Below are 43,804 nucleotides of genomic sequence, written 5' to 3' on the forward strand. Positions count from 1 at the left end.
ATTACTGAGCGACAGCCCCTTCCCCAGGCCGCCCGCCTACGACAAACCACAGCGGCCACAGCGCCAACGCCCCCGCCACACCCGCCGCCAAGGCAAAGTGCAGCAAGCTGGCCCCGGCGCCGATCATGGCCAGCACTGCCCCGCCCAAGCCCAGCAAGGCAATGGTGATCATCCCCAGCATGGCCGACACCAGGCCCTTGCTCTGCTCGCTGGAGAACAACGTCATGCGGTACAGCACGGCGTTGGCTACACCCAACCCCAGCGCGTACAGCGACATGCCCGCCACCACGCTGGTCACGCTTGGCCAGTACCAGGTCGCGAGCACCATCAGGCTCAGGCCGGCCAGATAAGGCCACAGCGCGCCTCGCACCAGGGCCGGCAGCGGGTAGCGGTCGGCGATGCGGTTGATGATCAGGTTGCCCAGGATCAGCCCGCCAAATACCGGCAGCTGCCACAAGGCGTATTCCATTGTGCTCAGCCCCTCATCGTGAATCAGCAGCACCGGCGACAGGCCGATCCAGCCAATCAGCGGCAAACCGACCAGCCCCAGGGCAGCACTGCCGGCAACGAAACGGCGGTTGGCCAACAACTGGCCATAACCGGCCAGCAACGGCAGCAGGTGAATCGGCGTAAATGCCAGGCGAGAACCGTCACGGCGCTCCACACCCAGCGTTTCCGGCATCAACCGGTACAACAGCACCCAGGCCAGCACCGCACCGATGGCAAAGGCCACGAACAGCCAGCGCCAATCCAGCCACTGCAGCAGCAAGGTACCCACCAGCGGCCCGAGCAACGGCGACAGCAAGGCGATGTTGGCCAGCAGGGCCATCATGCGCACCGCATCAGCCTCGCTGAACGCTTCGTTCAAGGCCGGGTAGCTGACCGTGACCACAAAGCCCAGGCCGATGCCCTGCAACAGGCGCAACAGGTTGAACAGGCCGATGTCGTGGACCCAGAACGTGGCCAGGCAGGCCAGGCCGAAGCACGCGCAGCCAGCTAGCAACAGCGGGCGCCGGCCATAACGGTCGGCCAGCGGGCCGATCAGCCATTGCAGCACCACGCCCCCCAGCAGGTACAGATTGAGGGCATGGGGGATGTATTCGGGGCTGGCGTTCAGGTCGCCCACCACCACCGGCATGGCCGGCATGACTGCGTCGCTGGCCAGGTAGGTCAGCAGCTCGAACAGGGCCAGAGTGAGGCCGAACAACAAGGCGCGCAGGGGGGTGATGTAGAGCAGTGGTTTCATGATGGCGTATCGGGTGTGGCAGGAGGGGTAAGGCTATATGCCAGAAATGGCGCGATATTGCTGTGAACAAGTGTAAAAACCGGGGCCTTGCGCCCCGGTTTCAATGAGGTGTCACTGCGTTGCAGTCTCCTGCACCACGCGAATCACCCGCTGCGGGAACGGAATATCGATCCCTTCAGCCTTCAGCCGGTCACGCGCATGCTCGTTGAGCATGAACATTACATCCCAGTAATCGGCGGTCTTGACCCACAGGCGCAACGACACGGTGATCGAGCTGTCGCCCAGGGTGGAAATCACCGCCTGCGGTGCCGGATCGGACAACACGCGGGGGTCCTGCGCCAGCTCCAGCAACACATTGCGGGCCTTTTGCAGGTCGGCCTCGTAGTCCACGCCCACATCGAACACCACCTTGCGCGTCGGCTGGCGGTTGGTGTTGGTGATGATGCCGTTGGACAGGCTGCCGTTGGGCATGATCACCGTCTTGTTGTCACCGGTGCGCAGCACGGTGTGGAAGATCTGGATGCTGTCGACCGTACCGGCCACACCCTGCGCCTCGATCCAGTCACCGATGCGGAACGGGCGGAACATCAGGATCAACACCCCACCCGCGAAGTTTGCCAGGCTACCCTGCAGCGCCAGGCCGATCGCCAGGCCTGCGGCACCGATAGCGGCGACAAACGAGGTGGTCTCGATGCCGATCATCGACGCCACGCTGACGAACAGCAGCACCTTCAGCACAATGTTCGACAAAGTGCTGATAAACCCTTGCAGGGCCGCATCGGCGCGCAACCCGGCCAGCTTGCCCAAGCGCGTGCTGACCCGGTTGATCAGCCACCAGCCAATGGCCAGTGTCAGCAGCGCCAACAGCAGGCGGCTGCCGTATTGCATGATCAACGGGATCCACGTCTGGGACTGGCGGACGAGCTGATCGACTTCAGCGTTCAAATCCATATTCATCTCCTGATGCCTGAAGGCATGTACACGGTAAAACCGGCCGCAACCCGCAACGCGGCCATGGAACCGATGGACATCATTTGGCCATCGGGGTTCCGGGCATTACCTGCATCAGTCGCGGAAGTTGTTGAACTGCAGCGGCATGTCGAATTCCTTGGTGCGCAGCAGGGCGATGGCTTCCTGCAGGTCGTCACGCTTCTTGCCGGTCACGCGCACTTGCTCGCCCTGGATGGCGGCCTGCACCTTCAGCTTGCCATCCTTGATGGTGGCAACGATCTTCTTGGCCAGGTCCTTGTCGATGCCTTCGCGGAACTTGGCTTCCTGTTTCTTTTCCTTGCCGGAGGCGTACGGGTCTTTGGTTTCCAGGCATTTCACGTCGATCTTGCGCTTGACCAGCGCCAGGCGCAGGATTTCCAGCATGGCTTCGAGCTGGAATTCTTCCTCGGCGGTGAGCATCACGGTCTGCTCTTTGTCCTTGAACTCGAAGGTGCCCTTGCCCTTGAGGTCGTAGCGGCGGTCCAGGTCCTTGATGGCGTTGTCGACCGCGTTCTGCACTTCGTGCTTGTCCAGTTCCGATACCACGTCGAACGAAGGCATGGTTGTTCTCCCAAAATAAAAGCGCGCTCAGGCTGACGATGGAGCGCGCTGGGTTTGACGGTTAAAATGCGGGCTCATTATAACGGGTTGCGAAACGCATATGAGCAGCACCTGGCATATTCTCGGCGCCGGCAGCCTGGGCAGCCTGTGGGCCTGCCGCCTGGCGCGCGCAGGCAAAGCTGTGCGCCTGATCCTGCGGGACGGTCAACGGCTGCAGGCCTACCAGCAAACCGGCGGCCTGACCTTGGTTGAACAGGACCAGCACCACCACTACGCCATTCCCGCCGAAACCGCGCAGGCGCAAGGCCCCATCCACCGCCTGCTGGTGGCCTGCAAGGCCTACGATGCCGCCCCGGCCATTGCCGGTGTGGCACACAGGCTGGCCGAGGGTGCCGACGTGGTGTTGCTGCAGAACGGCCTGGGCAGCCAGGACGACGTGGCCGACCTGGTGCCCCATGCACGCTGCATCTTCGCGTCCAGCACCGAAGGGGCGTTCCGCGAAGGCGACTGGCAGGTACGCTTTGCCGGCCATGGTTTCAACTGGCTGGGTGACCCGCGCCACCCGACCCTCCCCGCCTGGTTCGATGACCTGCATGACGCCGGCATCCCCGCTGAATGGACCGTGGACATCCTTACCCGCCTGTGGCGCAAACTGGCGCTCAACTGCGCCATCAACCCGCTGACCGTGCTGCACGACTGCCAGAACGGCGGGCTGCTGGGGCACCTGAGCGAAGTTGACGCGCTGTGTACCGAACTGGCCGAATTACTGCGCCGCTGCGGCCAACCGCAAGCAGCAGTCGAGCTGGACGAGGAAGTGCAACGGGTGATCCTCGCCACCGCAGCCAACTACTCTTCCATGTACCAGGACGTGCGCGCCGGCCGACGCACCGAGGTGCATTACCTGCTCGGCCATGCCTGCCGCGCAGCCGGGCGCCATGGCCTGCAATTGCCGCAGCTTGAACACTTGCGGCAGCGCCTGGTCGATAACTTGCGCACACGTGGCTTGCCCTGCGACTGATGCGGCCCTTCAACCGGATACGGACATTGCCTAGCCCATGACCTTGCGCCAACGCCTGGAAAACCTCCCGGTCGGGCAGAAGCTGCTGGCGGCCCTGCTGGTATTGCTGGTGACCATCCTGCTGGTGGCCAACCTCACCTTCATCAGTGCCGCCTACTGGATCACCCAGGAGAGCATGGCCCCGCAGGCGCTGCAGACTATCGGGCGGCTGGTGGCCAACCCGCAGCTTGCCTCCCGCGCGGGTGACACCGCAGAAACCGCCAACGCCCTGCTCAAGGAGCTGGACAGCTATACGCCATTACGTGCGGCCGCCGTCTACGGTGGCGATGGCCGCATGCTGGCGCAATTGCAGCATGGCGATCCGCTAACCCTGCCCAAGCGTTTTCGCAACATCGACGGCTGGCGCCTGATGGAGTTTCGCAGCACCCAGCTGATCCGCATCCCGCGCGACGCCAACCCGCCGGCGCACCTGCTGCTGGTGGCCAGCAGCGAGCTGCCCACCGCCTTCTACACCGGCACCCTCAGCGCCAGCCTGGGCATCCTGGTGTTCAGTATCCTGCTGTGGATCGTCATCGCCCGGCAGATCAAGCGCCTGATTACCCAGCCGATCAACCAGCTTGAAGAGCTCAGCCGCCAGGTCACCCGCGAAGAAAGCTACGCCCTGCGCGCCCGGCGCGGCAACGACGATGAAATCGGCAGCCTGGCCGATGCCTTCAACACCATGCTGTCACGCATCGAAGCCCGCGAGCAGCAGCTCAAGCGCGCCCGCGACGAGTTCCAGGATGCCTATGACCAGGCCCAGGGCCTGGCCGAGGAAACCCGCCACACCAACCGCAAGCTGGAGCTGGAAGTACAGGTACGCAGCAAGATCGAGAAAAAGCTCACGGGCTTCCAGAACTACCTCAACAGCATCATCGACTCGATGCCCTCGGCGCTGATCGCCCTCGACGAACAGCTCTACGTGACGCAGTGGAACCACGAAGCCACGGTACTCTCCGGCACACCACTGGACGAAGCGCTGAACCAACCGGTATTCATCGCCTTCGAACCGCTCAAGCCATTCCTTCCGCAACTGAAGGAAACGGTCGAGAAGCACCGGGTGGCAAAGATCGAGCGGGTCACCTGGCCCAAGGGCGACGACCTTCGCCACTACGCCCTGACCTTCTACCCGCTGACCGGCGGCGGCGGGCGCGGCGTGGTGATTCGCATCGACGACATCACCCAGCGGCTTTCGCTGGAAGAGATGATGGTGCAGTCGGAGAAAATGCTTTCAGTCGGTGGCCTGGCTGCCGGCATGGCCCACGAGATCAACAACCCGCTGGGTGCCATTCTGCACAACGTGCAGAACATCCGCCGGCGCCTGTCACCGGAGCTGCCGCGCAACCAGGAACAGGCCGAAGAGCTGGGTATCGACCTGCCAACGGTCAACCGTTACCTGGCCAGCCGCGAAGTGCCGCAATTGCTGGACGGTATCCAGCAGGCTGGCGCGCGAGCCGCCAAGATCGTCACGCACATGCTCAGTTTCAGCCGCCGCAGCAACCGCCAGCTGGTGCCGTGCGACCTGCCGGCCCTGATCGACCAGGCGGTGGAAATTGCCAGCAACGACTTCGACCTCACCATCGGTTTCGACTTCAAGGGCCAGGCCATCGTGCGCCAGTTTGACCCCACACTGGGTCCGGTGCCGTGCACGGCCAACGAACTGGAGCAGGTACTGCTCAACCTGCTGAAAAACGCGGCCCAGGCCATCCACCTGCGCCCTCAGCCGAGTGAACCCGGGCGTATAACCCTGCGCACGCGGCTGAATCCGCCTTGGGCGGAAATTCAAGTCGAGGACAACGGCGTCGGCATGCCCGAGGCGGTGCGCAAGCGCACCTTCGAGCCGTTTTTCACCACCAAGGAAATTGGCCAGGGCACCGGGTTGGGCCTGTCGGTCTCGTACTTCATCATCACCAATAACCATAAGGGGCAGATGGAAGTGCAGTCCACGCCCGGCCAGGGCACCTGCTTTACCCTGCGCCTGCCCCTCGGCCAGCCGGCGGCGCCGGCCAATACGGAGAAGTGACATGGGCTACCGCCTGTCGAAGATCTACACCCGCACCGGCGACAAGGGCGAAACCGGCCTGGGCGACGGTCGCCGGGTACCCAAGGACCACCCGCGGATCGAGGCGATTGGCGAGGTGGACAGCCTGAACAGCCAGTTGGGCGTACTGCTGGCGGGGTTGGTCGAGCAAGGGCTGGATGAGGTGAGCGCCGTGCTGGCGCCGTGTCAGCACCGCTTGTTCGACCTTGGGGGCGAGTTGGCAATGCCGAGTTACCAGGCGTTGAACCTGGCGGAGGTCGAGCGGCTGGAGGCGGCTATCGATGTGTGGAATGAGGAGCTGGGGCCGTTGAAGAACTTCATACTGCCCAGTGGTTCGGCATTGGTCGCTCAGGCGCACGTATGCAGGTGTCTGGCACGCAGTACGGAGCGACGGTGTCAGCAGCTGAATGCGGTGGAGCCACTGGAGGGCGTCGGCTTGGCGTATATCAACCGGCTTTCGGATCTTCTGTTTGTGGCGGCCCGGATCATTGGGCGGCGGCAGGGCATTGCTGAAGTGCTGTGGCAACCTGCCGAGAAGCCTCAGAGCTGATATTGCCGGGGCTGCTTTGCAGCCCCAATTGCTCAGATTTCAGGCCAGAACGCCCGGATCCCGGCCACACCTTGTGCACCGGCTTCCCAAGCCTGCTCGCGTTCACCGGGCCCTACCCCACCCAGCAGGTAGACAGGCTTGTTGAACCCGGCGATCAACCGCTGCGCCTCATCCCAGCCCAACGGCACCGCCTCGGGATGAGTCTGGGTCGCCTGCACGGGCGACAGGGTGACGAAGTCCACGCCCATCTGCTCCGCCAGCGCCAGCTCCTCAGCGCTGTGGCACGACGCTGCCAGCCAACGTTCCTTGGGGAATGGCCGGCCCTTGGCCGCGTACTTGCGCAACTGCGCCGCCGTCAGGTGCCAACCCGCCGAGGGGAAGTCACCCAGCCACTCCAGCGGCCCCTTGAGCATCAGCTGTGCCTTACCCGCACACAGCCCTACCGCATCCACCGCCACATCGCGGTACTTGGGGTCGTACATGTCCGGGGCACGCAGCTGGATCAGCCGAATACCGCTGGCCACCGCCTTCTGGATGCCCTTGAGCATCTGCGGCACTTCCAGGCCATCCGGGGTAATCAGGTATTGGTCCGGCAGGCGCGCAGCGGCAACGATCGGCTTGTTGGCCTCCGGGAATTCGTACTGCGGCAAGTCGCGCGGGGCCACCCATTCCAGCGGCTGCCCTTCGGCGCCATGGGGTTCGCCGGTGAACGCGTCGACCTCGCGCACGTCCAGCAGCACCTGCTTGTCCGGGTAATCATGGCTGACTTTGATCAGCGCACGCGAACGGGTCACCTCGATGCCCAGTTCCTCGCGCAGCTCACGGGCCAGCGCCGCTTCCACGCTTTCGCCCGGTTCTACCTTGCCGCCGGGAAACTCCCACAGGCCGCCCTGGTGCTGGGTATCCGCCCGGCGTGCGATCAGAATACGGCCGTCATTGCCGCGAATCACGGCAGCTACTACATGAATCCGTTTCACCCTTCACGCTCCGCCAGGCCTGCCTGCTGCCAAGCCTTGAAGGCTGGCCACTGATAAATGGTCTCGATGTAGGCGGCCGCCTCTGCTGGCACCGCCACGCGGTAGGTGCGTAGGCGTACGGCCACCGGGGCGAAGAAAGCATCGACCAGGCTCGGCTTGCCGAACAGGAACGGGCCGTTGTCCTTGGCCACCACGCGGCATTCGGACCAAAGCGCGACGATACGGTCGATGTCGACTTGCACGTCCAGTGGCACTTCGTCCAGGGCCCTGTCACGCGACAAGTCGAACGGCATGGCGCCGCGCAGGGCAAAGAAGCCGCTGTGCATCTGCGCGCAGGCAGAGCGGGCCTGGGCACGGGCAGCGACATCGGCAGGCCACAGTTGCGCGTCAGGGTGCTGTTCGTTGAGGTATTCGCCAATCGCCAGGGAGTCGGCGATCACACCGTGCTCGGTCTTGAGCAGCGGTACCTTGCCAGTGGCGGAGAATGCGAGGATGCGCTGACGGGTGTCAGGCTGGTTGAGTTTGATCAGGGTTTCTTCGTAGGGCACGCCAGCCAGCTCGAGGGCCAGGGCGCCACGCAGCGACCAGGAGGAATACAGCTTGTCGCCGATGATCAGGTGATAGCTCATGGTTCGGCTCCATCAGGTTTGTATTGCAAAACCCGCAGGCTGCTATGCAGCCTTTCGCGGGCAAGCCCGCTCCTACAGGGATCGCACCGCCCCTACAGGCAGTGCAAAACCTGTGGGAGCGGGCTTGCCCGCGAAGGGGCCTTAGGATCAGTACATCAAGTACGGTACTCGGCGTTGATCTTCACGTATTCGTGGGACAGGTCGGTGGTCCAGATGGTTTCGCTGCACGCACCACGGCCCAGCTCGATACGAATGGTGATCTCTTCCTGGGCCATCACTGCCGAACCTTGCGCTTCGGTGTAGCTTGGGCTGCGGCCGCCCTGGCTGGCGATGCACACGCTGTCCAGGTACACGTCGATCAGGCTCACATCCAGCTCCGGCACGCCTGCACGGCCAACAGCCGCGAGGATACGGCCCCAGTTCGGGTCGGAGGCGAACAGTGCAGTCTTGATCAGCGGCGAGTGGGCCACGGCGTAGCCGACGTCCAGGCATTCCTGGTGGTTGCCACCGCCGTTGACCTGCACGGTCACGAACTTGGTAGCACCTTCGCCGTCACGAACGATGGCCTGGGCCACCTCCATGCACACTTCGAACACCGCCTTTTTCAGCGCTTCGAACAGCGCGCCGCTGGCTTCGGTGACTTCTGGCAGGTTGGCCTTGCCGGTGGCGATCAGCATGCAGCAGTCGTTGGTCGAGGTGTCGCCGTCGATGGTGATGCGGTTGAACGACTTGTTGGCGCCGTCCAGCATCAGGTCCTTGAGCACCGCCGGAGCAACCTTGGCGTCGGTGGCGATGTAACCGAGCATGGTGGCCATGTTCGGGCGGATCATGCCTGCACCCTTGCTGATACCGGTGACAGTCACGGTCACGCCATCGTGCTGGAACTGGCGGCTGGCACCCTTGGGCAGGGTGTCGGTGGTCATGATGCCGGTGGCGGCTTCAGCCCAGTGGTTTTCCGACAGGTTGTCGAGGGCGGCCTGCAGTGCACCTTCGATCTTCTCGACCGGCAGCGGCTCACCGATCACGCCGGTGGAGAACGGCAGTACCGACTCGGCCGGCACGCCAGCCAGCGCGGCCAGCTTGGCGCAGGTACGCTCGGCAGCCGCCAAGCCTGGCGCGCCGGTACCGGCGTTGGCATTACCGGTATTGGTCAGCAGGTAACGCACGGTGCCCTGTACACGCTGCTTGGACAGGATCACCGGCGCTGCGCAGAACGCGTTGAGGGTGAACACACCGGCCACGCTGGAGCCTTCGGCACAGCGCATCACCACCACGTCCTTGCGCCCAGGGCGCTTGATGCCTGCAGAAGCGATGCCGAGTTCAAAACCCGGAACCGGGTGCAGGGTGGGCAAAGGACCAAGACCAACAGCCATTAGAGCGCTCCTAGAAAACGGTGAATATGGAAAAAGGGGGCCGCAATGCGGCCCCCAGGGTTGTCACGATACAGCAATCAGGTCAGATCACTCGATCTGGCCATGGCAATGCTTGAACTTCTTGCCCGAACCACACCAGCACGGCTCGTTACGGCCCAGCTTCTGGTCATTGCGCACCGGCGCCGAGGCTACTGCCACTTCGGCACCTTCTTCGCTCAGTTGCTCGCTTTCCAGGCCCGGTGCAGCGGCATGCTGAAACTGCATGCGGCTGGCCAGTTCCTCGGCCTCGCGGCGCAGACGGGCTTCTTCCTCGGCCGGGTCTTCGCGGCGAACCTGAACGTGCGACAGCACGCGGATGGTGTCGCGCTTGATCGACTCGAGCAGCTCCTGGAACAGGGTGAACGACTCGCGCTTGTATTCCTGCTTCGGGTTCTTCTGCGCATAGCCGCGCAGGTGAATACCGTGACGCAGGTGGTCCATGGTCGACAGGTGGTCTTTCCACAGGTCGTCCAGCACGCGCAGCAGGATCTGCTTCTCGAAGGTACGCAGGGCGTCGATACCGGCCTGGTCTTCCTTCTCGGTGTAGGCCGTGGTGATTTCGTTCAGCAGCTTCTCGCGCAGGGTCTCTTCGTAGAGGTGATCGTCCTCGTCGAGCCACTGCTGGATCGGCAACTTCATGGCGAAATCGCTGGCCAGCGACGCTTCCAGGCCGGCCACGTCCCACTGCTCGGGCAGCGACTGCGGCGGGATGTGCTGGCTGATGGTAGCGTCCAGCACTTCCTTGCGGAATTCGACGATGGTGTCGCCGATGTTTTCGGCGGCCAGCAGGCTGTTGCGCATGTGGTAGATCACCTTGCGCTGCTCGTTGGCCACGTCGTCGTATTCGAGCAATTGCTTACGGATGTCGAAGTTGCGGCCTTCGACCTTGCGCTGGGCCTTCTCGATGGCGTTGGTGACCATGCGGTGCTCGATGGCCTCGCCCGACTGCATGCCCAGTGCCTTCATGAAATTCTTCACCCGGTCAGAGGCGAAGATGCGCATCAGGCTGTCTTCCAGCGACAGGTAGAAGCGACTGGAACCCGGGTCGCCCTGACGGCCGGAACGGCCCCGCAGCTGGTTGTCGATACGGCGCGATTCGTGGCGTTCGGAGGCGATCACATGCAAGCCACCGGCTTCGATCACCTGCTGGTGACGCTTCTGCCAGTCGGCCTTGATTTGCGCGATCTGCTCGGCGGTCGGGTTTTCCAGGGCGGCCACTTCGGCTTCCCAGTTACCACCCAACAGGATGTCGGTACCACGGCCGGCCATGTTGGTGGCGATGGTCAGCGCGCCCGGGGCACCGGCTTGCGCGATGATCTCGGCTTCCTTCTCGTGGTACTTGGCGTTCAGTACCTTGTGATCGATGCCTTCCTTCTTGAGCAGGTTCGACATGTGCTCGGACGTTTCGATGGTCGCGGTACCCACCAGGATCGGCCGGCCCTGCTTCATGCTTTCCTTGATGTCAGCGATGATCGCAGCGTATTTCTCGTCGGCGGTCAGGTACACCAGGTCGTTGAAGTCTTTACGCGCCAGTGGCTTGTTCGGCGGGATCACCATCACGTTCAGCGCGTAGATCGATTGGAACTCGAACGCTTCGGTGTCAGCGGTACCGGTCATGCCGGACAGCTTGGTGTACAGGCGGAAGTAGTTCTGGAACGTGGTCGAAGCCAGGGTCTGGCTCTCGGCCTGGATGTTCAGGTTCTCTTTGGCTTCGATGGCCTGGTGCAGGCCCTCGGACAGGCGACGACCCGGCATGGTACGACCGGTGTGTTCGTCGATCAGCAGTACCTGGCCGTCCTGGACGATGTACTCGACGTTGCGGTGGAACAGCTTGTGCGCGCGCAGGCCAGCGTAGACGTGGGTCAGCAGGCCCAGGTTGTGCGCCGAGTACAGGCTCTCGCCCTCGGCCAGCAGGCCGGCCTGGGTGAGCATTTCCTCGATGTACTGGTGACCGGCTTCGTTCAGCTCGACCTGACGGCTCTTCTCGTCGATGGTGAAGTGGCCTTCCTGGGTAACCTGGCCTTCCACTTCCTCAATGTGCTGGGTCAGGCGCGGGATCAGGCGGTTGATCTCGATGTACAGCTTGGAGCTGTCTTCGGCCTGGCCGGAAATGATCAGCGGGGTGCGCGCTTCGTCGATGAGGATGGAGTCGACTTCGTCGATCACGGCGAAGTTCAGTTCACGCTGGAACTTCTCGTCCTGGCTGAACGCCATGTTGTCGCGCAGGTAGTCGAAACCGAATTCGTTGTTGGTGCCGTAGGTGATGTCGGACGCATAGGCCGCGCGCTTTTCTTCCGGCGGCTGGAACGCCGAGACGATTCCGACCGACAGGCCGAGGAATTCGTACAGCGGGCGCATCCAGTTGGCGTCACGGCGGGCCAGGTAGTCGTTGACGGTGACCACGTGCACACCCTTGCCGGACAGTGCATTGAGGTACACGGCCAGGGTACCGACCAAGGTCTTGCCTTCACCGGTGCGCATTTCTGCGATCATACCCTCGTGCAGGGTCATGCCGCCGATCAGCTGCACGTCGAAGTGGCGCATGCCCATCACGCGTTTGCCGGCCTCACGGGCCACGGCGAAGGCTTCAGGCAGCAATTGGTCCAGTGTCTCGCCTTTGGCCAAACGCTCCTTGAACTCTGCGGTTTTGCCCCGCAGCTGTTCGTCGGAGAGGGCCACCATCTTCTCTTCGAAGGCATTGACGATACTCACCGTCTTGAGCATGCGTTTCACTTCACGCTCGTTCTTGCTTCCAAAAAGTTTCTTTAACAAAGGCGCAAACATATCGGCAGGATCTTCCACACGTAGGGATGGAGGGCGGCCCCATGAGTCGCCCGTGCAGCCCTGAGGCCGCATGCGAACGAGCATTCTACCCGGAAACGATGGTGAGGAAAGTGGTGGATTTCCACGATGCTATTACAGCGTTTTGGCGGGGGCTTGTCTTAGATAGGGGCATTTTCCCTGAGTTCAAGGCTTGGCAACATGAAAGGTATCGAGAATTAGTCTTATCTTCTGCTGCCCGCGAAGAGGCCGGTGCAGGCTATAGAGGTGTTAAACTGCTGACCACGTAACCTCATGCATACCCCATGACCTACAAACCCTCCCCCGCCCAGCCACCTTCCGCCCTGCTCCGCCAGGTGCGCCCGCTGCGCCTGCTGCTGAACCAGGCCGAGCGCCTGGAGCACCTGCAGCGCCTGCTGGAAAGCCAGCTGCAACCGGCCGCCCGCGAACACTGCCATGTCGCGTCCTGGCGCGATGGTACCTTGCTGTTGGTGGTTACCGACGGCCATTGGGCAACGCGCCTGCGCTACCAGCAAAAGCGCCTGCTGGCGGCATTGCAGGCCATGGAAGCCTTCGGCAACCTCCGGCGCATCCTGTACAAGGTCCAACCGCCGCTGGTGCCGGCCAAGCGCGGCGGGCATGCTGCCGAACTCTCGAACAGCGCCGCCGAGAGCCTGCGCGACACCGCCGAGGGCATCACCGACCCCAAGCTGCGTGCCGCACTGGAACGGTTGGCTGCCCACGCCAACAGCAAGGCATAAAAAAGGCCACCCGAGGGTGGCCTTGATTACAACACTAGAGAGAGTGTTCGAACTTACACGGCCGCAACAGGGCGCATGTACGAGATCGGTGCCGTGCTGGCATCTTCGAAAGTGACCACTTCCCAGGCATCGGTTTCGGCAATCAGCTTGCGCAACAGCTGGTTGTTCAGCGCGTGGCCGGACTTGTAGCCCTTGAACTCGCCGATCAGGCTGTTGCCCAGCAGATACAGGTCGCCAATGGCGTCGAGGATCTTGTGCTTGACGAATTCGTCATCGGAACGAAGGCCGTCTTCGTTAAGCACACCCGTTTCGTCGACGACGATGGCGTTCTCTACACTGCCGCCCAGCGCAAGGTTGTGCTTGCGTAGGTACTCGATGTCACGCATGAAACCGAAGGTGCGGGCGCGGCTGACTTCCTTCACGAACGAGGTGCTGGAAAAGTCGACGACTGCACTCTGGGTCTGGCCCTTGAGGACCGGGTGATCGAAGTCGATCTCGAAGCTCACCTTGAACCCTTCGAAAGGCAGGAACGTGGCGCGCTTGTCGCCCTCTTCCACGGTGACCTCACGCAGGATGCGGATGAACTTCTTGGCTGCGTCCTGTTCTTCCAGGCCGGCAGACTGAATCAGGAATACAAAAGGACCGGCGCTGCCATCCATGATCGGCACTTCCGAGGCGGAGAGCTCGACGTAGGCGTTATCGATGCCCAGGCCCGCCATGGCGGAGAGCAGGTGCTCGACCGTATCGACCTTGACGTCACCGTTGACCAGCGTCGTCGACATGGTTGTCTCGCCGACGTTGGCCGCACGCGCAGGGATTTCGACCACAGGGTCGAGGTCGGCGCGGCGGAAGACGATGCCGGTGTCAACAGGTGCAGGCTTGAGGGTCAGGTAAACCTTCTCCCCGGAGTGCAGACCGACACCTGTGGCACGGATGGTATTCTTCAGGGTGCGTTGTTTAATCATGGCATTGGCCGCTTCAGCGCAAATTGCGAACAGGTATCAACAAAGGCTGGGGATGATAACAGACCCAACCTTTGATGAATACCAATCACCTTTATACCCCTGATAAATTCCATTAATCAGCCTGACGACGCAGGAAAGCCGGGATATCGAGGTAGTCCAGGTCGTCCTGAGGGTTCAGTTTAGCGGCTGCGGCAGCACCTGCATGGGCCTGGTTACGCATTACGGTCGGGCGCTCCAGGTCACGGTAGTTGACCGCTGGCTGCTCCTGACGAACCGGTGCGGGGTTGGATGCTTCGTACGCCTGCTGAGCGGTCTGCAGGGTGTTGTCCACCACTTTGACCGGCTTCTCGATGCGCGCGCCCAGGCCGGTGGCCACAACGGTCACGTGCAGTTCGTCGCGCATGTCCGGGTCGATCACGGTGCCGACCTTGACCATGGCGTGGTCAGAGGCGAAGGCCTCGATGATGCTACCCACATCGGAGTATTCACCCAGCGACAGGTCCGGGCCTGCGGTGATGTTCACCAGGATGCCGCGGGCGCCCTGCAGGTTGACGTCTTCCAGCAGCGGGTTGCGGATGGCAGCCTCGGTGGCTTCACGCGCACGGTTCGGGCCGCTGGCGCAACCAGTACCCATCATGGCCATGCCCATTTCGCCCATCACGGTACGCACGTCGGCGAAGTCGACGTTGATCATGCCCGGACGCTTGATGATGTCGGAGATACCGCGCACGGCACCGGCCAGAACATCGTCAGCCTTGGCGAACGCCGACAGCAGGCTGGCATCCTTGCCCAGGATGGTCAGCAGCTTCTCGTTAGGGATGGTGATCAACGAGTCGACGCTTTCGGCCAGCATGCGGATGCCTTCATCGGCGATCTGCATACGTTTGCGGCCCTCGAACGGGAACGGACGGGTCACCACGGCTACGGTGAGGATGCCCATTTCCTTGGCCACTTCGGCAATGATCGGCGCTGCACCGGTACCGGTACCGCCGCCCATGCCAGTGGTGATGAACACCATGTTGGTGCCCTGCAGCACTTCAGCGATGCGCTCACGGTCTTCCAGCGCGGCCTGACGGCCGACCTCCGGATTGGCACCGGCACCCAGGCCCTTGGTCACGCCAGTGCCCAATTGCAGGATGGTACGCGCACCGATGTTTTTAAGCGCTTGAGCATCGGTGTTGGCGCAAATGAATTCCACGCCTTCGATGCTGCTCTTGACCATGTGGTTGACGGCGTTGCCGCCACCACCACCAACGCCGATCACCTTGATGACCGGGCTTTGCGGGACGTTGTCTACGAGCTCGAACATTTTCCCTCTCCTTACAGTTCTCTAGTTGTTGCGCCTACCACTACTGCTTTGAAACTTAGAAGTTGCCCTGGACCCACTTCTTGAAGCGCTCAAGTACTGGGGCCTTCGGTTCATCGCCATAGCTGTTGTTGCTGCTGTTGCTGTTACCGGTCAGGACCATGTCCTCGGACTGCTTCAGCAGACCGTAGGTGAGCAGGCCCACGCCGGTGGAATAGATCGGGTTGCGCACCACGTCGCTCAGCCCCCGAACGCTGTGCGGTACGCCCAGGCGTACCGGCATGTGGAAGATTTCCTCGGCCAGTTCCACGGCACCTTCCATCTTCGCGGTGCCGCCGGTGAGGACGATGCCGGCCGGCACCAGGTCCTCGTAGCCGCTGCGGCGCAGCTCGGCCTGGATCAGGGTGAAGAGCTCGTCGTAACGTGGCTCCACCACCTCGGCCAGGGCCTGGCGCGACAGCTCGCGCGGTGGGCGGTCGCCCACGCTCGGCACCTTGATGGTCTCGCCGGCACCGGCCAGTTTGGCCAGGGCGCAGGCGTAGCGGATCTTGATTTCTTCGGCGTACTGGGTCGGGGTACGCAGGGCCATGGCGATGTCGTTGGTCACCTGGTCGCCGGCAATCGGGATGACCGCGGTGTGACGAATGGCGCCTTCGGTGAAGATGGCGATGTCGGTGGTGCCACCACCGATGTCCACCAGGCATACGCCCAGTTCTTTTTCATCGTCGGTCAGCACCGAGTACGCCGAGGCCAGCTGCTCGAGGATGATGTCGTCGATTTCCAGGCCACAGCGGCGTACACACTTCTCGATGTTCTGCGCCGCATTCACTGCGCAGGTGACCACGTGAACCTTGGCTTCCAGACGCACGCCCGACATGCCCAGTGGCTCGCGCACGCCTTCCTGGTTGTCGATCACGTAGTCCTGCGGCAGAGTGTGCAGCACACGCTGGTCGGCCGGAATAGCCACGGCCTGGGCGGCGTCGAGCACGCGCTCCAGGTCGGCCAGGCTGACCTCGCGGTCGCGGATGGCGACGATGCCGTGGGAGTTCAGGCTGCGGATGTGGTTGCCGGCCACGCCAACGAAGGCCGAGTGGATACGGCAGCCGGCCATCAGCTGGGCTTCTTCCACCGCACGCTGGATCGACTGCACGGTGGACTCGATGTTCACCACCACGCCTTTCTTAAGGCCGCGGGACGGATGGGTGCCGATCCCGACGATTTCCAGGGTGCCGTCTTCGCCCACTTCGCCCACCAGCGCCACCACCTTGGAGGTGCCAATGTCCAGCCCGACGATCATTTTGCCGCTATGCGCGTTTGCCATGGTCCTGCCTCTCTCTAATTCTTCGCAACGGCGGGTTGGGCCGTCGTCGGTGCAATCGGTTCCCGCCAGCCAACGGCAAGTCCGTTGGAATAACGCAGATCAATGCGGGCGATAGTGGTGATCTGGTCTTTGAGTGTCTTGTCGTAAATGGCAATGAAACGGCGCATCTTCTCCACCAGATGGTCGCGCCCCAGCAGCAGCTCGATGCCTGGCCCGGCGCTGCTCGCGCCCGTGGTCAGGAACCAGCTGCCTCGCTCGCGCAGCTCCAGGCGAGCGATGGAAAAGCCCAGGGGGCGCAGCATCTGGCTCAATACCTGATACTGCTGCATGACTTGTTGCTGAGCACGTTGCGGCCCGGCCAGCTGCGGCAGGTGCTCGTAGTTGGCCAGTTCACGCGGGGTAAAGGCCTGGCCCTGGTTGTTGAGCAAGGCTTCGTCACCCCAGCGTGCCACCGGCAGCTGTTCTTCCAGGCGGATCACCACCTCGTCGGGCCACACCCGGCGCACTTCGGCGTGGGCGATCCATGGCATCTGTTCGAGTTCCGCACGCATCGCCGGCAGGTCGACGCTGAAGAAACTCGCCGCCACGTAGGGCGCGATACGCTGCTGCACCGATTGCTGGCTGATGTAGCTGAGGTCACCCTGCACGTCGATCTTGGTGATCGGCCGGTCGGCATAGGGCATCAGGCGAATGGCACCCTCATAGGCACCAAAGCCGGCCGCCACCAGCAGCACCGGCCACAGCAGGCGTTTGAGGCCGCCCAGGCTTGGACGCGGCAGGCGCGCCGATACGGGCTCGTCGGCCACCAGCCGGCTGGCACCACGCGGCACCGGCTTACTACGGCCGGTAACGGGTTGCTGCTGACGTATCATCGCGCCTTGCATGGTTATTAACCTCGCGTCGCCACGCTTTCAGCCAGGATTGCCAGCACCAGTTGCTGGAAGTCCAGGCCAGCCGCGCGGGCCGCCATGGGCACCAGGCTATGATCAGTCATGCCGGGTGCGGTGTTGACTTCGAGCAGCCAGAACCGGCCCTGCTCGTCCTGCATCACGTCCAGACGCCCCCAGCCTTCGATGCCGATGGCATCGCAGGCGCGTGCGGTCAGGTCGATCAGTTCCTGTTCCTTGTCACTGTCCAGGCCGCACGGGATGCGGTACTGGGTATCGTTGGCGATGTACTTGGCGTCGTAGTCGTAGAACACATGCGGCGTCCCCAGTGCGATCGGCGGCAGCACCTGACCGCGCAAGACCGCGATGGTGAACTCCGGGCCGTGGATCCACTGTTCCACCAGTACCTGGGAATCGTATTTGGCGGCGTCCTGCCAGGCAGCGACCAGTTCCTGGGCGCTGTTCACCTTGGCCATGCCGATGCTAGAGCCTTCATGGGCGGGTTTGACGATAAGCGGGAAGCCCAGTTCCGTACTGGCCTGCAAACAATCGCTTTCGCTCGCCAATACCGCGTGGCGCGGGGTGGGAATACCCAGGCTCTGCCACACCTGTTTGGTGCGCAGCTTGTCCATGGCCAACGCCGAGGCAAGGATGCCACTGCCGGTGTAGGGGATGCCCAGGCACTCCAGCAGGCCTTGCATGCTGCCGTCTTCACCGCCACGGCCGTGGAGGATGATGAAGGCGCGGTCGATCTTCTCACTTTGCAGGCGGTCGAGCAGGTCGTCGCCCACATCGATGGCGACCACGTCGACACCGGCAGTGGTCAGGGCATCGATCACCGCAGCGCCGGACTTCAGCGACACTTCACGCTCGGCGCTTTTGCCACCGTACAGCACGGCGACACGGCCGAACGCCTTGACGTCCAGGGTTGAGTGCAGCTTTTCGTAGGCGCTGGTCATTTCGACTTCTCCTGCTTGGCGCCAGCGAACAGCGGGCTTTTCATCAGTTGCGGGGCGAGGCCGCCGACATCACCGGCACCCTGGCAGATCAGGATGTCACCTGCGCGCAGCAGCGGTTTCACCAGCGGTGCCAGCTCGGCGCCACGTTCGATGTAGATCGGGTCCAGCTTGCCGCGCTGACGGATGCTGTGGCAAAGCTGGCGGCTGTCGGCACCGGGAATCGGCTCTTCGCCGGCCGGGTAGACCTCCATCAGCAGCAACACGTTGGCATCGCCCAGCACCTGGACGAAATCGTCGTACAGGTCGCGGGTGCGGCTGTAGCGGTGCGGCTGGTAGACGATCACCAGGCGGCGGCTTGGCCACCCCCCCCGCACGGCCTTGATCACCGCCGCCACTTCGGTCGGGTGGTGGCCGTAGTCGTCGACCAGCATCACGCTGCCGCCTTCGACCGGCAGTTCGCCATACACCTGGAAACGTCGACCGACACCCTGGAAGCCAGACAAGCCCTGGATGATGGCCTCGTCGGTGATGCCTTCGTCAGTGGCGATGGCAATGGTGGCCAGGGCGTTGAGCACGTTGTGGTTGCCGGGCATGTTCACCGACACCTCAAGCGGCTCGCGGTCGCGACGCAGCACGGTGAAGTGCGTTTGCATGCCCTGCTGGCGAACGTTGATGGCGCGGATGTCGGCCTCTTCGCTGAAGCCATAGGTTACGGTCGGGCGCTTCACCTGCGGCAGGATCTCGCGCACCACCGGGTCGTCCAGGCACATCACGGCCAAGCCGTAGAACGGCAGGTTGTGCAGGAACTCGACGAAGGTTTTCTTCAGCTTGTTGAAGTCACCTTCATAGGTCGCCATGTGGTCGGCGTCGATGTTAGTGACCACGGCTACCATCGGCTGCAGGTGCAGGAAGCTGGCATCACTTTCATCCGCTTCGGCGATCAGGTAGCGGCTGGTACCCAGCTGGGCATTGGTGCCGGCAGCGGTCAGGCGGCCACCGATGACGAAGGTCGGGTCCAGGCCGCCGGCGGCGAACACCGAGGCCAGCAGGCTGGTGGTGGTGGTCTTGCCGTGGGTACCGGCCACGGCCACGCCATGGCGGTAGCGCATCAGCTCGGCAAGCATCTCGGCGCGCGGCACTACCGGAATGCGGCGCTCCAGGGCGGTGGCCACTTCCGGGTTGGCCGGGTTGATGGCGCTGGACACCACCAGCACATCGGCGGTGGCGGCGTTCTCGGCGCGGTGGCCGACGAAGATCTCGGCACCGAACGATTCCAGGCGCTCGGTCACCGGCGAGGCTTTCAGGTCGGAACCGGACACTTCATAGCCCAGGTTCAGCAACACTTCGGCAATGCCGCACATGCCCACGCCGCCGATACCGACGAAGTGGATACGGCGGATACGGCCCATCTTCGGTTGGGGCATGGCTTTCTGGCTCTCAACCATGGGCCACCTCCAGGCAGATATCGACCACGGTGCTGGTTGCGGCAGGTTTGGCCAGGCGCCGTGCGGTGCCTGCCATGACGTTGAGTTTTTCGGGTTGCATCAGCACCTCGTTCAGGCGTTCAGCGAGCTGCGCTGCGCCAGTTGTCGCTTGTGGCATCAGGAAGGCAGCGCCTTCTCGGGCCAGATATTGGGCGTTGTGGGTCTGGTGATCGTCGATGGCGTGGGGCAAAGGCACCAGCATCGAGGGCAGGCCTGCTGCCGCCAGCTCGCTGACGGTCAGGGCACCGGCCCGGCACACCACCATGTCGGCCCAGCCATAGGCTTGGGCCATGTCCTTGATAAAGGGCTCTACCTGAGCCTCGACGCCCGCCTCGTGATAACGCTCGGCGGTAATCGGCGCGTGTTGCTTGCCGGCCTGGTGGAACACCTCTGGCCGCAGGGTGGCGGGCACTTCGGACAGGGCCTTAGGCAACAATTTGTTCAATGGTTCCGCACCCAGACTGCCACCGAGCACCAGCAGGCGTGCACGGCGCTCGGCCAGGGGGGCGCGTTGCGCTTCCATGAACAGCTCCGGGCGCACCGGGTTGCCGGTGGTACGACGCTTGTCGCTGGCCTCGAAGGTGTTCGGGAAAGCTTCGCAGACCCGCGCCGAGAGCGGCACCAGCAGCCGATTGGCGGTACCTGCACGCGCGTTCTGTTCGTGGATCACCAGCGGCACGCCACACAACCGCGCGGCCACACCGCCGGGGCCGGTCACGTAGCCACCAAAGCCCAGCACGCACACCGGCTTGAGCTGGCGAATGATGCGCCGAGCCTGCAGCACGGCCTTGACCAGGGTGAACGGCGCCTTGAGCAGCGACAGTTTGCTTTTGCCGCGCAGGCCGCTGACCTGAATCAGGTGCAGTGGCAAGCCAGCCTGTGGCACCAGCTCGTTCTCAATGCCACGCGGGGTGCCCAGCCAGTGCACGCTGTAACCGCGCGCCTGGAACTCCCGCGCGCAGGCCAGGGCCGGGAACACGTGGCCCCCGGTGCCGCCAGCCATGATCAATACGTTCTTGCCGTCAGCGGCCATGACTGGTCTCCTCGGCAAAATCGCTTTCGCTGAATTCGTGTTCCTCGCTGCCCAGGTGCGTACGGCTTTCCCACTCGATGCGCAGCAACAAACCCACGCAGGCGCAGCAGATCACCAGCGAGCTACCTCCGTAACTGAGGAACGGCAGGGTCAGGCCTTTGGTCGGCAGCAGGCCGACGTTTACGCCGATGTTGATCAGGAACTGGCCAATCCACAGGAAGGCCAGGCCAAAGGCCACATACGCTGCAAAGAACTGCTTGGCTTTTTCGGCCCACAGGCCGATGTACAGGGCACGCACGGTGACGAACACGAACAATGCGATGGTCACCAGCGAACCGACGACGCCCAGTTCTTCGGCCAATACCGAGAACACGAAGTCGGTGTGCGCCTCGGGCAGGTAGAACTGCTTCTGCACGCTGTTGCCCAGGCCAACGCCCAGCCACTCGCCACGGCCGAAGGCGATCAGTGCCTGGGTCAACTGGTAGCCCGAGCCGAACTGGTCGGACCACGGGTCGGTAAAGGTAATAAGTCGCGCCATCCGGTACGGCTGCGCCTGTACCAGTACGAACACCGCCAGCACCGCCAACACCACCATCAGACTGAAGCGGAACAGCCCCACCCCGCCCAGGAACAGCATGGCCGCCGCGGCACCCATCATTACCACGGTGGCGCCGAAGTCCGGCTCCATCAGCAACAGGGCAGCCATGGGCAGCAGCACGATGAACGGTTTGAAAAAGCCCATCCAGGTCTCGCGTACCTCGGTTTGCCGACGTACCAGGTAACCGGCCAGGTAAACGACCACGAATACCTTGGCGATTTCCGAAGGCTGCACGTTGAAGAAGCTGAAACCGATCCAGCGCATCGAACCGTTCACCTCACGGCCGATACCCGGCACCAGCACCAGCACCAGCAGGCCGAAGGCGCCCAGCAGCATCATGAAGCCCATGCGCTGCCAGGTGGCGATCGGCACCAGCATGGTGGCGCCACAGGCCACCAGGCCCAGGAACACGTACACCAGGTGGCGGAACATGTGATAAAGCGGGTTGCCCGACTGCACCGCAGCCACTTCCGACGACGCCGAGGTGATCATCACCAGGCCCAGGCCCAGCAAGGCCAGGCAGCCGGCGAGCATCGGGAAGTCCAGGTCGATGCCACGGCCGCTGATCAGCGGCGACGGGTAGGGCTTGAAGATGCCGAAGATCATGCAAGGCCTCCCGCTGCCTGGGCGAACAGGCGCCCGCGCTCTTCGAAGTTCTTGAACATGTCGAGGCTGGCACATGCGGGCGACAGCAGCACGGCATCGCCGGCCTGAGCCAGTTTGGCACACTGTTGCACGGCGTCATCAAGGGTCTTGACCCGTACCAGTGGTACGTCATCACCCAGGGCCTCGGCCAGGCGCTCGGCATCACGGCCAAGCAGTACCACGGCCCGGCAGAAGCGCTTGACCGGCTCACGCAAGGCCGTGAACTCGGCACCTTTGCCGTCGCCACCGGCGATCAATACCAATTTGCCTTCGATATCGGCACCCAGGCCTTCGATGGCGGCCAAAGCTGCACCGACGTTGGTGGCCTTGGAATCGTCGTACCAGTTCACGCCATTGCGCTCACGCACCCACTGGCAGCGATGGGCCAGGCCACCGAACTCGCGCAGGGCTTCGAGCATGGGCTCGAACGGCAGGCCTGCGGCATGCCCCAGGGCCAACGCCGCCAAGGCATTGCTCTGGTTGTGCGCACCGCGAATCTTCAGTTCACGCGCTGGCATCAGCGCCTGGAACTCGAATGCCAGGTATTTCTCGCCATCCACTTCGCGCAGGCCGAAGGCCTTGAAGTCCGGCTGGTTGAGGCCGAAGGTCCAGCACGGGCGGCCTTCCACCGGCAGCGGCCGGCTCAGGGCGTCCTGACGGTTGACCACGACCTGCTTCGCGCCACGGAAAATCCGGTGCTTGGCCAGGTGGTAGGCCGGCAGGCCGCTGTAGCGGTCCATATGGTCTTCGCTGATGTTCAGTACGGTGGCCACTTCAGCATTGAGCTGGTCGGTGGTTTCCAGCTGGAAGCTGGACAGCTCCAGCACGTACAGCTCGACGTCATCGGCCAGCAGGTCCAGCGCCGGGGTACCGAGGTTGCCACCCACCGCTACACGCTTGCCCGCCTTGGCGGCCATTTCGCCGACCAGAGTAGTGACAGTGCTCTTGGCGTTGGAGCCGCTGATGGCAATGATCGGCGCTTTGGCGTTGCGGGCGAACAGTTCGATGTCACCGGACAGTTTCACACCACGCGCAGCAGCCTGCTGCAGGGCTGGCGTGGCCAGGGCCAGGCCAGGGCTTACGTACAGTTCGTTGGCGCGGCACAGGAAGTCCACATCCAGTTCACCACAGCGCACTTCCACCTGCGGGTAATCACGGCGCAGGGTGTCCAGTTCCGGCGGTTGCTCGCGGGTGTCGGCGACCGCAAAGGCAATGCCCCGGTTCGCCAGGAAGCGAACCAGGGACATGCCGCTCTTGCCGAGGCCGACAACGATGCGGAATTGGTCGGAAGCGATCAAAGACACGCTCATCTACCTCAGTTTCAGGGTTGCAAGGCCAATCAGCACCAGAATCACGGTGATGATCCAGAAGCGGACGATCACCCGTGGTTCTGGCCAGCCCTTGAGTTCAAAGTGGTGGTGGATCGGCGCCATGCGGAACACGCGCTTGCCGGTCAGCTTGAAGGAGGCGACCTGGATCACCACCGACAAGGTTTCCATGACGAAGATGCCGCCCATGATGAACAGGACGATTTCCTGGCGAACGATCACCGCGATGGTGCCCAGCGCCGCGCCCAGCGCCAGCGCACCGACATCACCCATGAAGACTTGTGCCGGGTAGGTGTTGAACCACAGGAAGCCCAGGCCGGCACCGATCAGCGCGCCACAGAACACGATGAGTTCGCCCGAGCCCGGAACGTAAGGGATCAGCAGGTATTCGGCGAACTTCACGTTACCCGACAGGTAGCAGAAGATGCCCAGGGCGCCGCCGACCATCACCGTTGGCATGATTGCCAGGCCGTCGAGGCCGTCGGTGAGGTTGACCGCGTTGCTGGAGCCGACGATGACGAAGTAGGTCAGCACCACGAAGCCGATGCCCAGCGGGATGGTGACGTCCTTGATGAACGGCAGGATCAACGTGGTCTCGACGCTGGTCGGCGCGGTCTTGTACAGGAACACGGCCGCAGCCAGGCCGAACACCGACTGCCAGAAGTACTTCCAGCGGCTTGGCAGGCCACGCGAGTTCTTTTCGATCACCTTGCGGTAGTCATCGACCCATCCGATGGCACCGAATGCGAGCGTTACGATCAGCACCACCCACACGTAGCGGTTGGACAGATCAGCCCACAGCAGCGTGCTGATCGCGATGGCCGACAGGATCAATGCGCCACCCATGGTCGGGGTGCCGGACTTGGACAGGTGCGATTGCGGGCCGTCATTACGCACGGCCTGGCCGATCTGACGAATTTGCAGGGTACGGATCATCCACGGCCCCAGCCACAGCGCCAGGGACAACGCGGTCAGCACACCAAGAATCCCGCGCAGGGACAGGTACTGGAAGACCGCGAAGCCTTTGTGGAACTGTTGCAGATACTCGGCCAACAGCAGCAGCATTAATGTTTCTCCCCGCTGGCACCGCACAATGCCGCCACGACGTTTTCCATCGCAGCGCTGCGCGAGCCCTTGATCAAGATAGTGGTGTCGCTGGCACTTTCGGCGCTAACGGCGTCGATCAGCTCAGCTTGAGTAGCGAAATGACGGCCATTGGCGCCGAACGCCTTGACCGCATATGTCATGTTGGAACCCACTGCGTACAGGGCATCGACCTTGCCACGCGCGTAGTCACCCACCTGACGGTGGCCTTCTTCCGCCCATTGCCCCAGTTCGCCGATATCTCCAAGCACCAGGACGGTGCGCCCGGAAAAGCCGGCGAGTATATCAATGGCCGCGCACATGGAGGTGGGATTTGCGTTGTAACTGTCGTCGATTACCCGCACACCGTTCGGCGCGATCTGCGCCACGGTGCGGCCCTTGACCGGTTGTACCGCAGCCAGGCCGGCGGCGATGCCGCTAAGGCTCAGACCAACGGCATGGGCGGCAGCCGCAGCGGCCAAGGCGTTGCTGACGTTGTGGGTACCCAGCAGGTTCAGCTGTACCGGCACGCTGCCATCAGGCCCATGCAGGGTGAACGACGGGCAGCCCCGGGCATCACGGCCAATATGACTGGCGTGGAAGTCTGCCTGCGGGTTATCCAGTGCAAAGGTGAAAATGCGGTGGTCGCCGGCACGCTTGCGCCAGATGTCGAACGCCTTGTCAGCCAGGTTGAGGATGGCAGTGCCGCCCTCGCCCAGGCCTTCGAGAATCTCGCCCTTGGCTTCAACGATCTTTTCCGGCCCGCCGAACTCGCCAACGTGGGCGGTACCGGCGTTGTTGATGATGACCACCTGAGGCTTCGTCAGGCCGACGGTGTAGCGGATTTCACCAATGCGCGAGGCGCCCAGTTCGATCACCGCCGCGCTGTGCTCGGGGGCGATCTCCAGCAGGGTCAGCGGCGCGCCCAGGTCGTTGTTCAGGTTGCCACGGGTGGCATGCACCAAGCCACGGGTACGCAGGATGCCGGCAAGCATTTCCTTGACGGTGGTCTTGCCGCTGGAACCGGTAATGGCAACAACAGGCTTGTCGAAGGCGGCGCGGTTCAAGGCGCCGAGCTGGCCGAGCGCTACCCGGCAATCCTTGACCAGCAATTGCGGCAGGTCGACACCGGCCACTTCACGCTCGACCAGGGCAGCGACTGCGCCTTTGGCCTTCACATCGGCCAGGTAGTCGTGACCATCGAAACGCGGACCGGCCAAGGCGACGAACAGCTGCCCGGCGCTGACGCTGCGGCTGTCGATGCTGACACCGGTGAAGGTGGCCTCGCCACCGATTTGTTGATCACTCAGTGCTGTGGTCAGCTGGCTGAGTGACAGCGGCTTAAGCATGTGGAGCCTCCCAGGCTGCAAGTGCCTTCTCGGCTTCAGTCAGGTCGGAGAAGTCATGGCGCTGGCCATTGATCTCCTGGTAATCCTCGTGCCCCTTGCCGGCCAGCACGATCACGTCGCTGGCAGCAGCGGTGGCAATCAGGTGCGCGATGGCTTCACCACGGCCGGCGACGAACTCGACCTCGGCAGGCTTGGCGAAGCCGGGGCGGATGTCGTCGAAAATGCGCAGCGGGTCTTCAGTGCGCGGGTTGTCGTCGGTGACCAGCACGCGGTCGGCCAAGCGCTCGGCCACTTCGGCCATCAGTGGGCGCTTGCCACGGTCGCGGTCTCCACCGCAGCCAAACAGGCACAGCAGCTTGCCGTGGGCGTGCGGGCGCAGGGCTTCAAGCACTTTCTCGAGGGCGTCCGGGGTGTGCGCGTAGTCGACCACCACCAGCGGCTTGTCGCCGCCACCCAGGCGCTGCATGCGGCCTACCGGCCCTTGCAGGTGCGGGGTGACCTTGAGAATTTCGTCCAACGAATAGTCCAGCGCCAGCAGGGTCGCCACGGCAGCCAGCATGTTGCTCAGGTTGAAGCGGCCCAACAGCTGGCTGCGCAGAGCGCGCTCACCCTGGGCGGTGACCAGGGTGGCACGCACACCATCGTCATTGAATACGGCTTCGCGGCAGAACAGCGAAGCGTCCGGGTTTTCCAGGCTGTAGCTAAGCAGCCGGGTCTCGATGTGATCGACACTCGGGCGCCGGGCAAAGTCATCGGCCAGGCGACGCCCAAAGGCGTCATCCAGGTTGACCACCTGGCAACGCAGGCTCGGCCAGGCGAACAGCTTGGCCTTGGCGGCCTCATAGGCCTCCATGCTGCCGTGATAGTCGAGGTGGTCGCGGGAGAGATTGGTCATCACCGCGATGTCGAATTCCAGCGCGGCAACCCGGCCTTGCTCCAGCGCATGGGAGGAAACCTCCATGGCCACAGCCTTGGCGCCACCTTTCTTGAGGTCGTTGAGGGTCGACTGCACCGCGATCGGGTCGGGCGTGGTCAGGCGACCGCTCTGCAGCTCACCGTAGAAGCCGGTCCCTAGGGTGCCAATCAGGCCGCAGCGCTGGCCGAGCAGGTCGAGCGCCTGGGCCACCAACTGGGTAACGCTGGTCTTTCCGTTGGTGCCGGTCACCCCCACCAGGTTCAACTGACGGCTGGGCTCGCCATAGAAACGCCCGGCAATATCCGACAGCTGAGCGATCAGGCCTTTGACCGGAATCAGCGGCACATCGGTCAGCGGCAGCACGTTGGCGCCCTGCTCTTCGTAGGCCACTGCAGCGGCGCCACGGGCCAGCGCATCGGCAATATGCTCGCGACCATCGACCTTGGCGCCCGGCACGGCCAGGAACAGGTCACCCGGGCGCACATTGCGGCTGTCCAGGGTCAGCTCACGAATCAGCGGGTCACGACTGGCGTGGGCGAAAAGTTTGCTCAATGGCATTGTCATCATCCACGCCCTCCCTTGGCGGCTGCTGCGTTGACTTGCGATTGCACGGCGGGTGCCGCTGGCGCGGGTGGCGGCAGGTTATCTGGCGGCACGTTCATCAGACGCAAGGTGCCGGACATGACCTTGCTGAATACCGGCGCAGAAACCAGGCCACCGAAGTAGCCGCCTTTGCCCGGCTCGTCGATGACCACGACGATGGCATAGCGCGGGTCGCTCATCGGACCGAAGCCGGCGAACAGCGAGCGGTAGGCGTTTTCGGTGTAGCCCTTGGAACCCACGGTGGCCTTACGCGCGGTACCGGACTTGCCGGCCACGTGATAGAACGGCACCTGGGCGCGGAACACACCACGCGGCGCTTCGATCACCTGCTGCAGCATGCCCTGAACGGTTTCGGCGGTTTCCTTTGGAATGGCCTGCACAGCGTCCGGCGCCTTGTCGACCTTGAGGATCGACAGCGGCACCATCTTGCCGTCGTTGGCCAGCGCCGCGTAGGCATGCACCAGTTGCAGGGCGGTCACCGACACGCCATAGCCATAGGACAAGGTTGCGGTCTCAGCCTTGCGCCACTCGCGGTGATTAGGCAGGTTACCGACGCGCTCACCCGGGAAACCCAGACCGGTGTACTGGCCCAGGCCGACCTGGGACATGACGCGGTAGATAGCCTCACCGCCAATGTCGAAGGCGATCTTGCTCATGCCGACGTTACTGGAGTTGATCAGGATCCCGGTCAGGTCGAGGATCGGGCCTTCACTGCGCGATACGTCCTTGATGGTGTAGCGGCCGATCTGCAGGCTGCCCGGGTACACCTCGACCTTGTCGGTCGGCTTCCAGCGCCCGCTCTGCAGGGCCGCACTCATGGAGATCGGCTTGACCGTGGAGCCTGGCTCGAACACGTCGATGATCGCCCGGTTACGCATGGCCGCCGGGAACATGCTGCGGCGGTTGTTGGGGTTGTAGGTCGGCTGGTTGACCATGGCCAGGACCTCACCGGTCTTGACGTCCATGATCACCAGGCTGCCGGCCTTGGCGTCCTGTTCGGCAATGGCATTGCGCAGTTCGCGGGTGGCCAGGTACTGCAGGCGCAGGTCTATCGACAACGCCAAGGTCTTTCCGGCCTTGGCGTTCTTGGTTACCTGGATGTCTTTGATCAGCCTGCCGCGCCGGTCCTTGATCACCTGCCGCTTGCCCGGCACGCCGGCCAGCCATTCGTCATAGGCCAGTTCGACACCTTCGCGACCATGGTCGTCGAGGTCAGTGAAGCCGACCATGTGCGCGGTGACATCACCCGCCGGATAGAAGCGACGGAATTCTTCCAGGCCGTACACACCAGGCACTTTCAGGTCGAGCACATGCTGGCCCTGCTCCGGGGTCAGGCCGCGGACCAGGTAGATGAATTCCTTGTTGGCTTGCTGGGTCAGGCGCTCGGTCAGCTGCTGCGGGTTTTGCCCCAGCGCTGCGGCCAACTGCGGCCAGCGCTCTTTGGACGCCTGCATTTCCTTGGGGTTTGCCCACAGGGTGGTAACCGGGGTGCTCACGGCCAGCGGTTCACCGTTGCGGTCGGTAATCAGGCCACGGTGCGCCGGAATAGGGATATGACGCAGGCTGCGCGCGTCGCCCTGCCCCTTGAGGAAGTCACGGTCAACGACCTGCAAATCGATGATGCGCCAGCAAATGGCACCGACCATGATGGCCAGCAAGCCGATCACCACGCGGAAGCGCCACGGGTAGAGTGCGCCTTCGAGCTTCATCATGGCGCCACCATCCGCACTTCGTCAGCCGAAGGTACGCGCATCTTCAATTGCTCGGAAGCCAGACTCTCGATACGGCTGGCAGCAGTCCAGGTGCTCTGTTCAAGAATCAGGCGCCCCCACTCGGCCTGGGCCTTGTCACGCTCGTTCAGCTCGCCGTACAAGGTGTTGAGCAACTGACGGTTCCAGTGCGCGCTGTAGGACACGGCGATAGCCGAAACCAGCACGGCAACGAACAGCAGAAGCATCAGGAAGCTTCCGCCTGGCAAGGGTTTGGCAAACAGCCTGCTCACCGCAGCTTCTCCGCCACGCGCATCACGGCGCTACGCGACCGTGGGTTGGCCTTGAGCTCGGCTTCGGAGGCGAACTGGGCCTTGCCGATGAGCTTGATTTTCGGCTCGAAGGCCTTGTGCTGTACCGGCAGGTTGCGCGGCAGGTTGTCGGCCTCGCCCTTGACCAGCTTGCGCATGAACAGCTTGACGATACGGTCTTCCAGCGAGTGGAAGCTGATCACCGCCAGGCGGCCACCGACTTCGAGGGCATCGAGCGCGGCCTCGAGGCCGGCTTCCAGGTCACCCAATTCGTTGTTGACGTGAATGCGAAGGCCCTGGAAGGCACGGGTAGCCGGGTTCTTGCCTTTTTCCCAGGCTGGGTTGGCCACCTTGAGTACTTCCGCCAGGTCGGCGGTGCGGGTGAAAGGCTCCTTTTCACGGCGCTCGACCACGGCACGCGCCATGCGGCCGGCGAAGCGCTCTTCACCGTATTCCTTGAAGACGCGGGCAATTTCTTCCACCGGCGCGGTGGCGATGAACTCGGCGGCACTGATGCCCTGGGCCGGGTTCATGCGCATGTCCAGCGGGCCGTCATTGAGGAAGCTGAAACCACGCTCAGGGTCATCCAGCTGCGGCGACGACACGCCAAGGTCCAGCAACACGCCGCTGACCTTGCCGTGCAGGCCGCGCTCGGCCACTTCCGCGCCCAGCTCGGCAAAGCTGCGCTGCACAATGACAAAGCGGCCGTCTTCGGCCGCCAGCGCTTGCCCTGTGGCAATCGCCTGTGGATCTTTATCGAAGCCCAGCAGCCGCCCTTGCGGCCCGAGCTTGCTGAGAATCAGCCGGCTGTGTCCGCCACGGCCAAAGGTGCCGTCCAGATAGCAACCGTCGGCGCGCAGGGCCAATGCCTCGACAGCTTCGTCGAGCAGGACGGTAATGTGGTTGAAGCCGCTATCTATGGTCACAGGATCAGGTCACGCAATTCGTCGGGCATGGCGCCCGGTTGTTGAATAGCTGCAAGGTCGGCTGCCGAAACCGCGTTCCAGGCATCTTCATCCCACAGCTGGAATTTGTTCAGCTGCCCCACCAGCATCGCCTTCTTGTCGAGCTTGGCGTACTCACGCAGGCGGGGCGGTACCAGGAAACGCCCACTGCCATCGAGCTCCAGGTCAACCGCATTGCCGATCAGCAAACGCTGCAGGCGACGGTTTTCCTCACGCAACGATGGCAAGGCACGCAACTTGGCTTCTATCTGTTCCCACTCATCGAGGGGATAAACACACAAGCAGGGGTCCACGGCGTCGATGGTCACGATCAGCTGACCATTGCAACGCGAATCGAGCTCGTCACGGTACCGGCTCGGCATGGCGAGACGGCCCTTGGCATCGAGGCTGACGGCGTTGGCTCCGCGGAACACGGCTGCGATTCCCCACAATGTTAGCTTTTTTGTGCCAGAAAACCCACTTCATCCCACTTTCTGCCACTTGCGCACACTATAGGAATCCGCCCGCAGCACCGTCAAGGCACGTTCATAAGGAAAAGCCTTACAGGACCGAGATTTAGCGCGTTAAGAGAAGGTGGAAGCACTACCAAGTAGAAAAAAAGACGAGAAAAATCAAACCCACGCAAGCGAATGGAGTTCGAAGTTAAAGTGATTTATCAAGAGTAAGATTTTTTCGGTATTACCAGAGAGGATCTGCTATCGAATGAAGCAGAGAAGGAAAGGTGGAGAGTCGATCTGTAAGCCGGGTTTTGTCGAGGACAGTCATTCCTCTACGACGGCCATCACTGGACGCCTCTAGCAACCTACCCGGTTCCGACGCGGGCCACGCCTGATGGAACCCTATTTGGTCTTGCTCCGAGTGGGGTTTACCTAGCCACGCACTGTTGCCAGCCGTGCGGTGCGCTCTTACCGCACCTTTTCACCCTTACCGGCACCGAAGTGCTTAGGCGGTTATTTTCTGTGGCACTTTCCGTAGGCTCACGCCTCCCAGGCGTTACCTGGCACTCTGCCCTATGGAGCCCGGACTTTCCTCCCCCTGCTGCTCACACGACAAAAAGTTGCGGAACAAAAACAGGCAGCGACTGTCCGATCGACTCTCCGCCGACAAGGTTACCGGCACGCGCGCTTGAGAACAAGCAATACCGGCATCTATATCAATTTGCCACTATTCGGCTTTCTGCTTTTCAAGGGCAAGTTGATACAACAGGTTCTTGCGCACCCCGGTAATTTCAGCCGCAAGTGCAGCCGCCCGCTTCAGCGGCAACTCGGCTAACAACAGGTCGAGCACCCGCTGGGCCTCGGCACTGATGGCCTGCTCGCCCTCCGGCGCACTCCAGCCACCCACCAGTACCACGCACTCACCGCGCTGCTGGTTGCTGTCGCCGGCCACAAAGGCACGCAATTCAGCCAGCGGCAGGCCCTTGAGGGTCTCGAACGTCTTGGTCAGTTCGCGCGCTAGCAAGGCCGGGCGGTCGCCACCAAAAACCGCCTCCATGTCTTCAAGGCACTCCAGGATTCGGTGCGGGGCTTCATAGAAGATCAGCGTGCGCGGCTCTTCCTTTACCTGCTCCAGGCGTGCCCGGCGCCCGGCCTGCTTGGCTGGCAGGAAACCTTCGAAGATGAAGCGATCCGACGGCAAGCCGGCCGCCGACAGCGCAGCGATCAGCGCACAGGCACCTGGCACCGGCACCACATTCACCCCAGCGGCCCGCGCCTGGCGCACCAAGTGGTAGCCCGGGTCGGAAATCAGCGGCGTGCCGGCATCAGAGACCAATGCCACGCTCTCGCCAGCCAGCAGCTTGGTGAGGAAACGCCCGCCTTCGTCACGCTCGTTGTGCTCATGACAGGCAGCCAGCGGCGTGTCGATGCCAAAGTGCTGCAGCAACCGGACCGAATGGCGGGTGTCCTCGGCGGCGATCAGCGCCACGTCCGCCAGCACCTTCAACGCCCGGGCGCTCATGTCATCGAGGTTGCCGATAGGGGTTGCCACCACATACAGCGTCCCCACCGTGGATTTCGAAGCCCCTGCCACATCAGTCACTGCGCACACCTGTCATTCGGATCAAAGGCGCCATTGTAGCCCGAGCGCCTGCAACAGGGCGCAAAGAACTTCACCAGCGACCGGCGGCAAGCCACCTATAGTGAAGGATCTATACGGCGACATCGCGCCCCGGCCAGTGCTTGGGTACAATTGCCGGCCAACTTGATCGAGTAACAGGACCTTTACATGATCGCTTGCCTGCGGCTGCTCACAGCCCTCTGCCTCGCTGCCCTGCTGGCGGCCTGCGCCAGCTCGCCCTCATCCAGCCTGGGCGAACTGCCACGCACCCCGGATGCCAGCATCGAGCAACTGCTCGAAAAGGCTGCTTCCAGCAAGTCTGCGCAAGACGCCGCCCTGCTGCGCCTGAGCGCAGCCGACCTGGCCTACAAGCAGAAGGACTTCCCACGCGCCGCACGCATTCTCGAGCAAGTCCCGCTGGACACGCTCAAGCCGGCCCAGCAAGTGTTCGCCAGCACCCTCGCTGCCGAACTGGCCATGAGCCGCAACCAACCCAAGGCCGCCCTGAATGCACTGGCTCACCCTAGCCTGCAGCGCGTCGCCGAGCTTCCGGCAGAGCAGCAAGCACGCACCTACAGCGTACACGCCGCCGCCCTCGAAGCCGACGGCCAGGCCCTGGCTGCTGCGCAACAGCGTGTACTGCTGGCCCCGCTGCTCAGCGGCCAGGCCGCCAGCGCCAACAACGATGCCATCTGGGCACTGGTCGCCTCGCTGCCGGCAGAGCAACTGCAGCAGCCAGCCAACGACCAGACGCTGAGCGGCTGGACCAGCCTGGCCTTCGCCGTGAAAAGCGCCGGCACCCTGGAGCAGCAGCAAGCGGCTATCGAAGCCTGGGTCAAACAGCACCCGGACCACCCGGCAGCCCTGCAACTGCCGCAGGCACTGACCAAGCTCAAGGAACTGGCCAGCCAGCCGCTGACCAAAATTGCCCTGCTGCTACCGCAGGAAGGCCCGCTGGCCGGTGTTGCCCGCGCGTTGCGTGACGGCTTCATGGCCGCCCACTTCCAGGCCCAGCAGGCCGGCCAGCCAGCGCCTGCAGTGCAGGTGTTCGACAGCTCGCGTATCGGTTCGCTCGATGATTTCTATCGCCAGGCCCAGGCCGCTGGCGTGCAACTGGTCATCGGTCCGCTGGAAAAACCGCTGGTGAAGCAACTGGCCGCCAAACCTCAGCTGCCCATTACCACCCTGGCGCTGAACTACGCCGACGCCGGTCAGAAGGCGCCGCCGCAGCTGTTCCAGTTCGGCCTGGCTGCCGAAGACGAGGCCCGCGAAGTTGCCCGCCGCGCACGCGCAGACGGCATGGTTCGCGCCGTCGCCCTGGTGCCGAGCGGCGAATGGGGCGACCGCGTACTGGCCGCCTTCCGCCAGGACTGGGAGGGTAATGGCGGCACCCTGCTCGCCGCCGAGCGCATCGCCCAACCCGTCGCCCTGGCCCAGCAAATTGCCGACCTGTTCCAGCTGCGCCAGAGCGAAGGCCGCGCCAAGAGCCTGCAAAGCACGGTAGGCGGTAACATCGCAGCGCAACCGTCGCGCCGTCAGGACATCGACTTCATCTTCCTCGCCTCGACCCCACAGCAGGCACAGCAGATCAAGCCGACCCTGAACTTCCAGTATGCCGGTGACGTGCCTGTCTACGCGACCTCGAACCTGTACAGCGCCAGCGGCGACGTCAACCAGTACAATGACATGAACGGCATTCGCTTCTGCGAAACGCCGTGGTTGCTCGACTCCAGCAACAGCCTGCGCCAGCAAGTCGTGCAACAGTGGCCGCAAGCCGCTGGCAGCCTGGGCCGCCTGTATGCCATGGGCGTCGATGCCTACAGCCTGGCGCCGCGCCTGGGCCAGCTGAAAGCACTGCCAGACAACCGCGTCATGGGCCTTTCGGGCAGCCTGAGCATCAACGCCAACCAACGCGTCGAGCGCCAGTTGCCATGGGCAGAATTTGCCGGCGGCCAGATCAAGCGCCTGCCTGACACCGCGCGTTGATGGCCGCAGCATCACCAACCCGCGCCGGGCAAGCGGCAGAAAACCAGGCCCTTGAGTACCTTCAGGGGCAAGGTCTGCAGCTGCTGGCGCGCAACTGGCGATGCAAAGGCGGTGAGCTTGATCTGGTCATGCTTGACGCCGATACAGTAGTATTCGTCGAAGTCCGCTACCGGTTGCACGCGGGCTTCGGAGGCGCCCTCGACAGTATCGACGGGCGCAAGCAGAAACGGCTGGTGCTTGCCGCCACCCTGTTCCTGCAGAAGGAGCCCCATTGGGGCAACCACCCCTGCCGCTTCGACGTAGTCGCCCTGCAGGGCAGCCACCATGCAGGCAGACCGCTTCAATGGCTGAAAAACGCCTTCGAATGCTGAACCCACTTCGTTTTTTTTGCTCTATGTATCGCGGGCCGGTCGTTGTTGCGCGTAGCAAAGGCCACCGCCCTACTTAAGGTCACCAGATGGACATGCAATCCCGAATCCGCCGGCTGTTTCAGGCCAGCATCGATACCAAGCAACAGGCAATGGACATCCTGGCACCGCACATCGAGCAGGCCAGCCTGGTCATGGTCAATGCGCTGCTCAACGAGGGCAAGATGCTCGCCTGCGGCAACGGCGGATCGGCTGGCGATGCCCAGCATTTTTCCTCCGAGCTGCTCAACCGCTTCGAACGTGAACGCCCGAGCCTGCCTGCCATCGCGCTGACCACCGACAGCTCGACCCTGACCTCGATCGCCAACGATTACAGCTACAACGAAGTCTTTTCCAAGCAGATCCGCGCCCTGGGCCAACCCGGCGACGTTCTGCTGGCGATTTCCACCAGCGGCAACTCGGCCAACGTGATCCAGGCGATCCAGGCCGCACATGACCGCGAAATGATTGTCGTAGCATTGACTGGCCGCGACGGCGGCGGCATGGCTTCGCTGCTGCTGCCCGAGGACGTGGAAATCCGCGTACCTTCCACCGTTACCGCGCGTATCCAGGAAGTCCACCTGCTGGCGATCCACTGCCTGTGCGACCTGATCGACAGCCAACTGTTCGGGAGTGAAGAATGACCCCAATGCGCCTCGGCCTGATGGCCCTGACCCTGTGCCTGAGCGTCACCGGTTGCAGCTCGGTACTTACCTCTACACGCAATTCGCCGATCGAGGACGATCGCGGCACGCGCACCATCGGCAGCAAGATCGACGACTCGCTGATCGAGACCAAGGCCGCCGTGAACATTTCCAAAGCCAGCCCTGACCTGGACAAAGGCTCGCACATCGTTGTCAGCAGCTACAACGGCATCGTCCTGCTGGCCGGGCAAACCCCGCGCGCCGACCTCAAGAGCCTTGCCGAGCAAACCGCCGGCCAGGTGCAGCGGGTCAAGAAAGTGCACAACGAACTGCAGGTGATGCAGCCCTCCTCCATCCTGGCACGCAACAACGACGCCTGGCTGACCACCAAGATCAAGACCCAGATGCTGACTGACAATGCCGTGCCCAGCTCGCGCATCAAGGTGATTACCGAAAACGGTATCGTCTACTTGCTCGGCCTGGTAACCCAGCAGGAGGCCAACTCGGCCACTGCCGTGGTACAGGGCGTGTCGGGCGTGCAGAAGATCGTCAAGCTGTTCGAATACATCGACTGATTCGGCTGGAGAATTTCGGCGCCTGCGAGATCGAGCGCCGCCCGCGCGGCGCATCGCGAGCTGCGCTCGCTCCTACGCTTGTTTCGGGCCAGTAACGCCTGTGACAGGCGCGCGCGAACGCCTGGCTTGTACGACACAATATCGCGCCATGCGCCAAGGCGTTCACGCGCAAATCCCCCAGGAATAATTGGCCCGAAACAGACGTAGGAGCGAGCGCAGCTCGCGATGCGCCGCGCGGGCGGCGCTCGATCTCACAGGCGCTGAAAGTGGTGTGGCAGGCACAAAAAAGGCGATCCGGTTGGATCGCCTTTTTTGTTACTTGACCACTTTCAGGCTCGGTCGGCCACTTGGGCGTGGCGGCTGCCCACCACCCTCTGGCGGCCCGTCGTCATCCGGCTGCACGTCATCGTCTTCCGGCTCGTCGCCATCCATTGGCGACTCCAGCTCGAAGACCATGCCCTGGCCATTTTCGCGGGCATAGATGCCTAGAATGGCGCCAACGGGTACGAACAGCGAGTGGGCCACTCCACTGAAACGACCCTCGAAGCTGACCGCTTCATTGTCCATGTGCAGGTGGCGCACAGCGCTTGGGGAGATATTCAGGACAATCTGGCCATCACTGGCGAAACCATCCGGCACCTGAACTTTCGGGAATTCGGCATTGACCAGCATATGGGGCGTGCAATCGTTGTCGACGATCCACTCGTACAGTGCTCGAACCAGATAGGGGCGACTGGAGTTCATCAACGGCTCCTTAAAGCTTGCGCATTTCACGTTCTACGGAGGACAGGCTCGCCTGGAAAGGCTCGCGGGCGAACTGACGTTCCATGTAATCCAGCAGCGGCTTGGCTTGCCGCGGCAACTCGATACCCAACACCGGCAAACGCCAGAGTATGGGCAGTAGACAGCAATCGACCAGGCTTTGCTCATCGCTCATGAAACAGGCGAATTCATTGAACAGCGGCGAAACGCCGGTCAGGCTTTCGCGCAAGGCCTTGCGCGCTTCGGTTCTGGCAGCCTCGCTGCTGCGTGAATCGAGCACGGTATCGGCCAGGGCACACCAGTCGCGCTGAATGCGGTGCATCAGCAAACGGCTGTTGCCACGCGCAACCGGGTATACCGGCATCAGCGGCGGGTGCGGGTAACGCTCCTCCAGGTATTCCATCACCACGGTCGACTCATACAACGCCAGGTCACGGTCGACCAGGGTCGGCACACTGCCGTAAGGGTTCACCTCGGCCAGCTTGGGCGGCAGGCGGGCGGGGTCGACATCGATGACCTGTACGGCAACGCCCTTCTCGGCCAACACCAGGCGTACCCGATGACAATAGTGATCAGCGGGATCGGAATAGCAGGCTAACCTGTTGGTTGCGCCCATGTAGCGGCTCCTCGCACGGGATGCTTGTGCAACTTTAAATGAAAACGCGCCCGGGGCGCCCCCGGCATTTCTGCTGGGGCGCCCCGGGCGCGTTCAACAACCAGAAACTACTGCGTGATCAGTGCACGTCCTTCCAGTATTCACGCTTGAGCAAGTAGGCGAATACGAAGAAGAAAGCCAGGTACAGCAACACATAGGTACCGATGCGCTGGCTTTCCAGTTTGACCGGGTTGGCCGAATAGGCCAGGAAGGTCACCAGGTTCTTGACCTTCTCGTCGAACTGCTCGGTCGTCAGGGTACCGGATTTCGGCGTAATGGTCAGCTGGTCGCAGGCTTCATGGGTGATCGGGCTACCGGTCAATGGGTCGAACTGCTTCTTGCCATCGGTCACGGTCTGCACCTGCTTGCAACCGACCACCTGATTGCCTTGCAGGCCGACCAGCACGTTGGGCATGCCGACGTTCGGGAACACCTTGTTGTTCACCCCGTAAGGCCGCGACGGGTCCTCATAGAAGCTACGCAGGTAGGTGTACAGCCAGTCGGTACCGCGCACCCGAGCCACCAGCGTCAGGTCTGGCGGCGCGGCGCCAAACCAGGTCTTGGCGTCACTGGGCTTCATGCCAATCTGCATGTGGTCGCCAATCTTGGCACCGGTGAACACCAGCTTCTCCAGCATCAGTTCGTGAGGGATGCCGAGGTCATCGGCCACACGCTCGTAACGCTGGAACTTGGCACTGTGGCAACCCATGCAATAGTTGGCAAAGGTGCGCGCACCATCCTGCATGGCGGCCTTGTCGGTCAGGTCGATATCGACCTTGTCCAGCTCCAGGCCGTGTTCAGCAGCGAAGGAAAAGGCAGGCATCACTGCCAGCAAAAATACTGCAATCAACTTTTTCATCAGCCAGTCACCCTTTCCGGAACCGGTTTGGTCTTCTCGAGCCTTGTGTAGAACGGCATCAGCAGGAAGTAGGCGAAGTACAACACCGTGCATACCTGCGACAGCAAGGTGCGCCCAGGTGTCGGCGCCAGTACGCCCAGCACGCCGAGAATGACGAAGGCCACGCAGAACACCAGCAGGAAGACCTTGCTGATCCAGCCCTTGTAACGCATGGAACGCACCGGGCTTCGGTCGAGCCAGGGCAGTACGAACAGCACGGCGATGGCCGCACCCATGGCGATGACGCCCATCAGCTTGTCAGGCACCGCACGCAAAATGGCGTAGAACGGTGTGAAGTACCACACAGGCGCAATGTGCTCAGGCGTCTTGAAGGCGTTGGCCTGCTCGAAGTTCGGTTTCTCCAGGAAGTAGCCACCCATTTCAGGGAAGAAGAACACCACCGCGCAGAACACGAACAGGAACACCACCACGCCGACGATGTCCTTGACGGTGTAGTACGGGTGGAACGGAATGCCGTCCAGCGGAATGCCGTTTTCGTCCTTTTTCTTCTTGATGTCGACGCCATCGGGGTTGTTCGAACCCACTTCGTGCAGGGCAAGGATGTGCAGCACCACCAGGCCGAGGATGACGATGGGCAGTGCGACCACATGCAAGGCGAAGAAGCGGTTCAGGGTGATACCCGAGATCAGGTAGTCGCCGCGGATCCACTGAGTGAGGTCGTCGCCAATCACCGGAATGGCGCCAAACAGCGAGATGATCACCTGGGCCCCCCAGTACGACATCTGCCCCCACGGCAGCAGATAGCCCATGAAGGCTTCAGCCATCAGCGCCAGGTAGATCAGCATGCCGAACAGCCAGACCAGTTCGCGCGGCTTCTGGTAGGAGCCGTACAGCAGGCCACGGAACATGTGCAGGTAGACCACGATAAAGAACGCCGACGCACCGGTGGAGTGCAAATAGCGCAGGATCCAGCCGTATTCCACGTCACGCATGATGTACTCGACCGAGGCGAATGCCTCTTCCGCCGAGGGCGTAAAGCTCATGGTCAGCCATACGCCGGTGACGATCTGGTTGACCAGCACCAGCAGCGCCAGGGAGCCGAAGAAGTACAGGAAGTTGAAGTTCTTGGGCGCGTAATACTTGCTAAGGTGGTCTTCCCACATCTTGGTGGCGGGGAAGCGAGCATCAATCCAGTCCATGAACTTGCTCATCATGCGTTCTCCTGGTCGACGCCGATGACGATGATCTCGTCCGACTCGTAAGAGTGCGGTGGCACTGGCAGGTTGAGAGGTGCCGGCTGCGACTTGTAGACGCGACCAGCGAGGTCGTAGTGGGAGCCGTGGCACGGGCAGAAGTAGCCACCCACCCACTTTGGACCGAGATCGGCAGGCGCCACTTCCGGGCGGAAGGTGGGCGAACACCCCAGGTGCGTGCACAGGCCGACGAGAATGAGGATTTCCGGCTTGATCGAGCGAACCTCAGGGTCGACGTAGGCCGGCTGCACCGAGGCCTTGGACTCTGGATCAGACAGGTCGCCGGTGATTTTTTTCAGGTTACCGAGGATTTCCTCCGTTCGCCGCACAATGAACACCGGCTGGCCACGCCACTCGGCCACCATCTGCTGCCCGGCCTCGACCTTGGCGATATTGACCTTCACCGGTGCACCCGCGGCTTTCGCCTTGGCACTGGGAAACCATGACCCCACGAACGGTACCGCAGCCCCCACTGCTCCCGCTGCCCCGACCACGGATGTCGCGGCTACGAGGAAGCGGCGCCGGCCTGCGTTGACGCCGTCATTGCTCATTCAGTCCTCTCCCATCAGCTTGCTTGGCCTGTTGAACCAGGCTTGTACTTAGGTTGTGTCAATGGCACTAAAAATTGGCCGCCATGGTAAGAAACAAATCCACACACTGACAAGGTGATTACCCCGGCAAGGGGCGACAACCCGCGCTTTGCTTGATCTGCGTCTATGCGACAAGTGGCCACTGACATGCTGACAGGTTAGTTCAAGCCAAAAAAAAAGCCCGGTTCCAAGGAACCGGGCTTTTCTCGACTGCCGAAGCGGTATTAACGCTTGGAGTACTGAGGACGCTTACGCGCTTTACGCAGACCCACTTTCTTACGCTCGACTTCACGAGCATCGCGGGTGACGTAGCCAGCACGACGCAGAGCGCCACGCAGGGTTTCGTCGTATTCCATCAGGGCGCGGGTGATACCGTGACGGATCGCACCGGCCTGACCGCTGACACCACCACCGGAAACGGTGACGTAGATGTCGAACTTCTCAACGGTTTCGGTCAGCTCGAGTGGCTGGCGAACAACCATGCGAGCGGTTTCGCGACCGAAGAACACGTCCAGAGAACGGTTGTTGATGGAAATGTTACCAGTACCCGGACGCAGGAATACGCGAGCGGTTGCGGTCTTGCGACGGCCAGTGCCGTAGTTTTGAGTCGCCGACATAATGAACCTTCCCGTTAGATCTTCAGTTCTTGAGGCTGCTGAGCAGTGTGTGGGTGAGCAGCACCCGCGTACACTTTCAGCTTGCGGTACATGTCGCGACCCAGCGGATTCTTAGGCAGCATGCCTTTGACCGCGGTTTCGATAACACGCTCAGGGGCCTTGGCGATCAACTTCTCGAAGTTGATTTCCTTGATACCGCCCGGGAAGCCGGAGTGGGAGTAGTACATTTTGTCGGAAGACTTGGCACCAGTCACACGAACCTGCTCGGCGTTGATAACGACGATGTAGTCACCGGTGTCAACGTGAGGGGTGTATTCTGGTTTGTGTTTGCCACGCAGACGGGTAGCGATTTCGGTAGCCAGACGACCCAGGGTCTGGCCAGCGGCGTCAACTACGAACCACTCGCGCTTTACTGTTTCCGGTTTAGCAGTAAAAGTTTTCATTCTCTAAAGCCTCAGAGGCCGCCCAGCGAAAAATAGACGGCGAATCTTACTGGATAGTGCACAGCTTGCCAAGGGCAAACGCGCAGCCGAACGCTGACGCTTTTGGGGGCTCGGGTCGGGCACGCCAATGTTCGACGGGGTTCTTCCTGCGTGGTGGTGCATCACTTCCGCCACACGGAGAGGGGCCGAATTATCCAGATTGCGCGAAAAATTTCAACCTGCTTTGATGGGCTTCTTTGCCAAGGAGTGTCTACCTGATGGAATACCGCCAGCTCGGCCGTACCGACCTCAACGTCAGCGCCCTGTGCCTGGGCACCATGACCTGGGGCGAACAGAACGTTCAGGCCGAAGCCTTCGAACAGATCGCCCGGGCCAAGGCCGCCGGGATCAACTTCATCGACACCGCCGAGATGTACCCGGTACCGCCCCGCCCCGAAACCTACGCGGCCACCGAGCGCATCATCGGCAACTGGTTCCGTGAACATGGCGACCGTGACCACTGGGTACTGGCCAGCAAGGTCGCAGGCCCCGGCAACGGCATCAGCCACATTCGCGACGGCCAGCTCAAACACAACCGTCAGCACATCGTCGCGGCACTGGACGAGAGCCTGAAGCGCCTGCAGACCGACCGCATCGACTTGTACCAGTTGCACTGGCCGGAGCGCAGCACCAACTTCTTCGGCAAGCTGGGCTACCAGCACCTGCCACAGGACCACTTCACCCCGCTGGAAGAAACCCTCGAAGTACTCGACGAACAGGTGCGTGCGGGCAAGATCCGTCACGTCGGCCTGTCCAACGAAACGCCGTGGGGCACCATGAAGTTTCTGCAACTGGCCGAGAGCCGTGGCTGGCCGCGGGCGGTATCGATCCAGAACCCCTACAACCTGCTCAACCGCAGTTTCGAGGTAGGCCTGGCGGAAGTGGCCATCCGTGAGCAGTGCGGCCTGCTGGCCTACTCGCCGCTGGCCTTCGGCATGCTCTCGGGCAAGTACGAGAACGGTGCACGGCCGGAAAATGCCCGACTGACCCTCTTCAGCCGCTTTGCCCGCTACTCCAACCCGCAGACCGTGGCGGCCTGCAGCCGCTACGTGCAACTGGCCCGCGAGCATGGCCTGGACCCGGCGCAGATGGCCCTGGCATTCGTGACCCGGCAGCCTTTCGTGACTAGCAACATCATTGGCGCGACCAGCCTCGAGCAACTGGAGAGCAACCTGGCCAGCATTGAGCTGAGCCTGAGCGACGAGCTGCTGGTAGGGATCGAGGCGATTCACCAGGAGCAGCCCAACCCTGCCCCTTGATCAAAGCCACAAGCGGCAAGCTTCAAGTTGCAAGACAGAGCGGGCGAGTACCGACCTGCTTTTTTCTTGCAGCTTGTAGCTCGAAGCTTGCAGCTGGGCAAAAAACATAAGACGATCCAGCCGGTGATTGACCACTCTACCCTATAAGAACAATGACAATGATGTTTACCCAACCCTCCGCGTCGCTGCGGCGCGTCAGCATCCTGGCCATTGACAAGGTGTTCGCTTCGACCTTGATGCAAGCCAAGGATTTCTTCCACCTCGCCAGCCTGCGCTACAGCAAGCAGCTGGGCCTGGGCCTGCAGCCCATGTTCGAAATCCGCCTGGTGAGCCCCGACGGCCAGCCTGTGGACAGTTTCAGCAATGTGCAGTTACCGGTCGACGGTGGCCTGGACGATGCCGATGTGATCATCCTCCCGGCCTATTGGGACGACTTCGACAACCTGCTGCAGCGCTACCCACAGGTGCTACCGTGGCTGCGTGACCAGCATGCGCGCGGCGCGGTGCTGTGCGCCGAGGCCAGTGGCGTGTTCTGGCTGGCCGAGTCCGGCCTGCTCGATGGCAAGGAGGCGACGACCTACTGGCGCTTCTTCAACAGCTTTGCCGAGCGCTTTCCGAAGATCCGGCTGAACCAGGACAAGCACCTGACCGACGCCGACAATATCTATTGCGCGGGCGGCGCTACCTCGGCCTGCGACCTGTACATCTACCTGATCGAACGCTTCTGCGGCGCCAACGTGGCCCGCGCCGTGGCCCGCGACATCCTCTACGAAGTCCAGCGCAACTACACCCCGGGGCGTATGGGCTTTGGCGGGCAGAAGCTGCACCAGGACCTGATCATCCTGCAGATCCAGCACTGGCTGGAAGAGCACTTCGCCGACAAGTTCCGCTTCGAGGATGTGGCCCGCAACCACGGCATGAGCATCCGCAACTTCATGCGCCGCTTCCAGGGCGCGACGGGCGACAAGCCGCTGCACTACCTGCAACGGCTACGGATCGAAACAGCCAAGGGGTTGCTGTCGAGTACGCGCAAGAGCATCAAGACCATCAGCTATGAGGTCGGTTATGACGATGCCAGTTTCTTTGCGCGGCTGTTCCGTCAGCACACCGAGTTGTCGCCGAACCAGTATCGGCAACAGTTCATGCAGGAAGCCTGAAAGGCTTCCTGAGCGGCAAGCTACAAGCTTCAA

41 protein-coding genes and 1 other RNA gene are annotated in these 43,804 nt (G+C 62.5%); 10 read left to right on the forward strand and 32 right to left on the reverse strand.

Annotated features, from left to right (window positions below):
• Position 1: 1 nt before the first annotated feature.
• The 3 genes from ACF8MI_RS08785 to ACF8MI_RS08795 form a co-directional block, all read right to left on the reverse strand.
• Positions 2 to 1,246 (reverse strand): MFS transporter, encoded by a 1,245-nt coding sequence (locus ACF8MI_RS08785; RefSeq protein WP_200929118.1) that lies wholly within the window; start codon positions 1,244 to 1,246, stop codon positions 2 to 4.
• Between the two features lie 111 nt (positions 1,247 to 1,357).
• On the reverse strand, positions 1,358 to 2,197 hold the full coding sequence (locus ACF8MI_RS08790) for a mechanosensitive ion channel family protein (RefSeq protein WP_016713578.1): 840 nt from the start codon (positions 2,195 to 2,197) through the stop codon (positions 1,358 to 1,360).
• 114 nt (positions 2,198 to 2,311) lie between these two features.
• Positions 2,312 to 2,797, reverse strand: coding sequence for a YajQ family cyclic di-GMP-binding protein (locus tag ACF8MI_RS08795; RefSeq protein WP_016713577.1), 486 nt, complete (start codon positions 2,795 to 2,797; stop codon positions 2,312 to 2,314).
• Positions 2,798 to 2,897: 100 nt separating this feature from the next.
• Here ACF8MI_RS08795 and ACF8MI_RS08800 point away from each other — a divergent pair, with 100 nt between their 5' ends.
• Genes ACF8MI_RS08800 through ACF8MI_RS08810 form a run of 3 tightly spaced genes read left to right on the forward strand, consistent with a single transcriptional unit; the run spans position 2,898 to position 6,445 of the window.
• Positions 2,898 to 3,815, forward strand: coding sequence for a putative 2-dehydropantoate 2-reductase (locus ACF8MI_RS08800; protein WP_060498015.1), 918 nt, complete (start codon positions 2,898 to 2,900; stop codon positions 3,813 to 3,815).
• Positions 3,816 to 3,852: 37 nt separating this feature from the next.
• Entirely contained in the window at positions 3,853 to 5,877 is a 2,025-nt protein-coding gene (locus tag ACF8MI_RS08805) for an ATP-binding protein (RefSeq protein ID WP_060498016.1), read from the forward strand.
• Between the two features lies 1 nt (position 5,878).
• Positions 5,879 to 6,445: a cob(I)yrinic acid a,c-diamide adenosyltransferase gene (locus tag ACF8MI_RS08810; RefSeq protein ID WP_060498017.1), complete on the forward strand. Its 567-nt coding sequence runs from the start codon at positions 5,879 to 5,881 to the stop codon at positions 6,443 to 6,445.
• A 32-nt stretch (positions 6,446 to 6,477) separates the two neighbouring features.
• Here ACF8MI_RS08810 and ACF8MI_RS08815 read toward each other — a convergent pair whose 3' ends face one another.
• From ACF8MI_RS08815 to secA, 4 genes are all read right to left on the reverse strand, one after another.
• A complete protein-coding gene (locus ACF8MI_RS08815; RefSeq protein ID WP_060498018.1) occupies positions 6,478 to 7,422 on the reverse strand; it encodes a Nudix family hydrolase in 945 nt (314 codons plus the stop codon).
• Positions 7,419 to 8,051 carry a glutathione S-transferase family protein gene (locus tag ACF8MI_RS08820; protein ID WP_060498019.1) on the reverse strand — a complete coding sequence of 211 codons (633 nt, stop codon included), beginning with the start codon at positions 8,049 to 8,051 and terminating at the stop codon, positions 7,419 to 7,421. The genes ACF8MI_RS08815 and ACF8MI_RS08820 overlap by 4 nt, the downstream gene beginning before the upstream one ends.
• A 155-nt stretch (positions 8,052 to 8,206) precedes the next feature.
• Complete coding sequence (gene argJ, locus ACF8MI_RS08825) at positions 8,207 to 9,424, reverse strand: bifunctional glutamate N-acetyltransferase/amino-acid acetyltransferase ArgJ (protein WP_060498020.1); 1,218 nt, start codon at positions 9,422 to 9,424, stop codon at positions 8,207 to 8,209.
• Positions 9,425 to 9,511: 87 nt separating this feature from the next.
• Positions 9,512 to 12,247, reverse strand: coding sequence for a preprotein translocase subunit SecA (gene secA, locus ACF8MI_RS08830; protein ID WP_016713569.1), 2,736 nt, complete (start codon positions 12,245 to 12,247; stop codon positions 9,512 to 9,514).
• A 302-nt stretch (positions 12,248 to 12,549) separates the two neighbouring features.
• Between secA and ACF8MI_RS08835 the strand changes: the two genes are divergently transcribed.
• The gene (locus ACF8MI_RS08835; protein WP_104833378.1) at positions 12,550 to 13,005 is read left to right on the forward strand and encodes a DUF721 domain-containing protein; all 456 of its coding nucleotides are present in this window, start codon (positions 12,550 to 12,552) and stop codon (positions 13,003 to 13,005) included.
• 53 nt (positions 13,006 to 13,058) lie between these two features.
• Here ACF8MI_RS08835 and lpxC read toward each other — a convergent pair whose 3' ends face one another.
• The 18 genes from lpxC to rsmI form a co-directional block, all read right to left on the reverse strand.
• Positions 13,059 to 13,970 (reverse strand): UDP-3-O-acyl-N-acetylglucosamine deacetylase, encoded by a 912-nt coding sequence (gene lpxC, locus ACF8MI_RS08840; RefSeq protein WP_016713567.1) that lies wholly within the window; start codon positions 13,968 to 13,970, stop codon positions 13,059 to 13,061.
• 112 nt (positions 13,971 to 14,082) lie between these two features.
• On the reverse strand, positions 14,083 to 15,279 hold the full coding sequence (ftsZ, locus tag ACF8MI_RS08845; RefSeq protein ID WP_003251871.1) for a cell division protein FtsZ: 1,197 nt from the start codon (positions 15,277 to 15,279) through the stop codon (positions 14,083 to 14,085).
• Positions 15,280 to 15,334: 55 nt separating this feature from the next.
• Complete coding sequence (gene ftsA, locus ACF8MI_RS08850) at positions 15,335 to 16,597, reverse strand: cell division protein FtsA (protein ID WP_016713566.1); 1,263 nt, start codon at positions 16,595 to 16,597, stop codon at positions 15,335 to 15,337.
• 14 nt (positions 16,598 to 16,611) lie between these two features.
• Positions 16,612 to 17,481, reverse strand: a complete 870-nt coding sequence (locus ACF8MI_RS08855) for a cell division protein FtsQ/DivIB (RefSeq protein ID WP_012274056.1) — start codon at positions 17,479 to 17,481, stop codon at positions 16,612 to 16,614.
• 5 nt (positions 17,482 to 17,486) lie between these two features.
• Positions 17,487 to 18,443: a D-alanine--D-alanine ligase gene (locus ACF8MI_RS08860; RefSeq protein ID WP_060499797.1), complete on the reverse strand. Its 957-nt coding sequence runs from the start codon at positions 18,441 to 18,443 to the stop codon at positions 17,487 to 17,489.
• The gene (gene murC, locus ACF8MI_RS08865) at positions 18,440 to 19,888 is read right to left on the reverse strand and encodes a UDP-N-acetylmuramate--L-alanine ligase (protein ID WP_016713564.1); all 1,449 of its coding nucleotides are present in this window, start codon (positions 19,886 to 19,888) and stop codon (positions 18,440 to 18,442) included. The genes ACF8MI_RS08860 and murC overlap by 4 nt, the downstream gene beginning before the upstream one ends.
• Positions 19,881 to 20,960 (reverse strand): undecaprenyldiphospho-muramoylpentapeptide beta-N-acetylglucosaminyltransferase, encoded by a 1,080-nt coding sequence (gene murG, locus ACF8MI_RS08870; protein WP_060499796.1) that lies wholly within the window; start codon positions 20,958 to 20,960, stop codon positions 19,881 to 19,883. Before murG ends, murC begins: the two co-directional genes overlap by 8 nt.
• On the reverse strand, positions 20,950 to 22,164 hold the full coding sequence (gene ftsW, locus ACF8MI_RS08875; RefSeq protein ID WP_060499795.1) for a putative lipid II flippase FtsW: 1,215 nt from the start codon (positions 22,162 to 22,164) through the stop codon (positions 20,950 to 20,952). The genes murG and ftsW overlap by 11 nt, the downstream gene beginning before the upstream one ends.
• Positions 22,161 to 23,507: a UDP-N-acetylmuramoyl-L-alanine--D-glutamate ligase gene (gene murD / locus ACF8MI_RS08880; RefSeq protein ID WP_200929117.1), complete on the reverse strand. Its 1,347-nt coding sequence runs from the start codon at positions 23,505 to 23,507 to the stop codon at positions 22,161 to 22,163. Before murD ends, ftsW begins: the two co-directional genes overlap by 4 nt.
• Positions 23,508 to 23,513: 6 nt before the next feature.
• A complete protein-coding gene (mraY, locus tag ACF8MI_RS08885; protein ID WP_016713560.1) occupies positions 23,514 to 24,596 on the reverse strand; it encodes a phospho-N-acetylmuramoyl-pentapeptide-transferase in 1,083 nt (360 codons plus the stop codon).
• On the reverse strand, positions 24,596 to 25,963 hold the full coding sequence (gene murF / locus ACF8MI_RS08890) for a UDP-N-acetylmuramoyl-tripeptide--D-alanyl-D-alanine ligase (RefSeq protein ID WP_200929116.1): 1,368 nt from the start codon (positions 25,961 to 25,963) through the stop codon (positions 24,596 to 24,598). Before murF ends, mraY begins: the two co-directional genes overlap by 1 nt.
• Entirely contained in the window at positions 25,956 to 27,446 is a 1,491-nt protein-coding gene (locus ACF8MI_RS08895) for a UDP-N-acetylmuramoyl-L-alanyl-D-glutamate--2,6-diaminopimelate ligase (RefSeq protein WP_177337114.1), read from the reverse strand. The genes murF and ACF8MI_RS08895 overlap by 8 nt, the downstream gene beginning before the upstream one ends.
• Positions 27,443 to 29,191: a penicillin-binding protein 2 gene (locus tag ACF8MI_RS08900; protein WP_164525225.1), complete on the reverse strand. Its 1,749-nt coding sequence runs from the start codon at positions 29,189 to 29,191 to the stop codon at positions 27,443 to 27,445. Before ACF8MI_RS08900 ends, ACF8MI_RS08895 begins: the two co-directional genes overlap by 4 nt.
• Positions 29,191 to 29,484: a cell division protein FtsL gene (gene ftsL / locus ACF8MI_RS08905; RefSeq protein ID WP_056801817.1), complete on the reverse strand. Its 294-nt coding sequence runs from the start codon at positions 29,482 to 29,484 to the stop codon at positions 29,191 to 29,193. The genes ACF8MI_RS08900 and ftsL overlap by 1 nt, the downstream gene beginning before the upstream one ends.
• The gene (gene rsmH, locus ACF8MI_RS08910) at positions 29,481 to 30,428 is read right to left on the reverse strand and encodes a 16S rRNA (cytosine(1402)-N(4))-methyltransferase RsmH (RefSeq protein WP_019097348.1); all 948 of its coding nucleotides are present in this window, start codon (positions 30,426 to 30,428) and stop codon (positions 29,481 to 29,483) included. The genes ftsL and rsmH overlap by 4 nt, the downstream gene beginning before the upstream one ends.
• Positions 30,425 to 30,880: a division/cell wall cluster transcriptional repressor MraZ gene (gene mraZ, locus ACF8MI_RS08915; protein WP_004575120.1), complete on the reverse strand. Its 456-nt coding sequence runs from the start codon at positions 30,878 to 30,880 to the stop codon at positions 30,425 to 30,427. The genes rsmH and mraZ overlap by 4 nt, the downstream gene beginning before the upstream one ends.
• A 308-nt stretch (positions 30,881 to 31,188) precedes the next feature.
• Positions 31,189 to 31,564, reverse strand: an RNA gene (rnpB, locus tag ACF8MI_RS08920) — RNase P RNA component class A.
• Positions 31,565 to 31,631: 67 nt separating this feature from the next.
• A complete protein-coding gene (gene rsmI / locus ACF8MI_RS08925) occupies positions 31,632 to 32,507 on the reverse strand; it encodes a 16S rRNA (cytidine(1402)-2'-O)-methyltransferase (RefSeq protein WP_060499792.1) in 876 nt (291 codons plus the stop codon).
• A gap of 186 nt (positions 32,508 to 32,693) precedes the next feature.
• On the opposite strand from rsmI, the gene ACF8MI_RS08930 reads away from it, so the two are divergent.
• The 4 genes from ACF8MI_RS08930 to ACF8MI_RS08945 all read left to right on the forward strand — a co-directional run bounded on the left by ACF8MI_RS08930 (position 32,694) and on the right by ACF8MI_RS08945 (position 36,137).
• Positions 32,694 to 34,511: a penicillin-binding protein activator gene (locus ACF8MI_RS08930; RefSeq protein ID WP_200929115.1), complete on the forward strand. Its 1,818-nt coding sequence runs from the start codon at positions 32,694 to 32,696 to the stop codon at positions 34,509 to 34,511.
• The gene (locus ACF8MI_RS08935) at positions 34,511 to 34,882 is read left to right on the forward strand and encodes a YraN family protein (RefSeq protein ID WP_019098045.1); all 372 of its coding nucleotides are present in this window, start codon (positions 34,511 to 34,513) and stop codon (positions 34,880 to 34,882) included. Before ACF8MI_RS08930 ends, ACF8MI_RS08935 begins: the two co-directional genes overlap by 1 nt.
• A gap of 86 nt (positions 34,883 to 34,968) precedes the next feature.
• Positions 34,969 to 35,562 carry a phosphoheptose isomerase gene (locus ACF8MI_RS08940; protein ID WP_012274070.1) on the forward strand — a complete coding sequence of 198 codons (594 nt, stop codon included), beginning with the start codon at positions 34,969 to 34,971 and terminating at the stop codon, positions 35,560 to 35,562.
• Complete coding sequence (locus ACF8MI_RS08945) at positions 35,559 to 36,137, forward strand: BON domain-containing protein (RefSeq protein WP_016713549.1); 579 nt, start codon at positions 35,559 to 35,561, stop codon at positions 36,135 to 36,137. The genes ACF8MI_RS08940 and ACF8MI_RS08945 overlap by 4 nt, the downstream gene beginning before the upstream one ends.
• 315 nt (positions 36,138 to 36,452) lie before the next feature.
• Here the strand turns inward: ACF8MI_RS08945 and ACF8MI_RS08950 are convergent, their stop codons facing one another.
• From ACF8MI_RS08950 to rplM, 7 genes are all read right to left on the reverse strand, one after another.
• Positions 36,453 to 36,881: a ClpXP protease specificity-enhancing factor gene (locus ACF8MI_RS08950; RefSeq protein ID WP_082426418.1), complete on the reverse strand. Its 429-nt coding sequence runs from the start codon at positions 36,879 to 36,881 to the stop codon at positions 36,453 to 36,455.
• A 10-nt stretch (positions 36,882 to 36,891) separates the two neighbouring features.
• Positions 36,892 to 37,515, reverse strand: coding sequence for a glutathione S-transferase N-terminal domain-containing protein (locus ACF8MI_RS08955; protein ID WP_186723106.1), 624 nt, complete (start codon positions 37,513 to 37,515; stop codon positions 36,892 to 36,894).
• A 118-nt stretch (positions 37,516 to 37,633) separates the two neighbouring features.
• On the reverse strand, positions 37,634 to 38,413 hold the full coding sequence (locus ACF8MI_RS08960) for a cytochrome c1 (protein ID WP_060499788.1): 780 nt from the start codon (positions 38,411 to 38,413) through the stop codon (positions 37,634 to 37,636).
• On the reverse strand, positions 38,413 to 39,624 hold the full coding sequence (locus tag ACF8MI_RS08965) for a cytochrome bc complex cytochrome b subunit (protein ID WP_003251825.1): 1,212 nt from the start codon (positions 39,622 to 39,624) through the stop codon (positions 38,413 to 38,415). The genes ACF8MI_RS08960 and ACF8MI_RS08965 overlap by 1 nt, the downstream gene beginning before the upstream one ends.
• Positions 39,624 to 40,217 (reverse strand): ubiquinol-cytochrome c reductase iron-sulfur subunit, encoded by a 594-nt coding sequence (petA, locus tag ACF8MI_RS08970; protein ID WP_003251823.1) that lies wholly within the window; start codon positions 40,215 to 40,217, stop codon positions 39,624 to 39,626. Before petA ends, ACF8MI_RS08965 begins: the two co-directional genes overlap by 1 nt.
• Positions 40,218 to 40,480: 263 nt before the next feature.
• Positions 40,481 to 40,873: a 30S ribosomal protein S9 gene (gene rpsI / locus ACF8MI_RS08975; protein ID WP_003260797.1), complete on the reverse strand. Its 393-nt coding sequence runs from the start codon at positions 40,871 to 40,873 to the stop codon at positions 40,481 to 40,483.
• A gap of 14 nt (positions 40,874 to 40,887) precedes the next feature.
• Positions 40,888 to 41,316, reverse strand: coding sequence for a 50S ribosomal protein L13 (gene rplM, locus ACF8MI_RS08980; protein WP_003251819.1), 429 nt, complete (start codon positions 41,314 to 41,316; stop codon positions 40,888 to 40,890).
• A gap of 257 nt (positions 41,317 to 41,573) precedes the next feature.
• Between rplM and ACF8MI_RS08985 the strand changes: the two genes are divergently transcribed.
• Both ACF8MI_RS08985 and ACF8MI_RS08990 read left to right on the forward strand, forming a co-directional pair.
• Positions 41,574 to 42,614 (forward strand): NADP(H)-dependent aldo-keto reductase, encoded by a 1,041-nt coding sequence (locus ACF8MI_RS08985; protein WP_200929114.1) that lies wholly within the window; start codon positions 41,574 to 41,576, stop codon positions 42,612 to 42,614.
• A gap of 236 nt (positions 42,615 to 42,850) precedes the next feature.
• Positions 42,851 to 43,771 (forward strand): GlxA family transcriptional regulator, encoded by a 921-nt coding sequence (locus ACF8MI_RS08990; RefSeq protein WP_174442268.1) that lies wholly within the window; start codon positions 42,851 to 42,853, stop codon positions 43,769 to 43,771.
• The last annotated feature ends 33 nt before the right edge of the window (positions 43,772 to 43,804 follow it).

Source organism: Pseudomonas sp. yb_9, from assembly GCF_043103635.1.
Classification (GTDB): domain Bacteria; phylum Pseudomonadota; class Gammaproteobacteria; order Pseudomonadales; family Pseudomonadaceae; genus Aquipseudomonas; species Aquipseudomonas monteilii.

Coding starts and splice junctions, on each gene's coding strand:
- ACF8MI_RS08785 (WP_200929118.1), bottom strand. CDS start 1,246: ATGAAACCACTGCTCTACATCACCCCCCTGCGCGCCTTGTTGTTCGGC.
- ACF8MI_RS08790 (WP_016713578.1), bottom strand. CDS start 2,197: ATGGATTTGAACGCTGAAGTCGATCAGCTCGTCCGCCAGTCCCAGACG.
- ACF8MI_RS08795 (WP_016713577.1), bottom strand. CDS start 2,797: ATGCCTTCGTTCGACGTGGTATCGGAACTGGACAAGCACGAAGTGCAG.
- ACF8MI_RS08800 (WP_060498015.1), top strand. CDS start 2,898: ATGAGCAGCACCTGGCATATTCTCGGCGCCGGCAGCCTGGGCAGCCTG.
- ACF8MI_RS08805 (WP_060498016.1), top strand. CDS start 3,853: ATGACCTTGCGCCAACGCCTGGAAAACCTCCCGGTCGGGCAGAAGCTG.
- ACF8MI_RS08810 (WP_060498017.1), top strand. CDS start 5,879: ATGGGCTACCGCCTGTCGAAGATCTACACCCGCACCGGCGACAAGGGC.
- ACF8MI_RS08820 (WP_060498019.1), bottom strand. CDS start 8,051: ATGAGCTATCACCTGATCATCGGCGACAAGCTGTATTCCTCCTGGTCG.
- argJ (WP_060498020.1), bottom strand. CDS start 9,424: ATGGCTGTTGGTCTTGGTCCTTTGCCCACCCTGCACCCGGTTCCGGGT.
- secA (WP_016713569.1), bottom strand. CDS start 12,247: ATGTTTGCGCCTTTGTTAAAGAAACTTTTTGGAAGCAAGAACGAGCGT.
- ACF8MI_RS08835 (WP_104833378.1), top strand. CDS start 12,550: ATGACCTACAAACCCTCCCCCGCCCAGCCACCTTCCGCCCTGCTCCGC.
- lpxC (WP_016713567.1), bottom strand. CDS start 13,970: ATGATTAAACAACGCACCCTGAAGAATACCATCCGTGCCACAGGTGTC.
- ftsZ (WP_003251871.1), bottom strand. CDS start 15,279: ATGTTCGAGCTCGTAGACAACGTCCCGCAAAGCCCGGTCATCAAGGTG.
- ftsA (WP_016713566.1), bottom strand. CDS start 16,597: ATGGCAAACGCGCATAGCGGCAAAATGATCGTCGGGCTGGACATTGGC.
- ACF8MI_RS08855 (WP_012274056.1), bottom strand. CDS start 17,481: ATGCAAGGCGCGATGATACGTCAGCAGCAACCCGTTACCGGCCGTAGT.
- ACF8MI_RS08860 (WP_060499797.1), bottom strand. CDS start 18,443: ATGACCAGCGCCTACGAAAAGCTGCACTCAACCCTGGACGTCAAGGCG.
- murC (WP_016713564.1), bottom strand. CDS start 19,888: ATGGTTGAGAGCCAGAAAGCCATGCCCCAACCGAAGATGGGCCGTATC.
- murG (WP_060499796.1), bottom strand. CDS start 20,960: ATGGCCGCTGACGGCAAGAACGTATTGATCATGGCTGGCGGCACCGGG.
- ftsW (WP_060499795.1), bottom strand. CDS start 22,164: ATGATCTTCGGCATCTTCAAGCCCTACCCGTCGCCGCTGATCAGCGGC.
- mraY (WP_016713560.1), bottom strand. CDS start 24,596: ATGCTGCTGCTGTTGGCCGAGTATCTGCAACAGTTCCACAAAGGCTTC.
- murF (WP_200929116.1), bottom strand. CDS start 25,963: ATGCTTAAGCCGCTGTCACTCAGCCAGCTGACCACAGCACTGAGTGAT.
- ACF8MI_RS08895 (WP_177337114.1), bottom strand. CDS start 27,446: ATGATGACAATGCCATTGAGCAAACTTTTCGCCCACGCCAGTCGTGAC.
- ACF8MI_RS08900 (WP_164525225.1), bottom strand. CDS start 29,191: ATGAAGCTCGAAGGCGCACTCTACCCGTGGCGCTTCCGCGTGGTGATC.
- ACF8MI_RS08930 (WP_200929115.1), top strand. CDS start 32,694: ATGATCGCTTGCCTGCGGCTGCTCACAGCCCTCTGCCTCGCTGCCCTG.
- ACF8MI_RS08935 (WP_019098045.1), top strand. CDS start 34,511: ATGGCCGCAGCATCACCAACCCGCGCCGGGCAAGCGGCAGAAAACCAG.
- ACF8MI_RS08940 (WP_012274070.1), top strand. CDS start 34,969: ATGGACATGCAATCCCGAATCCGCCGGCTGTTTCAGGCCAGCATCGAT.
- ACF8MI_RS08945 (WP_016713549.1), top strand. CDS start 35,559: ATGACCCCAATGCGCCTCGGCCTGATGGCCCTGACCCTGTGCCTGAGC.
- ACF8MI_RS08950 (WP_082426418.1), bottom strand. CDS start 36,881: ATGAACTCCAGTCGCCCCTATCTGGTTCGAGCACTGTACGAGTGGATC.
- ACF8MI_RS08955 (WP_186723106.1), bottom strand. CDS start 37,515: ATGGGCGCAACCAACAGGTTAGCCTGCTATTCCGATCCCGCTGATCAC.
- ACF8MI_RS08960 (WP_060499788.1), bottom strand. CDS start 38,413: ATGAAAAAGTTGATTGCAGTATTTTTGCTGGCAGTGATGCCTGCCTTT.
- ACF8MI_RS08965 (WP_003251825.1), bottom strand. CDS start 39,624: ATGAGCAAGTTCATGGACTGGATTGATGCTCGCTTCCCCGCCACCAAG.
- petA (WP_003251823.1), bottom strand. CDS start 40,217: ATGAGCAATGACGGCGTCAACGCAGGCCGGCGCCGCTTCCTCGTAGCC.
- rpsI (WP_003260797.1), bottom strand. CDS start 40,873: ATGTCGGCGACTCAAAACTACGGCACTGGCCGTCGCAAGACCGCAACC.
- rplM (WP_003251819.1), bottom strand. CDS start 41,316: ATGAAAACTTTTACTGCTAAACCGGAAACAGTAAAGCGCGAGTGGTTC.
- ACF8MI_RS08985 (WP_200929114.1), top strand. CDS start 41,574: ATGGAATACCGCCAGCTCGGCCGTACCGACCTCAACGTCAGCGCCCTG.
- ACF8MI_RS08990 (WP_174442268.1), top strand. CDS start 42,851: ATGCAAGCCAAGGATTTCTTCCACCTCGCCAGCCTGCGCTACAGCAAG.